Origin of the sequence: Rhodanobacter spathiphylli B39, from assembly GCF_000264295.1 — a bacterium.
GTDB classification, from domain to species: Bacteria; Pseudomonadota; Gammaproteobacteria; order Xanthomonadales; family Rhodanobacteraceae; genus Rhodanobacter; species Rhodanobacter spathiphylli.
In genome coordinates, this window is record NZ_AJXT01000006.1 from 1 (window position 1) to 55,712 (window position 55,712).

The following is a 55,712-nucleotide window of genomic DNA, read 5'->3' on the forward strand; positions in this document are numbered from 1 at the left end:
ACAAAAAGCCAGAGCCGAAGCAAAAGCTCCGGGTCGCCGCAGCTCTGCTCTTGATCCGGCTCTTCTGAAAAGTGCGCGCAGGATGCGCGTCGCTCTGCCCGGGGCCCCTCTGCAGCGGCGAGGTGGGGGCGACAGGCCGCGTAGCGGGAGCCGACAGGGATGTCGGCTCCTTTTCGCCAGGGCAGGATGCCCTGTCGAAAAGCCCGGCACCGACTCGCGAACCTTGCGGACAGGATGTCCGCAAGGCGCGGAAGCGGGGTGGCCTCTCTTTGGGCCACGTTTCTCTGGCCAAACAGAGAAAGGTGGCTCGGCTGCCGCAGGCAGACGAAAGCTTTTCGCTCTGATGCCACAGGCAAAGCAAGAACATCGCGCACAGGGTGCGCTTCCATGAGAACAGCTACGCGACGTAGGACCGCGGGAACACCGGCGGACGTTGCCGCCCTACGAAAGGTAGCTCGGCCGCCGGAAGCAGGCGAAAGCTCAGCTCTGCATGCACCAGGGAGCATCAGGCGCTCCGCGCCAATATAGAAGCTCAGCGCGTGCCGATCACCACCGGCTCGGGTTCCAGTTGCACGCCGAACCTGGCGTGCACGCCGTGCATCACCTGCTGCGCCAGCGCCCACAGTTGGGGTCCGGTGGCGTGGCCGTGGTTGACCAGCACCAGCGCGTGCCGGTTCGAGACGCCGGCATCGCCTTCGCGGAAACCCTTGAAGCCGGCGGCTTCGATCAGCCACGCGGCGGAGAGCTTGCAGCGGCCGTCGGCCTGCGGCCAGGCGGCCAGTTCGGGATGCTCGCGCTTCAGCGCATCGGCCAGCGCGGCGTCGACGATGGGGTTCTTGAAGAAGCTGCCGGCGTTGCCGATCACCGCCGGATCGGGCAGCTTCTTCGTGCGCAGGTGCACGACGGCTTCGGCCACGTGGAAGGGCGCGGGCTTGTCGACACCCATCCGCGCCAGCTGCTCGTCGATGCCGGCGTAGTCGGTGCGCAGCGGTCGACTGCGCGGCAGCACGAAGCGCACGGCAGTGACGATGTAGCGGCCGGGCTCGTGCTTGAACAGCGAGTCGCGGTAGGCGAATGCGCAGGTGGCGTGGTCCAGCGTCACCACGCGGTGCTCGCGGGTATCCCACGCCTCCACACTTTCGACGAATTCGGCCACTTCGCAGCCGTAGGCGCCGATGTTCTGGATCGGCGCAGCGCCCACGGTGCCGGGGATCAGGATCAGGTTTTCCAGGCCGGCGTAGCCCTGGCCCAGCGTCCAGCGCACGAAGTCGTCCCAGCGTTCGCCCGCGGCCACCGCGATGCGTGCGCTGTCGCCGTCGCTTTCCACCTGCACGCCGCGGGTTTCCATCGCCAGCACGGTGCCGTCGAAGTCGCCGGTGAACAGCAGGTTGCTGCCCTCGCCCAGCACCAGCAGGCGGCCGTTGCGCACGGCGGGAAAGTCGAGCAGTTCGGGCAGCTTGCTGGCGTCGCGGATTTCCGCCAGCAACGTGGCGCGCGCATCGACGCGCAGCGTGTTGCGGGTCGCCAGCGAGGCGTTTTCGATCAGCGTGTAACCACCCATGTCAGTGCGCTCAGACGGCATGGGTGGCCTCGCGCTGGCGACGGATTTCGTTGACGCATTCGCCGACCAGGTGCGGGCCACGATAGACCAGGCCCGAGTAGACCTGCACCAGCGAGGCACCGGCGTCGAGTTTCTCGGCCGCGTCGCTGCCTTCGAGGATGCCGCCCACGCCAATCAGCGGAACGCGACCCTGCAGGCGCTTGTGCATGCCGGCCAGCACCGCGGTGGAACGCGCGAACAGCGGCTTGCCGGACAGGCCGCCCGCCTCGCCGCCGCGCGGGTCGTCCGCCACCGACTCGTGATCGATCGTGGTGTTGCTGCAGATCACCCCGTCGATGCCGGTGCGCAGCAGCACCTCGGCGATGGCGTCCAGCTCGGCTTCGGAAAGATCCGGCGCGATCTTCAGCAGCATCGGCTTGCGCTTGCCGGCCTGCGAGCCCAGCCGCTCCTGCGCGGCCCGCAGCACGGAAATGAACTTGTACAGCGTGGCTTCCTGCTGCAGGTCGCGCAGTCCGGCCGTGTTCGGCGAGGAGATGTTCACCGTGACGTAGCTGGCGTGCTCGTGGACCTTGTGCAGGCAGGTCAGGTAATCGTTGACCGCCTTCTCGTTCGGCGTGTCCTTGTTCTTGCCGATGTTGATGCCGAGCACGCCGTGGTAGCTGGACTGCCGCACGTTGCGTACCAGCGCATCGACGCCGCCATTGTTGAAGCCGAGCCGGTTGATGATCGCCTCGTGCCGCGGCAGGCGGAACATGCGGGGCTTGTCGTTGCCCGGCTGGGGCAGCGGCGTGACCGTGCCGACTTCGATGAAGCCGAATCCCAGCGCATCGAGTGCGTCCAGGTATTCGGCGTTCTTGTCCAGGCCGGCCGCCAGGCCGACCGGGTTCGGAAAGGTGATGCCGAACACCGTGGTAGGCAGGTCCGCCGGCGGCCTGGCGATCCAGCGGGCGAAGCCGCTGCGCTGGGCCACGCCCAACCCGTACAGCGTGAGGTGATGTGCCTTCTCGGCGTCGAGCTGGAACAGCAGCGGGCGCAGGATGTCGTACATGGATCAGACCGGTTGGCCCGCGAAGATGCGGGTGTCGTAATCGAAGCTTACCGTGCCGTCTTCGGCGCAGTTGTCGAACAGTTCGCGCAGCGCCTGCAGCATCGGTTCATGCTGCGGATGTCCCGCCTGCGGCGCATACGAGGACGACATCAAACGCCCGCGCAGCGCTTCGAAATCCAGCCGCTGGCCGTGCCCGAAACTGGCGCTGCCGCGGTAGCCGGCGCCGAACCAGACGCGCATGTGTGCATCGTCGGCGTAACGCTCGGCCACGCTGGTGTAGTCGGTGCCGAAGCGCAGCAGCAAGGCCTCGTAGCCCTCGAGGAAGCGCGTGCCGGTGAGCCGGCGCGAATTCCACCAGATCGCCACCAGCCCTTGCGGCCGCAGGATGCGCGCGAATTCGCGCCGTGCCGCCACCTCGTCGAACCAGTGGAATGCCTGCGCCACGGTGACCAGATCCACGCTGGCATCGGCCAGCTTGGTGGCGTCGGCGCGGCCGTCGACGGCATCGAAGCGGTCGTACCTGCGCAGCCATTGTTCGGCGGCACCGCGCATCGGCGCATTCGGCTCCACCGCCGTCACACGGTAACCCGCATCGAGGAACATCTTCGAGGAGATGCCGGTGCCCGCACCCACGTCGGCCACGTGCCAGTGGCGGTCCACGCCCTGCTCGCGCTGCAGCCAGTCGAGCAGCGCCACGGGATAGTCGGGGCGATAGCGCACGTAGTCGTCGACGCGATCGCTGAAGCGAGTGGTGGACTGGAAGTCAGCCACTGAGCATCTGCCCGCCGTCGACGACCAGGGTCTGGCCGGTGATCCAGCCCGCGAACGGCGAAGCGAGGAACAGCGCGGCGTGGGCGATTTCCTCCGGCGTGCCGAAGCGGCCGAACGGAATCTTCGCCAGCGTGGCGCGGTACAACTCCGGCTGCTCCACCCGGCGCCGCTCCCACAGGCCATCGGCGAACGCGATCGACCCCGGCGCGATCGCGTTGACGCGGATGCGCTCGCCGGCCAGCGCCAGCGCCTGCGAGGTGGTGTACTGGCTCAGCGCCGCCTTCATCGCGGCATAAGCTGCGCCGTTCGCACGCGGGCGGAAGGCCGCGATCGAGCTGGTGTGCAGGATGCAGCCGTGGGCCGACGCCTTGAGATGCGGCAACGCCGCGCGCGAGGCGCGCACCGCGGCCATCAGGTCGACGTTGAAACCGGCCAGCCAGCTCTCGTCGCCTTCGTCGAAGCCGTAACCGCTGGCGTTGTTGACCAGCACGTCGATGCCGCCGAGCGCGGCGGCGGCATTCGCCACATAAGCTTCGATCGCCGAGGCGTCGGCCAGGTCGCAACCTTGCGCGTGGGCGACCACGCCGTGGGCCGCCATCGCCTGGCGAGTTTCTTCGAGAGCTGTTGCGCCACGGGCGCAGATGGAGACCCCGGCGCCAGCGGCGGCAAAACCCAGCGCGATGCTGCGCCCGATGCCACGGCTGCCACCAGCCACGACGACGCGATAGCCGCGGAAATCGAACGGAGCCGGCAGCGCCTTGTGCATGCGCCGTCAGTGCCAGCCGGCAAACGCGAAACCGAAGATCAGCACCGCCATCAGCAGGAAGATGCCCAGCACACACAAGGCCAGCTGGACGTAGCCGAGCACCAGCCCGGCCACCGCCATGCCGTCACCGTCCATGCGGTTGTCGATCGGGCTGCGGCGGATCTCGCCGCGCGCCAGGTGACCGCAGACGATCGCCACCAGCGCACCGATGAACGGCAGCAAGATCCACGTCAGGATGCCGAACACCAGGCTCACCACCGCCAGAGAACTGGTCGTGTTGCCCGGGCGATAAGACGGTTGATAGCTCATCGTTCGCTCACTCGTGAGGGAGGTGGCACAACGCCTTCATGCATCGGACGGCCACGGGCGGCGAACGCCCGTGGCCGACTTTCGTCACACCGTGAACTTGATGCCCTGCGCCAGCGGCAGCGCGTCGGAGTAGTTGATGGTGTTGGTCTGGCGGCGCATGTAGACCTTCCACGCATCCGAACCGGACTCGCGGCCGCCGCCGGTTTCCTTCTCGCCGCCGAACGCGCCGCCGATCTCCGCACCCGAGGTGCCGATGTTGACGTTGGCGATGCCGCAATCCGAACCGGCCGCCGACAGGAACTGCTCGCCCGCGCGCAGGCTGTTGGTGAAGATCGACGAGGACAGGCCCTGCGGCACGTCGTTCTGCATGTCGATCGCTTCGTCCAGCGTCTTGAACGGCATCACGTAGAGGATCGGCGCGAACGTCTCGGTCTGCACCACGTCGTCGGAATTCTTCACGCCGGTGACGATGGTCGGCAGCACGAAGTTGCCCTTGCGATCGGTCAGCGCCTTGCCGCCGGTACGCACGGTGCCGCCGGCGGCCTTGGCGTTCTCCACGGCCTTCAGGTAACCCTGCACCGCTTCCTGGCTGTTCAGCGGGCCCATCAGCGTGGTGGCCAGGGTCGGGTCGCCGATCTTGCCCTCGACCTGCTGGTAGGCCTTGACCAGGGTGTCGACCACGCCGTCGAAGATCGACTCGTGCACGAACAGGCGGCGCGTGGTGGTGCAGCGCTGGCCGGCGGTGCCGACGGCGCCGAACACGATGCCCGGGATCGCCAGCTTCAGGTCGGCGGTTTCATCGAGGATGATCGCGTTGTTGCCGCCCAGCTCCAGCAGCGAGCGGCCCATGCGCTGCGCCACGCGCTCGCCGACCATGCGGCCGACCTTGGTCGAGCCGGTGAAGCTGATCAGCGGGATGCGCTTGTCGTCGACGAAGGCCTGCGCCAAGTCGCTGCCGGCATCGTTGAACAGGAAGAACAGGTCGGGGAAGCCGGCGTCCTTCAGTGCCTCGTTGCAGATCTTCATCGTGGCGATCGCCGACAGCGGCGTCTTCGGCGACGGCTTCCAGATGCAGATGTCGCCGGCGATGGTGGCCAGCATGGCGTTCCACGCCCACACCGCGACCGGGAAGTTGAACGCGCTGATGATGCCGACCAGGCCCAGTGGATGGTACTGGTCGTACATGCGGTGGCCGGGGCGCTCCGAATGCATGGTCGAGCCGTACATCATGCGGCTCTGGCCCACCGCGAAGTCGGCGATATCGATCATCTCCTGCACTTCGCCGTCGCCCTCGGGCTTGATCTTGCCCATCTCCAGCGCCACCAGCGAACCGAGCGCGTCCTTGTGCTTGCGCAGCGCTTCGCCGCACAGGCGCACCGCTTCGCCACGCTGCGGCGCAGGCGTGGTGCGCCACACCTTGAACGCGGCCTGGGCGCGCTGGACGATCACTTCATAATCGGCGGCGCTGGACGCATGCACGGTGCCGAGCACTTCGCCGGTGGCCGGATTCACCGGCTGCAGCGCGCCGGCGTCGGTGGTCTTCGACCACTCGCCCTGGCCGAGGTAGCTGCCGGACTGCTCGCCGTCGAGGCCGAGCGCGCTGAGGATTGCATGGGACATGGATGTCTCCTGGACATGCGGCGCCTGCCGGCACCGTGAATGAAATCGGTAATTCGCCATTCTAGCAGGGGCAACCGCCTTGCTCCCTCCCCTGCACGCAGGGGGAGCAGCAGAACCGCGCAATCCATGCGAAAATCCCGGCGCTGCCCTCGTAGCTCAGTTGGATAGAGCGGCCCCCTCCTAAGGGGCAGGTCGGACGTTCGAATCGTCTCGAGGGCACCATTTTCCCAGCACGAAGGCCGGCATCGCCGGCCTTCGTGCTTTCCGGATCAGGAGCTGCACGACAGCATCGAGCAGCCGGCCTTGTGCCGCGCCCAGTCCGGACGCCTCTGCGCGAACGCCTCGCGGCCGGGCTGGTCGTCGTACGGGTGGCGCAACACGTCGAGCAGCTCGGTGATGCCGTCGAGGTCGCCCTGCTCGGCCCGGTCGATCGCCTGCTGCGCCAGGTAATTGCGCAGTACGTAACGGGGGTTGGCCAGGCGCATCTGCTCGCGACGTGATCCGGCCGGCAACGGATCGTCGGCCAGCCGCGCCGCGTAACGGCGCAGCCAGTCGTCGAGCGCCGGCTCGGCCTCGCGACGTTTCGCCTCGTCGTAGAACGCCTCGGCGAATGGCGCCAGCGTGGGCGCCCGCATGTCGATGTCGGCGAGTGCGCGAAACCACAGCGTCATGTCGATCTCGGCCTGCTGCAGCAGGACCTGCAACGACTGCATCAGGGCCATGTCGTCATCGCGGCATTCGGCGAACCCGAGTTTCGCGGCGATATTCGCCCGATCGGCCGCGGCATGGGCGGCCACGTAGCGATCCAGTCCCGCCTGCAGCGGCGCCACGTCGGCGAACAGCGGCGCCAGCGCGCCGGCCAGCCGGCTGAGGTTCCACCACGCCACGTCCGGCTGCTGGCCGAAGCGGTAGCGGCGACGCTGCGCGTCGGTGGTGTTCGGCGTCCAGTCCGGATCGTAGTTGTCGATCCAGCCGTACGGACCGTAGTCGATGGTGAGGCCGAGAATCGACATGTTGTCGGTGTTCATCACGCCATGCACGAAGCCCACCCGCATCCAGTGCGCGATCATCGCGGCGGTGCGCTCGCAGACCTGGGCAAACCACTCCGCGTACAGCGCCTCGCCCTGCCCCTGCAGTTCGGGGAAATCACGCCGGATGGCGAAGTCGACCAGTTGCCGCAGCAGCCCGATGTCGCCGCGCGACGCCGGCAGTTCGAAGTTGCCAAAGCGGAGGAACGAAGGCGCCGCGCGGCAGACGATGGCGCCCGGCTCGGTGGCCGCGTTGCCGTCGTAGAACATGTCGCGCAGCACCGGCTCGCCAGTGCCGACCAGGCTCAGCGCCCGCGTGGTGGGCACGCCCAGGTGGTGCATCGCCTCGCTGCACAGGAACTCGCGCACCGACGAGCGCAGCACCGCGCGACCATCCGCGCCGCGCGAGTACGGTGTCAGGCCCGCGCCTTTCAGCTGCAACTCCCAGCGTTCGCCGGCGGCATTGATCACCTCGCCCAGCGAGATCGCCCGGCCATCGCCCAACTGCCCGGCCCAGTGGCCGAACTGGTGGCCGCCGTAGTTCGCCGCATACGGCTGCATGCCGTCGAGCAGCACGTTGCCGCCGAACAGTCGCGCGAACTCCGGCGCGGCGACCTCGGCTTCACTGAAGCCCAGCGTGGCGGCCATCTCCGCCGAATGCGCCAGCAGCCGCGGCGCAGCCACCGGCGTGGGAGCGATCCGCGAATACAGCGCGCCTTCGACCTGGCGCAGCCCTGCACCCTGCTGCGGATCACCCGGCAGGTCGCGGACGAAGGCGTTGTCGAAGTGCAGCTGGAACATGCGTGAGGTGACCGCGGGAGGTGCTGCCTATATCCGGGCGACCGCCCCGCGATGCAAGGCGCTCGTCTGCGACCGGAGGAACCTAGCGCGCCACCGGCCCCTGCCTGGCCGACTTGCGATGCTGCGCCTTCAGCCGGTCGTAGACGGTCAGCACGGCCGTGCCGTAACCCCTGGCCAGGCTGGGCGTGCGGCTGTGGTAATAGCCCACGCCCATCACCCGATCGCGGGTGCGGCGCATGCCGTCGCGCAGGATCTTTGCCCCGACGGTGATGTTGGTGCGCGGATCGAGCAGGGTCAGCGGGTCGCGCACCGCGTCGCGGTGCATCGGGTAATAGACCTGCATGATGCCCACGTCCTGCACCGCCGAACCGAACTGGCTGGCTGCGGCCATCTGCAGTTGCACGTGCTGGCGATCGCCCCGCACCAGATGGTCGTCGACGCGGAACAGCCACGGCGTCGGCGCCACCCGGCCGTCCGGATACAGCGACTTCGACTCCACCAGCGCCACGCTGTACAGCAGCAGCGGGTCGATGCCGTAGGTCTTGCCCACCTGGGCCCACAGGCTGTGACGCGAGCGGATGTCCAGGTCGGGCTCGGCGATCGGCATCATCAGGTCCATCGTGCTGACTTCGCTGAGCAGGCGATCGGCGGACGGCGCGGGAGGCGTCCGCTGTTCCGCGGCATACGGCGGGATCGCCGGAGCCGCCGCCGGAGCGGTCACCACCCTGGGCGGCACGGCCGTGACCAGGGTCGGCGCTGCGGGCGCCGGTGGCGCCGTCGCGGGAGCCGTCGCATGCCCGGGATAGCGCACGCCGGCAAAGCCGATCACTGCCGCAAGACACGCCGCGGCCAGCAGTGCCGGCGCAAGGTGGCGTGGCGCCGGTGGCAGGGAGGCGGAGGCGAAAGCCAACCCGCGCGCCGCAAAGTGACGCCAGGCGGCGAACGCTGCCGTCCATCGTCCACGACGGTCCGGCACTTCGCGTGGCGTCGATTCGCGGCGCCGACGCACCAGCGCATGCCGCGCCGGAACGGGCGGGGCCGGCCTGGCCCGGGGATCGGGCCGGCGCTGCGGTCCGCGGAAACGACTCGCCGGCGGCGCGCACGCGACCGCCGCCGCGGCATGCGCCAGGGCGGGGCGGGGAACTTCCGGTTTTTTGCCGGACGCCAGCTGCTTCGCACCTGTCACCCGGCCGTTCGAACCATCCACGAATCCATCCTCGCCATGCGACGGGGCAACGCCGGTGTCCGGCGGTGGCCATCGAAGGGAAACCTTCACCCAAGCAAGCCGCGTGCCCGGGATGCGTCGGTCGGACATCATCGCACGTCATCTGTGCACCGCAGCCAGTCCGTGCCGGCGGCCCGCCCGCAACGGCTATAGTCGGGCTCGTCCCCGAACCGGAAATCGCATGACCCCGTCCCCCGCCAACGACCTGAACGCCGACGCCCTGCCCGGGGACGCGCCCTACCTGGCGGCCACCACGCGCTGGCTGGAACGGGCGGTGATCGGGCTGAACCTGTGTCCGTTCGCCCGCGCGCCCCACGTGCAGGGCAAGCTGCGCATGCGGGTGAGCCAGGCGCGCGACACCGACGCACTGCTGGACGACCTCTGCGGCGAGCTGCAGTCGCTGAACGCGCTGACGCCGGAGGAATGCGAGACCGGCCTGCTGATCCATCCGTTCGTGCTCGGCGATTTCCTCGACTACAACGACTTCCTCGACGTGGCCGATGCGGCCGTGCAGACGCTGGGACTGGAAGGCGAATGGCAGGTGGCCAGCTTCCATCCGCAGTACCAGTTCGCCGACAGCGACGCGGACGACGTGGAGAACTTCAGCAACCGATCCCCCTTCCCCACCCTGCACCTGTTGCGCGAAGCCAGCGTCGAACGCGCGATGGAACAGATGAGCGACACCGACGCGATCTACCGGCGCAACCTGGAAACCCTGCGCCGGCTGGGTGCGGATGGCTGGCAGGCGCTGTGGAAGGACAAGGCGGGCTGATCGCCGCCTCAACATCCTGTTCATCGCGGCAGTGCCAAGCTGGCGCATGAATCCCTCCCGCGCACAGCCCCTCGACCGTTACGCCGAAAGCATCGACCCCGGCGTCCACTGCAACACCTGCGAAGCCGTGTGCTGCCGCCTCACCGTGGTGCTGATGCCCGACGACCGCGTGCCCACCTGGCTGATCGATCGCGACGAACACGGCATGGAAACCCTGGCCAAGGGCGAGGACGGCTGGTGCGCGGCGGTCGACCCGAACACGTCGGGCTGCACCATCTACGACGAACGCCCGGGCATCTGCCGCAAGTTCGCGATGGGCAGCCCCAGCTGCCGCGACGAGCGGCACAAGTGGTTCGGCGCCACGATCCCCACCGCGGTGCACATGCTGTAGGCGCTAGGGCGCGAAGATCAGCGCGACCTCGTCGGCATCCAGCGCACGCCATTCGCCCAGCGGCAGCTCGCCCAACGCGAGCCTGCCCACCGAGATCCGTTGCAGGGTCTCGACATGGTTGCCGGTGGCGGCAAACATCCGCCGCACCTGGTGGTAGCGGCCCTCGGTGACGCTGAGCCGGGCATGGCGCGGGCCCAGCACTTCAAGGTTCGCCGGCGCCAGCGGCTCCTTCTCCGATTCCAGCATCAGGCTGCCGCTGGCGAACAGCGCGCCTTCGTCGCCGCGCAGATCCTGCGCCAGCGTCGCCTCGTAGACCTTGGTCACCTGCGCCTTCGGCGAAATGATCCGGTGCAGCAGCGCACCGTCGTCGGTGAACAGCAGCAGGCCGGAGGTGTCCCGATCGAGCCGGCCCACGCTGGACAGCGCCGGCGAGCGCACGCTGTAGCGCGGCGGCAACAGGTCGTAGACCACCCGTCCCGGGTCCTTGCGCGAGCAGGTGACGCCCAGCGGCTTGTTCAGCATCAGCACCAGGCCGGGCGGCGGATCGAGCGGTTCGTCGTCGACGCGGATGGTCTCGTACGGCACCACGTCGTCGGCGTACAGCACTTCGCCATCGGCATCGGTGATGCGGCCGGAACGGAACAGCGCCGTGACATCCTTGCGGCTGCCATAACCCAGGTTGGCGATCAGCTTGACCAGTTTCATCCCCGCACCCCCACCGCTTCGATCACCTTGAATCCTTCCTGCACGACCAGCGTGCGCACTTCATGAAAACGCGAGGCCAGCACGGCCTCGTAGGGCAGATGCCGATTGGCCACCAGCAACAGGCGCCCATCCGGCTGCAGCGCCTCGGCCGCGCTGACGATGAAGGCGCGGCCCAGTTCGGGCAGGTCGGCGCGGCCCTGGTGGAACGGCGGATTGCTGACGATCGCGTCGTAGCGCTGCGCCAGGCCGCGGGTGACGTCATGCCAGTACACCGCCACCGCGAGTTCCCTGCCGGCTTCGCGTTTCGCCCGGGTCAGGTTGAGCCGCGCCGGCTCCAGCGCGCGCGCCTCGGCCTCGTACAGGTCGATCGCCTGCACTCGCGGGCAGCGCGCGATGACCTGGGTGGAAAGGTAACCGTAGCCGCCGCCGAGATCGGCCACGCTGCCGCGCAAATCCGCCGGCAGATGCGCGGCCAGCAGCGCCGAGGCGCGATCGATGCGATCCCAGGCGAACAGGCCGGGGCGGCTGATGTAGCCGTCCATGATTTCGCGCGGTGCATCCAGCGCCAGCCACTCGGCCAGCACGGCCCGGTCCACGGTGTCGGCAGACAGCGTGCTCCAGAACACCCGGCACTTGTGCTTGGACTGGTGCTGCACGGGCCCGGCCAGTTTCGCCAGGTCCGCCTCGCCCGACTTCGCGCCTTCGGCATTCGGCATCGCCGCCAGCAGCACGCCGCCGGCCGCCACGTGCTGCAACGCGCGGGCGAACAGCGCACGGGCTTCGTCGCGCTGGCGCGGTGGCAGCAGCAGCACCAGCGAAAATTTCTCGTCGGCCGCCGGCTCGCCCACGCGCAGGCCGTTGCGCGCCAGCTCGTCGGCAAACGGCAAAAAGCCCTGCTCGAACAGCCAGCCCGGCTGCGCCATCTCGCGCAGCCGCACGCCGGCGCGGGCGCGCAGGAACAGCACGCGACCGTCCGCGGGCAAGGACAACTCGCCGGACTCGAACGGCACGAACAGGGCCGCCAGCGCCGCATCCGGCGCGGCAGCGGAAACTCCGGCAGCCGTCACGTCAACCCTCGACCATCAAAAACGATGGCGGCATTGTACGGGGCGGCACCCGGGTGCCGCCCCGCGCTCCACAGCCCCCTCAACCGGCCGTCGGCGCACGGCCCAGTCGGGCGACCCAGCGATACAACGCCACGTTGACCGCGATGAAGGCGATGCCGCCGATCCAGATCGCCGCATTGGCGAAGCCGCTGCCGACCAGGGCCAGCGGCGCCTCCTTGCCGGAGAACACCACGATCGCGGCGATCACCACGCCGATGATGCTCTCGCCCACGATCATGCCCGAGGCCAGCAGCACGCCCAGTTGCTTGGTCGCCTCCGGGTCACGCGCACGGTCGGCGCGCTTGTCGAAGTACCAGCCGACGATCGCGCCGACCACCACCATCAACGTGGTCGAGGTCGGCAGGTAGATGCCCAGGCCCACCGCCAGCGGCGGCAGCGAGGCGGACTTGCTGCTGCGCCCCAGCACCGCGTCGATGATGATCAGCGCCACGCCGATCGCGCCGCCCAGGATGATCAGGCTCCAGTCGATGTTGCCCTGGATCACGCCCTGCGCCAGCGCGGAGATCAGTCCGGCCTGGGGAGCGGCCAGCGCCCGCGCGGGGTCGACGCCCGGCATGCCGGCGAAACCGTAAGCCTGGTTGACCAGATCCAGCACCGGCGGGATCACCGCCGCGCCCACCAGCACGCCGGCGACCAGCGCCACCTGCTGCTTCCACGGAGTGGCGTCGACCAGCTGGCCGGTCTTCAGGTCCTGCAGGTTGTTGTTGGCGATGGTCGCCACCGAAAACACGATCGAGGTGGCGAACAGCGCGAACGCCACCAGCCCCTTGCCCGCGCTGACCGGCAGCTGCGACTGCACGCCGGCGACCAGCAACAGCGCCGCCACGATCACCACCAGGATGCCCACGCCCGACAGCGGGCTGTTCGACGAACCGATCAGGCCGGCCATGTAGCCGCACACCGCCGAGACCAGGAAACCCATCACCACCACGAACACCAGGCCGCCGGCCAGCAGCAGGCCCAGGTGGTCGCCCAGGCCGGTATCGCCGGCGAAATCACCCAGCAGCCAGGCGATCGGCAGCAGGCACAGCAGGCTGACCAGGCCGACGATGCCGATCGGCATGTCCAGCTCGGTACGGGGCAGGCTGGCGCCCTGGCCGGACTTGCGCGCCCGTGACGAGGCCATCGCCGCGGCGAGTCCGCCGATCACCGGCTTGACCAGCTTGGCCAGCGTCCAGATCGCCGCCACGCCGATCGTGCCGGCGCCGATGAAGCGCACCTTGCTGCTCCACGCCGCCTGCGCCACGTCCGCCGCGGCACCGGTGGCACCGAGCAGCCCGGTGTAATGCGGCACCGCCCAGCCCCATGCGATCACCGCGCCGAACAACATGGCAAGGCCGACCCATAGCCCGACCAGATGCCCGACTGCCAGCAGCGCGAAGGAAAGATTGAAGTCGTAGCCGGTCGCCGAGCCGCGATCGTCGAGGCGGAAATACTGCGCCACGTTGCTGCCGAACACGCGGGTGGCCACCACGATGGCGAACAGTGCCGAGACCACCGAACCGCCCATCACGGCGAGCAGGCCGGCCTTGCTGCCCTCCTCCGCGGTGGATTCCGCATCGTCGCCGCCGCCCACCTTCAGCACCTCGGCGCAGGCCACGCCCTCGGGATACGGCAGGTTGGAATCGGTGACCAGCGCGCGGCGCAGCGGGATCGTGTACATCACGCCAAGGATGCCGCCGGTGGCGCAGATGCCGAAGGTGATCCAGAACGGAAAGCCGGTCCACCAGCCGACCATGACCAGGCCGGGCAGCACGAAGATGATCGCCGACAAGGTGCCTGCTGACGAGGCGATCGTCTGCACGATGTTGTTTTCCTGGATCGTCGAGTTCCTGAAGTTGCGCAGGATCGCCATCGAGATCACCGCCGCCGGAATCGAGGTGGCGAAGGTCAGGCCGGCCTTGAGGCCGAAGAACACATTGGCCGCGGTGAACACCAGGGTGATCACGATGCCGATGATCAGGCCACGCACGGTCAACTCGGTGCGTGGCGCGCTGATGGAAGCTGGTTTTGCACTCACTGACGACTCTCCCCCGGATGGATGCTGCGGTGGAAGATAACGTGGAATGACCACGGGTGGTTACCGATGGCGCCAAACCGCGGGCCCGCAGGCGCCGCCCGCCTGTAGCGCCAGCGCGCTCGCGAAGTGCCGCGGCTGCCCGGACAACGGATCGACGAAGGCCAGCTCTTTCGCCAACAGTTGCAGCGGTCGAAGGTGCTCGTCGGCGGCCGGCCCGGCCAGCGCCGGATACAGGGGATCGCCGCTGATCGGCGCCCCCAGCGCGGCCATGTGCAGGCGCAACTGGTGCTTCCTTCCGGTCCGCGGAAACAGTGCATAGCGCCAGTCACCGGCGCCCCGTTCGATCACCTCGATGCGCGTCTCGCTGTTCGCCTCGCCCGCCGCCTCGCGCATCCGGAAGAACGGCTCGCCGGCAACGATGCGCGAACGCCGCAGGTGCGGAAACGCCAGCTCGGGCAAGGCCGGCGCCAGCGCCTCGTAGCGCTTGTCGATGCGCCGCTCGCGGAACAGCGCCTGATACGCGGCGCGGCTGGCCGGGTTGGCCGAGAACAGCACCAGCCCCGCGGTGAGCCGGTCGATCCGGTGCAGCGGCACCAGCGCGGGGTTGTCCAGGCGCCGGATCAGCCGCCGCAGCAGGGTCTGTTCGACGAAGCCGCCGGCCGGCGTCACCGGCAGGAAGTGCGGCTTGTCGGCCACCACCAGGTGCTCGTCCACATGCAGCACGGTTTCGCCGAACGGGATCACCGGCTCATCCGCCACCTCGCGGTAGTAGTGGATGCGCAGCCCCACCCGGTACGGCGTCTGCGCCGTGATCGCGCCGCCCTGCACATCCAGCACGCGTCCGCGTTCGATGCGGTCCAGCCATTGCGCGCGGCTGATCGTGGCGAAGTGCGCACACAGCGCGTCGAGCACGGTCGCCCAGTGCCCCTGCGGCAGGTGCACCGTGCTGGCGCGGGCGTCACGGGTGAAGCTGGGCGTGGGCGACTTCATGCCCGCACAGTGTAGGTGCTGCACGGCGCGTACAATGGTCGGCTTGTTGTCTCCAGGTACGCCCATGGCACTGAACTCCACCATCTACAAAGTCGAACTGCAGGTCAGCGACATGGACCGGCATTACTACGCCACCCACGCGCTGACCCTGGCGCGGCATCCGTCGGAAACCGAGGAGCGCCTGATGGTGCGCCTGCTCGCGTTCGCGCTGTATGCCGAGGATCGCCTGGAATTCGGCAAGGGCATCAGCGACGAGGACGAACCGGCGCTGTGGCGCAAGGCGTATACCGACGAGATCGAGCAGTGGATCGAGGTCGGCCAGCCCGACGAGACGCGCATCCGCAAGGCCTGCGGCCGTTCGCGCCAGGTGGTGGTGATCAACTACGGCGGCAATGCGGCGGAGATCTGGTGGAACAAGAACGCCAGCGCGCTGGCCCGCAACAAGAACCTCACCGTGCTCGACATTCCCGTCGCCACGGTGGCCGAACTGGTGGCGCTGCTGCAGCGTGGCATGCGCCTGCAGGCGCTGATCCAGGACGGCCAGTTGCAGTTGATGAACGACGCCGATGCGGTGGCCGTCGAGCCGTTCAAGCGCATGGCCGCCGCCGAACTGGTGAGCTGACCCCTGTCACAAAGCGGAAAAACGCCGGATTCCCTCCCCTGCCCTGCAGGGGAGGGTCGGTGTGGGGTCCACGCCGCCACAAAGCTCATGGACACGTAATACCCTATCCCTTTCCATCCATCTTCCCGGAGTCACCCATGCGCTGGTTGCTGCCCCTGCTCACCGTGTTCGCCCTCGCCGCCTGCAGCACGCCGCCGGCAGCCCATGCCAGCGGCAAGGTCGACAAGCTCACCATCATCGACACCCGGGTCGGCACCGGTGCCGAGGCCAAGCCCGGCATGGACGTGCTGGTGCAATACACCGGCTGGCTCTACGACGACAGCGCCAAGGACAAGCACGGCGCCAAGTTCGACAGCTCGTATGACCACGGCGCGCCGTTCAACTTCCCCCTGGGTGCCGGCCGCGTGATCGATGGCTGGGACCAGGGCGTGGCCGGCATGAAGGTGGGCGGCAAGCGCACCCTGCTGATTCCCGCCGAGCTCGGCTACGGCGCGCGCGGCGCCGGCGGCGACATCCCGCCGAACGCCTCGCTGGTGTTCGACGTGGAACTGGTCGACGTCAGCACGCACTGACGCGCCCCACAGGCGTAGGGCGGGCACTGCCCGCCAGCTTTTTGCTTGCGTCATGCGCGGAATGAAGAGCGGCGGGCAGTGCCCGCCCTACGCCGCGAAGCTCAGTCTTCCTGCTCGGCCGCCTCGCGCCCCTGCTGGCGGATGATCGCTTCCTCGCGCGCGTCGATGATCGACTGCATCACGCTGTCCACGTCGGCGATGGTCTCGTCGAATTCGAAGTGGCCGGTGAGTTCGCTGTCCGGGTGCAGTTCACCCAGTTCGTACAGCGCCCACATCTCCTCGCCGTAGTGGGTGTCCAGCAGCTCCGGCGCGAAGCGCGACAGGCTGATGCTGATGTTGCCCACGTCACGCCGCAGCATGGTGCGGGCGTTGTTGTTGCCCGAGGCGCTGACCGCCTGCGGCAGGTCGATGATCACCGGGCCGTCCGGTCCCACCAGCACGTTGTATTCGGAAAGGTCGCCGTGGATCAGGCCCACGCACAGCATCCGCGCCACCTGCTGCATCAGGAAGCGGTGGTACTCGCGGGCGGTGTCGGCTGACAGTTCCACCTCGCCCAGCCGCGGCGCCGAGTAGCCCTCCGCGTCCGTGACCAGCTCCATTACCAGCACACCGCCGAAATAACCGTAGGGTTTGGGCACGCGCACGCCGGCAGCGGTGAGCTGGTAGAGCGCGTCGACCTCGGCGTTCTTCCAGGCGGCCTCGGCCTCCTTGCGGCCGAACTTGGTGGCCTTGCCCATCGCGCGCATCTGCCGGCTGCCGCGCACCTTGCGGCCTTCCTGGTATTGCACGCGCGCCTGGAAACTGCGCTGCGCCATGTCCTTGTAGACCTTGGCGCAACGGATGTCCTCGCCCGAGCGGACGACGTAGACGGAGGCTTCCTTGCCGCTCTTCAGCGGTCGCAGCACCTGATCGATCACGCCTTCGTCGATCAGGTCCTGCAGGCCCTTGGGGGTTTTCATGCGTGGAAGAGCTTCGCGATGGGAGAACAACGCCCATTATGGCCGATTGGCGCCGCGGGACTCATGCGGCCTGCAGACGATCGCGCGCCGCAGCCGCCAGCTCGAACGAACGCCGCCGCGCCGCGTGCTCGAACACGTTGGCGGTGAGCAGCAGTTCGTCCGGCCGGTGCCGCCCGATGAAGGCGGCGATGCCCTGCTCCACCGTGGCCGCGTCGCCGACCACGGCACAGGCCAGCGCGCGCTCCACCATCAGCTTTTCCGGCGGCGTCCAGTACGCCTCGATGTCGTCGATCGGCGGCGGGATCAGACCCGGCCGGCCACGACGCAGGTTGATGAAGCTCTGCTGCTGGGTGGTGAACAGCCGGCGTGCCTCGGCATCGCTGTCGGCGGCGACCACGTTGATGCCCAGCATCGCGTACGGCTGCTGCAGGCGGGCGGAGGGCTGGAAATCACGCCGGTACAGCGCCAGCGCCTCGTCCATTGCGTCCGGCGCGAAGTGCGAGGCAAACGCGAACGGCAGGCCGAGCTGCGCCGACAGCTTCGCGCTGAACAGGCTGGAGCCGAGCAGCCACACCGGCACCTCGACGCCGGCGCCGGGCACCGCGCGTACCTGCTGTCCGGCCACGGCGGGCTCGAAATAGGCGAGCAGTTCCAGCACATCCTGCGGAAAGTTGTCCGCGCCATCGAAGTAGCGGCGCAAGGCGCGTGCGGTGGCCTGGTCCGTGCCCGGCGCGCGGCCCAGCCCCAGATCGATCCGGCCCGGATGCAGCGAAGCCAGCGTGCCGAACGCCTCGGCCACCTGCAGCGGCGAATGGTTGGGCAGCATGATGCCGCCGGCGCCGACGCGGATGGTCGAGGTGCCTGCGGCCACGTGGCCGATCAGCACCGCCGTCGCGGCGCTGGCGATGCCGGGCATGTTGTGGTGCTCGGCCAGCCAGTAGCGGCGATAGCCCAGCTGTTCACCCAGGCGGGCCAGGTCCAGCGTGTTGCGGAACGCCTGGCTGGCGTCGCTGCCTTCGGTCACCGGGGCCAGGTCGAGAATGGAAAACGGGATCATGTCGTGACTCGTGCCAAAACGGATGACTTCGATGTGGGGACATCCGGCGCCGATTGCCAGCCACCGATTTCCCGCGCCGAAGCCGGCCTACAATGGCCCCCCTTCACCCGCTGGCATGCCCGATGACCGAATCCCTCCGCCTGGCCAAGCGCGTCGTCGCGCTGGCGCAATGTTCGCGCCGCGAGGCCGAGCAGTACATCGAGGGCGGCTGGGTGCGGGTCGACGGCATCGTGGTGGAAGAGCCGCAGTTCATGGTCGACACGCAGACCGTCGAGATCGACCCGGCCGCCAGACTGGCGCCGCTGGAGGCAATCACCCTGGTGCTGCACAAGCCGGCCGGCTACGACGCGGGCGACGGCCCGAACCCGGCCCGCGCGCTGGTCACGCCGGCCACGCGATGGGCCGACGACGCTTCCGGCGTGCGGCCGCTGCAGCGGCACATGCACGGCCTCGGCGCGCCGCTGGCCTTGCCCACCGCGGCCAGCGGCCTGCTGGTGTTCACCCAGGACTGGCGGGTCAGCCGCAAGCTCACCGAGGACATTGACCGGATCGAGCAGGAGTTCGTGGTCGAGGTCAGCGGCACGCTGAAGGAAAACGGCCTGGCCCTGCTCAACCACGGCCTCAGCTTCAACAACTACGCGATGCCGCCGATCAAGGTCAGCTGGCAGAGCGAGCACCGCCTGCGCTTCGCCTTCAAGCGGATGTCGGCGAGCCGGATCGAGCCGATGTGCCACGCGGTCGGCCTCGAGGTGCTGGCGATGAAGTGCCTGCGGGTGGGGCGCATACCGCTGTCGAAACTGCCGCCAGGGCAATGGCGCTACCTGGCCCCCGACGATCGCATCTGAGCACCCTGCCCGGAACCGGCGGAACGGCTTAGACTTCCCATGCGTCACTGCCAACCATCCACATCGCGGAGAGCAACATGAGCAAGGGCATGGATTCAAAGAAGGACGAGAAGAAGAAACCGGCCAAGACCATGAAGGAAAAAAAGGCGGCCAAGCAGGAAAAGAAGAAGAACAGCAAGTAAGCGCCCGCTGCCCCGGCGAACCGCGGGTCACCGCGGTTCGCCGGGACACCTCGCCCGGCGCACCTGTCGCTGTCGCTACTCGCCCTTGCGCAACAGGGTCAGTCCGATCAGTCGCGACACCACCAGCGCCATGTACATCACCCCCACGAACATCTCCAGGCTGGCCACCGCACGGGCGTGCACGGTGACCGGAATGACGTCGCCGATGCCGGTGCTGGACATCAGGGCAAAGCTCAGGAACAGCAGCTCGGTCCAGCTGCGCGGCGCATCCGGATTCACCGCCGCCGCGAAACAGCCCGGCTGCAGGGTCTGGCACAGCACGAACAGATAGGTGAACGCCCAAGCCAGCAGGGTGAACGTGGCACCGGCCGCGAACAGTTCGTCGCTGGTGGCGCGCCGGTCCGCCAGCATGTAGCGGATCAGGCAGATCGCCGCGTAGAAATGGAACAGCGACTCCAGCGCCGCCCACCAGGGTTTCAGCCCCGGCAGGCCGAGTGTCAGGTCGAGCACGTTGAACAGCACCGCCGGCACCGCGATGGCGGCACTGATCCATGCCCGCCCCGGCGTACGCTGCACCATCGCGATCGCCAGGCACAGCACCAGCACGCCGAACGCGCCGAACAGCGCGCGGGCCGGACGGGTGTGTTCGATGAACGGGTACAGCAGCAGCCCGATCAGCTGCACCAGCAAGAGCACCGCCGAAGGGTGCCGCAGGATGCGCACCAGCCAGCGCAGGTGCGCGTAGCGGATCAGCTTCCCGGTGGTCCCGGTCGCGTCGATGTCACTCATCCCTCGTTCCCTGCACGGCGTCGAACCGACGCAGTGTAGCCGCAGCCGCGAGCATGGCGGGAAGCTTGCGCTTCCCGCCATGTGCACACTCACTGCGCCTCGACGCCCACGTCATCCAGCACGAACGAAGTTGCCAGGCTGGCGTCTTCCTTGCCGTAGAAATTGATCTGCACGGTCTGCCCCTTGTACGCATCCAGGTTGATCGTGTGTTGCTGGTAGCCGCTGGCGGCGTTGGTGTTGGAGAAGCTGGCCAGGTTGATGTACTTGCCGGTCGAGGTGATCAGCTGCACCTGCAGCGTGTCGTACGCGGTGCTGCCCGACTCGGCCGTGTCCACGTGCAGGAAGAACTTCAGCGTGGCATGGGCAACGGTGACGGGAATGCTGACCTGCTGTCGCACGTAGTCGGTGTGGCTGCTGCCGTAGCCGTCCAGCCACGCCTTCCAGCTGCCGGCATGGGCAGGCTCGCTGCTGTCACTGGTGATCACGCCGCTGGTTTGCGTCCATCCCGTGGTGCCGCTTTCAAAGCCGCCGTTGGCGATCAGTTGCGTGGGCGTGCCGGTGGCATTGGAGACGCTGAAGGCCACCGCCGTGCTGCTGCCGATGTTGCCGGCGGCGTCGTACGCCCTGGCGATCAGCGCATGCGCGCCGTCGCTCAGCGTGGTCGAGTCCAGCGTGGCGCTGTACGGCGAGCTGGCGTCGGTGGCCTTGAGCGTGCCATCGACGTAGAACTCCACCCGCGCCACGCCGACGTTGTCGCTGGCGGTGGCGTTGAAGGTGATGCTGCCGCTGCTGCCGCTTTCGGAGGCGCTCACCGTGGGGGCAGTGTTGTCGCCAGAGCTGCCGTTGGCCACGCTGAAGCTGACCGGGCTGCTGCTGCCGACGTTGCCGGCCGCGTCATACGCCTTGGCGATCAGTGCATGCGTGCCGTCGCCCAGCGTGGTCGAGTCGAGCGTGGCGCTGTACGGCGAGCTGGCATCGGTGGCCTTGAGCGCGCCGTCCACGTAGAACTCCACCCGCGTCACGCCGACGTTGTCGCTGGCGGTGGCATTGAGGGTGATGCTGCCGCTGCTGCCGTTCTCGCTGGCGGTCGCGGTCGGCGCCGTGGTGTCGCCGCCACCACCGGAACCCTCGGTCACCCATACCGGCGCGGACCACAGCCGCAGGCCATTGGCCTGGGTGATCTTGGCGTAGTAGAAGTGCTCGCCCGCCGTCGGCGTGACCGTGGTGGTGGCCGTCCCGGACAGGCTGGTGACGCTGCCATTGCTGCCGGGCACGCCCTCGAACAGCTCCACGTGCTGCGCCGTCTGGCCGGAAGTGCTGGCGTAGTTCACGTCGAGCGTCAGCGGACCGCTGTTGGCGAAGCGCTCGCCCATCACGTGGCCGTTCGCGGTCAGCACGATCTGCGCGGTCTTGTCCTCGGTGGCGAACACGCGCCGGGCGCGCAGCGCTTCGAGGAAGCTGTCCAGGCTCAGCGCGGTGCCGGTCGGGATCAGCACGCCGGTGCGGTTGCTGAAGCTGGCGCCCCAGTTGGCGCAGTGGTTGTCCTGGTCCGAACTCGGCGCCACGTGGTAGCCGCGTTCGAGGATCGTGTTGAAGGCGATCTCGTAGTTGGGCCGCACGGTTTCCGATTCGGTGGTGTTCACCGAGAACGCCGAGCTGTTCAGCACCTCGGCCAGCACCATCACCTGGTCGCCGTCGGCGGTATAGCCGAAGTCGGTGCCGCCGACCTTGAACTGGCCGCTCTGCGCGGGATGGTTGAACTGGCCGATCCAGCCCTTGCTGCGCATCAGCGTGTACAGCGAGCCGTAGTCGCCCTTGGCGATCTCGTAGTCGCCGATCAGCTGGCCGGCGCTGTTCTTCTCCCACTCGATCAGGCCGTCGGCGTTGAAGATGTTCATGTGGCCGCCGTTACTGATCACGCCCCATTCCTGGCCGTAGATCGCCAGGAAGTTCGGGTGCGCGGCACGGAACGCGGCGGCGGCCTGCAGGCCCGAGGCGAACAGGTTGTGCGCGGTGGCCGGGTTGGCCGACGTGTTGGTGCCGGTGGAGCCGTCGTACATGTGGTTGTGCTCGGACGTCATCAGCATGTCCAGGCCGCGACCCATCGCGTACTGGTAGGCATCGGTCGGGCCGTAGGCACTGCTCTGCGGATTCTGCTCGCCGTGGCAGGTGGCGAGATCGCCGCCGCCGTCGCTGTGATTGGTCTGGCTGTGCAGGTCGCCGTACCAGACCGTGTAGGGCAGCCCGCCGGTGCTGGCCGCGAAGGTCTGCGGGGCAGCATGCTGCGCCAGCGCGGTGAAGCGGGGCATGACCGCCGCCGGCACATGGCCGATCTGGATTTCCTGGCGCTGCTCGGTGATCGCCTCGGGCGCGAGGCGTTCGGCCAGCGTCAGCGCACGGCTGGCCAGGCCGCTGCCGATGCGGTGCGCGTTGTCATCGTCCAGCGCGATCGCCCGCAGACGCAGGCTGTAGTAGCTGGCGGCCAGCGGCTGGTGGCGCGCATCGAGGCCGTCCCAGTGGATGCTGGCCTGCGCCTGGCGCGTGTGCAGCACGGAGCCGCCATTCCATTCGCGCAGCGTCTGGCCATCGCGATCGAGCAGCGCGACCTGCCACGCCACCGGCGTGCCCGGGTTGGCCCCGGGGTATTCGAAGTGCATCACGATGTCCCGCCCTGCCGTCGCCTGGAACGGCACCTGCAGTGCGGCGTCGAATTCCTGGTGATCCGGCAGCAGCGGAGCGGCCAGCGTCGGCCAACAGGCCACGCATCCCGCGAGCATCAGGCTGCGGACGATCTTGTTGTTCCACGACATTGATAAATCCCTACGCGTTGGCAAGGATTCCCCCGGCGCGTTTTATATGCGACCGGCGCTTGCCGCGGTATGACCAAAATTCGTAGTTGCGGTGACAGCCGGCGCAAGAACTCGCGGATCGGCGCGGGTCAGGAGGCCCGCTTCATGGCCGATCCAGATGCATCGGCTGGGTCACCAGGCCGTTGTCGCTGATCTTCAGCGGCCCGCTGCAGACGAAACCCAGGTGCCGGTAGACCGGCACCGCCATCGCCGAGGAATTCAGCGTGAAGTGGCGCGTGCCGGCGCGGCGAACTGCATCGTCCATCGCGCGTTGCCACAGTCGGCGGGCAATGCCGTGGCCGTGCAGGCGCGTGCCGACGAAGAACTGGAACAGGTGCGATTCGTCGCGCATCGCCGCCACGCCCACCAGGCGCCCGCCATCCTGCCAGGCCAGCTGGAAGCGTTGGCCGGCCAGGATCTTGCGCCGGATCACCCGGGCGCCCATGCCGTAGAGCAGCGACGCTGCCGCGCTGGCCGGTTGCTCCGGCAGGATCCAGCGCCGGGTCACCCGGCGCGCCAGCACGCCGATCGCGCGGGCGTCCTGCGGGCGGGCCAGGCGGTAACGGATGAGCACGGTTCAGTCCGTGGCGCGAAAGATCAGGCTGCAGCAGGTCACCGCGCCTTCGGCCTTCTGCAATTCGGAGACGTCGACGGCGGTCACGGCGAAACCTGCGTCCAGCAGGCGTTGCCGCGTGCGCGGAAAGCTGGCCGGCATCAGCAGGGCATCGCCGACGCGCACCACGTTCGCCGCATGCGGTTCGGCCGGGTCGACTTCGATCACCCGGAAACCGGCGAAGCGTGCGCGGTCCACCCAGGCCGGCTGCAACAGCACGGTGTGGTCATCGAGCTGGGTCACCGCCGATTTCAGGTGCAGGCAGCCGTGCGTGGGTACGCCTTCGACGGCGTAACCGTGTCCGGCCAGCAGTTCGCGCAGCTGCGCGATGCCTGCGGCATTGCTGCGCGCCGACTCGCCGACGTGCAGCGTGCGACCCAGTCGCAGCACGTCGCCGCCGTCGATGGTGCCCGGTGCCTCGATCGCCAGCAGCGGTCGCCACTCACCCAGCGCCGCGGCGATGCTGGCCACCTCGTCGCGCCTGGACGCGGCGCCGGGTCGGGTCAGCACGGCCACCTCCTCCAGCACGATCGCGGTGTCCTCGACGAACACCGAGTCGGGCATATCGGCTTCGGCCGGCAGCGCGATCACCCGGCAGCCCAGCGTTTCCAGCGCGCGCTGGTAGGCGTGATGCTGCGCGCTGGCCAGCGCCACGTCGATCGCGGCGCGTTCGACGAACGACAGCTCGCAATCGCCGAGTGCCGGGCTGACCTCACGCGTCATGGCGATCCACATGGTTCGATTCCCCTTGCTTGTCCCGGATGGCGCGCATGCCACGCCGCCAGCGCGCGCTCGTAACGCTCCAGCGCCTCGTCGTGCACGTCGTACACGCAGCGCACGCAACCTTCGCCGCAGCAATCGGCCGCATCGGGCTCGGGCGGACGCACCGGTGGCGGATCGTGCGGATCGGCCACCGGTGCGACGGGTTCATCGGAATTCACGGCGCTCCTGCGGGCATCGGCGAATGGGCGTGCCGCCCCGATGGTGCCGCCAGAGGCCGCCGCAACTCAAGCGGATCGCGTTGCGCCGATCACTTGGCGGGCTTGCGGAAGCGGAATATGAACTGGTCGGTGTGGCCACGTATCGCCTTGTCGAACACCTTGATGTCGTGCGGATCGGCCGCGTTGTGCAGCGCCTTGCTTTCGCCGTCGAAGACGAAGCCGGCGGCCTCCACTTCCTGCTTCACCGAGGCCGGGTCGATCCGATGCAAGGTGTTCGTATCGGCGAGTCCCGACCCGGCCGGAGCGACGTGGTCGATGATCACGAACAGGCCGCCGGGCTTGAGCGCATCGAACACCTGACGATTGAAGGCCGCGATGTCCATCGGCCCCATGAACGGATCATGGAAGTCGTGGTAGTTCTGCGCGGTGAACACCAGGTCCACCGGCGCCGGTGCCTGCAACTTCGCCGCCGGCTGCTGCAGGATGCCCACGTTGGCGTAGTGCGGCGTGGCCGTCAGCTTCTGCCAGTTGGCCAGGCTTTCGGTGTCGAACTTGCCCATCTCGTTCGGCCACACCGTGTAGACGTGACCCTGCGGCCCCACCACGGCGCTGAACACGCGGGTCCAGTAACCGCTGCCCGGAACCAGTTCCAGCACGCTCTGGCCCGGCCTGACCTGGGCGAACAGCATCACCTGTTCGATCTTGCGGCGGGTGTCGTCGCCCTTGTCGGCGGCGCGGGCGGGGTCGTTCAGGGCCTCCTCCACAGCGGCCTTCTCGACACCGGTCTTCCCGGCCTTTTGCGAGGCCGCGTGCGGGTTCGGCGCGTGGGCCGAAACGGCGACGGGAACTGCGAGGCAAAACAGGGCTGCAAGCACGGTCGGTCGCATGACGCTGCTCCATGGCAAGGGGTCTGCCGATTGTGCACCCGAATCGCGCGGCGAACCCGTGCCGACCGGCACGGTGCATGCGGGCCGAATCCCTACCTGACTGATGGCCTATCCGCAGTCCGGCGCGCTCTGGCAAAGTGGGGAAATCGGCCGGCCACGGCCACGGGGGAAGCTGATCATGCATACGACCATCCGGTTCTCATGCGGCGTGCTGTTCTCGCTCGGCGTGTTCGCCGCCCAGGCCGCCAGCACCGTCGTGGCCAATGACTACGCCCGCGCGCCGGATCAGCCGGTCGACCAGGCCTATACCGACCAGATCCTGAAATTCACCACCGACCCGTCGTTCAACACGCCGCTGACCAGTTACCTGCCCGCCTCCGCCAGCGTCCCCACGCCGGAGAAGGTGCTGGGCCATGTCGCCGGCGCGCCGAACTACCTGCCGTACAGCGCCGACGTCCATCGCTATTTCCGGGCGCTGGCCGCCGCCAGTCCGCGGGTCAAGGTGTTCACCATCGGCAAGAGCGAGGAAGGCCGCGAGATGATCGCGGTGGCGATCGCCGACGAGAGCCTGCTGGCCGGGCTGGACGCGAACCGGGCGCGGCTGGCCCAGCTGGCCGACCCGCGCACGATAGCCATGGACGATGCGAAGGCCGACCAGCTGGTCGCCCAGTCCACCCCGGTCTACTACATCACCGGCGCCATCCACTCCACCGAGACCGGCTCGCCCACCGCGCTGATGGAACTGGCCTACCGCCTGGCAGTGGACGAGGCGCCGTACATCCGCCACATCCGCTCGCACGTGATCACTCTGATCACGCCGGTGGTCGAGGTGGATGGCCGCGACCGCATGGTCGACCTGTACAACTGGCACCTGGCCCACCCCGGCCAGAACTACCCGCGGCTGATGTACTGGGGCCACTACGTGGCGCACGACAACAACCGCGATGCGATGGGCATGTCGCTGGCGCTCACCCGCAACGTGGCCGACACCTTCGTGGGCTGGCATGCCCAGGTGCTGCACGACCTGCATGAATCCGTGCCGTTCCTGTACGACAACACGGTGGGCGACGGCCCGTACAACGCGTGGATCGACCCGATCCTCACCGGCGAATGGCAGCAGCTGGGCTGGGACAACGTGCAGCAGATGACCCGGCTGGGCATGCCCGGCGTGTTCACCCACGGCGACTTCGACACCTGGAGCCCGGGCTACCTGATGTTTATCGCGGCCATGCACAACGGCATCAGCCGGCTCTACGAAACCTTCGGCAACGGCGGCGCCGACACCGTGCAGCGCATCCTCGAACCGTCCGAGTACGAGCGCACCTGGTACCGGCCCAACCCGCCGCTGCCCACCGTGCTGTGGTCGCAGCGCAACAACAACAATTACCAGCAGACCGGCCTGCTCACCGCGCTGAACTATTTCGCCGGCAATGGCCAGCAGTTCCTGAAGAACTTCTACCTGAAGGCCAAACGCTCGATCGAGAAGCCGCAGCAGGCCGGGCCCGCCGCCTACGTGTTCAGCGCCGGCGATCCGCGCGCCGGCTCGCGCGCCCAGTTGCTGCGCGTGCTGCAGCGCCAGCATGTGGAGATCAGCCGCACCAGCGCGCCGGTCACCGTGAGCCTGCCCGCCCCCGCCGACAAGCAGAAGAAGCCGGCCACGCAGACGTTCCCCGCCGGCAGCTACGTGGTGCGCATGGACCAGCCCTACTCGCGCATCGCCGACACCTTGCTGGATCGCCAGTACTGGTCGCCGAAAGATCCGCAGCAGCATCCCTACGACGACACCGGCTGGTCGATGGGCGATTTGTTCGACGTGCAGGTGGCGCGGATCACCGATCCGGCGATCCTGCAGGCGCCGATGAGCCTGGTCGGCCAGCCGGTCGACGTACCGGCGGGCCTGGCCGCGATCGACCTGCCCAACGGAAAGCTGCCCCGCATCGCGCTGATGCACACCTGGCTGGGCACCCAGACCGAAGGCTGGTGGCGCATCGCGCTGGACAACCTGCAGGTGCCGTACGACTACATCAGCACCCAGGATGTGGCGAGGATCGGCGACCTGCACGCGAAGTACGACGTGATCCTGTTCGCCCCGATCGGCGACACCAGCACGCGGGAAATCGTCGACGGCATGCCGATGTGGGGCAACCCGCTGCCGTGGAAGACCACGGCGCTGACGCCGAACCTGGGTCGCATCGATGCCACCGACGACATGCGGCCCGGCCTGAGCAGCAGCGGGCTGGCCAGGCTCCAGCAGTTCGTGCGCGACGGCGGGCTGCTGGTCACCGCCGAGGACACTGCGAAGTTCGCCATCGACACCGGCATGGCGCCGGGCGTGTCGATCGTTCCCACCAGCCGGCTGAAGGTCGTCGGCAGCGTGCTGCAGGCGAAGTTCGTCGACCGGCGCAGTCCGATCGCCGCCAGCTACACGCGCGAAGAACTGGCCCTGTACAGCGCGGCCGGGCAGTCGTTCAGCGTATCCAGCCTGCTCAGCGGCGACCGCGGCCTGCCCAGCGCGAAGAACTTCCAGCGCCCGACCGGACGGGGCGGCCCACACGACACCGACACGCCGGAAGGCCGCGCCGCGACCGCCGCGCCGGCGCTGCCCGACGTCAAGCCATGGCAGCCGATGCCGCTGAACGCCGAGCAGATGCGCAACAACCCGTGGGTGATCCCGCCCGATCAGCGACCGCAGGTGATCCTGCGCTACGCCGCGGCGAAGGACCTCTTGATCGCCGGCCTGCTCGATGGTGGCGACGAGATCGCCGAACGCGCCGCCGTGGTCGACGCCCGCTACGGCAAGGGCCATGTACTGCTGTTCGCCAGCAACCCGATCTGGCGCGGCGAAACCATCGGCAGCTACCCGCTGGTGTTCAACGCCATCCTCAACCATGACCGGCTGGATGCGCCGGCGGGCAAGACGGCGGAGCGCGCTTCGCGATAAACCTTTCCCGCAGGAAAGGGCTCAGGCCTGCTCGACCGCCACGCCGGCGACACGCTCGCGTGGCTGCGCGTCATCGCAGACGCGGACCCGGTTGCGGCCCTCGCGCTTGGCGCGGTACAGGCCGTCGTCCGCATCGATCAGCAGCTTCCTGAGGTCGTAACCCGAACGCTCGATGGTGGCCACGCCGAAGCTGGCCGACACCGCCACCGCCAGCGAATCGTCGCTGCCGGCTGCGTCGGCGATCGCCGCGCGGATCTGTTCGGCGCGGCCCAAAGCCTGTTCCAGCGTGCATTCGGGCAACACGATGCCGAACTCCTCGCCACCGAGCCGGCCGAAGATGTCGGTGGAGCGCAGGTGTTTCTGGCAGGCCGCCACGGCGCGTTTCAGCACGCGATCGCCCACCGCATGCCCGTGTGTGTCGTTGACCACCTTGAAGTGGTCAAGATCGATCAGCACCAGGCAGGCCTGCCGCGACGACTTGCGGCAATACTGCAACTGCAGTTCGGCCGAACTGACGAAATGCTGCCGGTTGAAGATCCCGGTAAGCCCATCGCGCCGCGCCAGCTTCATGAAACGCAGTTGCGAGCGCTTGATGCGGTAGGTCCAGAACGCGATGAAGCCGAGCACGGTCAGCAGCAGGATGATGTACAGCCGGTTGGTTTCCGAGGCGCTGCGATCGAGCGACTGCTGCAACTGGAGGATCCGGTTCTGCTTGTTCAGCGTGTCGATCTGCAGCTTCTTCGCCGCCACCTGCTGCTGCACGGTCTGGAACGCCAGCGCCTTGGCGCTGAGCTCGTCCAGATAGCCCTTGTCGGCAGTCATGTACTTTTCGTGGTACGCCAGCGCCGAAGCGACGTCACCCTGCTGCTTGGCACCCAGATACAGGATCCGGTAGGCCGTGCTGATGGATTCGGCGTAATGGTTGTGCGTGCCGTGCGTGACCGCCGCCAGCGCCGACTCCCGCGCCAGCTGCAGTTGCCCGGTTTCGTAGTAAGCGGCAGCCAGCAAGGCGTTGAACTGGGCCAGCTGGGGTGCGTAGCCATCGCGTTCCGCCGCCGGGTAGTTCTTCCGCAGCAGGGCGATCGCCTGCTCCGGATGCCCGCGACTGACATCCAGCTTGGCGACGAAATAACGAATGCCATTGGCGTAGAGGCTGTTGCGTTCCTTGATGCAGACCTCGATGCCCTGCGCCATCAACGATTCGATGCCCTGCCACTGGCCACTGCCGAACAGAGCCGCGATGCGGGCATGGTCGTCCACGCAGGTATACCCGTCGCTGGCCAGGCCCTGCTTGAATATCTCGTTGGCGTAATAGGACGCCAGCTCATACTGGCCAGCGTCCGCATACAGGGAAGACGCCACTACAAAGCCCTGTTCGCGGTAGCTTGAAAGAATGCCGCTTCCTTCCTGCAATAGAACCACCAACTGGCTCAGCTGGCTGAACGCCTCCACGAAGCGGGATTGTTCTGACAATGAGTTCACACGCAGCGTCGCGGCCCCTATGCGTGTATTGACATCCTTTGATTCGTCAAGGATGGCAGCAATCAATTTATCCGATTTCTTGTAGTCACCATCGATTGCTGCTCGCCAGGCTTGCAGATAATGCAAACGTTGGCGCTGTTCCGTGGACAGCTTGCTATCTTCCTGCTCGATCAAACGTAGCAAGCGCAGGCATTGTTCGGTAAGCGAAGACGTGCAAGTTTGCGATTCGGCCTGCTGCAATAGCAGTGCCCCTACATCGCTCCCCTTCGAATCAGCGGCATTGGCCACACCGATGAACAGCGCGAGAGTGGTAATTGCGCTCGTCAGCAGCCGTCGACACAAAGTGCCTGAGACAGACATGGATCAGGGCCGTAGCAGTTCGCGCTGATGGCCCGGATTTCCTGCAAAACCCGTAGATATTGAACTATCCCGAGTTTCGTCCTGCTCACCTTCCTCTGGAGGTGGCGGCGGCACAGCCGGCTGCATGGGGCTAGGCCCGGGCCCTGGAGGATGAGGCGGTGCTATTAAGACGCAAGCAGGATTTGTTCCCAGCAACGTGTTCAGCTGCCGTGCGTTCCTGGAAATTACCGCCGACTGCACCTCGGGTGAAAAACCGGTGGCGGAAAGAACTTCACCCAACTCCTCCGGCGACGCCTGCGACAGCTGCGCGTCGCCACCCATCCTTTCCATGAAATCGATAACGTCTGACATAGGTTCCCCCTTACCCCAAAGCGATGTCTTGGCATGAGACCAAGCGCTTTTAGTGCGTCCCGGCTCCCATGGCTGGTGTCAACACATTCCAGCCGGCTTGCAACCCAAGCCGGGCTGCAAGCCAACGTGCCGCTCCTGTGTCTCCGCTACCACTTGGCGCCAGCCACAGGTTCCTGAGCCAGCCAGTACCGTGTTCTGAAACCAAGCCTTCCACGGCAGCACTCGACTCCAGTGCTCAACGCTCGCGCTGGTACTGCTCCCACTCTTCCTCGGGCAGCAGCGGCGGTGGCGGCGGCAATGGGGCATGAAGGGGCGAACCTGGCGGGCCAGGTGGTGAGAGCAATACGCACACGGGCTTGGCAACCAACAAGGCTTCCAAGTGTTGTGCGTTCTTCGCCAGCACCACCGACTGCAGCTCGCTTGCAATATCAGTAGCAGCCAAGGCCTCCGCCAGCTCACTGTCCGACGCTTGCGACAACTGCGCGTCCCCGCCCATTTTTTCCATGAAATCGACAACGTCAAACATGATCCGCTCTCCCCTTGTTACCCAGTGATCTGCATGCGCGTGCATCGCTGCCCCTTGGCAGCAATGCAACGCCTCGAATGACTCTTGAATACCCCAATGCAGCATCTTAGCGCGGTAATTGCCCGCGACGCGAGCAGACAGCATCGACCCTGTCAGGACGGTGTGGCAACGGCACGATCCAGCGCATCCAGCCGCGCCAGAATCTCGGGGTTGGCTTGCATCGGGCGGGCCGGCGGAATCACCACCGTCTCGGCCATGCCGATGGCGGCCCGGGGCAAGGCGCCCAGCGTGGCCCGCTCCATCCGGGGCCGGTCAATCGGCAGGGTCGCCGCGCGGTAGATGATCACCTCGTGGGTCAGCGGGTAATCGCGTGCCAACACGTCCACCAATACCTGGCGATAGGCGGCGTTGGTCGAGAAACGCGCCATCGACTGGTCGCCCACCACGCCGACCTGCCACAGGATCAGGTAGGCGGTGGGGTCGATGCGGCGCCGGTAGAACAGCAGCTGGCTGGCTTCGTAGTGCTGGCAGCCATACGCACCCGGGTCGATGCCCAGATCGGCGTACAGGCAGTCCTCGGCCGACACGCCCGGCTCCATGTGCGCGCGATAACCTTCGTCGCGGGCCAGTTCGATCGCCTTGTGCGGCACCCAGGCGAACACGCCGGGATGGCCGTAGAACACCCCGCAGACCCGTTTGCCCGCGCGCACCTCGACCAGCATGGCCTCGACCATCTGCCAGTAGGTGTTCATGCGCGAGCTGCCTTCCTGGTAGAACGTCTGCAGGCTGCGCACGTCGGCATGCATGCGCCGCAGCCACAACTCCACGATGCCATCGGACAGCGCGAAGAACACCACGTCGGCCTGTTCGATATGGCTGCGCGCCAGCGGGCCCAGATGGGAACCCAGGGTCATGCCCAGACCGACGCAGACCAGGCTTCCGGTCGAAGACGTTGTTTGCATCTTGTTGCTCGCTTGAGATGGATCGGTCCGTTGTACCCGAATCCCGCGTCGACGGAAACGCCCTCCTCGCCGCCCCGCCAAGGTGCGACGGCTACACTGCGCGGTGATCGGGAACCCGCCTTTGTCGCCCGCCTCTTCAAGCCCGACGTCCCTGGTTTCCACGTTGGCGATGTGGACGCTCCACGCGTCGAGAGCCGTCCGCACGACATAGTGGAGGGGCGCGTCACGACGGGATTTCTACTGGTTCAGCACCTGGCGCCGTCCGGTCTATTCCAACCGGAGGGCGGCTGGAAGTACGCCCTGGAGCCATTGTCGGTATCGCCACCTGTGTGGACGGCCCGTTTGCGTTGATCGCGCACGTTGGCGCATCTGCCATGCAGCGAATCGGGACGTGGCTCGCGAAAGCCGAAAGGTGAAATTGCGGCATCTGCGCTCACCCCGCCCAGTATCCGGACGGGGTGTTGATCACTGCTTACACCAAGGCGGAACGTCCCGCAGTTGATGCCATCTTCATCAACCGCCGGAACCCTTCGGGGGACGCACGGCAGGCGATTCACCCGAATACTGCCGCCGGGCATCTCCCGCGTAGGGTGAAACCTGGCACTTCGCCTCGGTATGTTGGTCATCCCGACAGGCTGTCGAACCAATGCTGCCCAGGTAGCTCACGTACTCTCCCTCGGAAAGCCGGTGATCGCGATTCAAATCATATTGATCGAAGTGCGCCCGCAATCCGGGAAGGTCTTTTGGAACCTCCGAACGGCTGATCACTCCGTCGCCATTCTTGTCGACATTGGCGAAATAGAGCGGCGAACTGCTTGCGCTATCCGAGGTGACATTCTGTGCCGAAGCAAACGAGGGCAACGAAATCCCCGCCACTGCCAAAGCCAAGCCAAGCGTTGTGATGCCGAACTTCTTCATGAGTCATTCCCTCGATCGACGTGATGATGCAAACGATTGTTCTGGACATGCTTGCCTGGCGAATCGACTGAATAGTCGCCCTCGTCAATGCCAAAGCTTTGCCCATCGATTGTTGGTCGGGTCCAACATCTCTTCATACACGTATAACGCACGCAACAATCACTTGCAAACAGGCGCGGATTCAATCGCGAAGCTTTCCTTGGTCGAGGCAGGCGTCGAATGAATCTGGTGCGATTGCACGGGAATGCCAGCGCCTTGCGGGATCACGATTGAACATTCAAATGGACGTGGTGATGCGTACGGGCCAGGTCAGTCGTTGCGCCCGCCATGTGGATCTTTCGCCACAAGTTGCATCCGGATCGCCCGCAGCTTCGCCTTGATCCTGGCCTCGTTGGCGGAGCCGACGCGCAGCAGCAGCTTCTGTCCGGTCGACAGCGACTCCAGTGCGGGGTCGGCATGGACGTAGAACGTCTTCGAGCGCACCACCACGGGCGGTTGGGCCGGTTCCGGCGCCGCCAGCAGGTCGTCGATCACCACGATCAGGCGATCGTTGAAATAGCCCTTCGGGTAGCCCAGTTGCCGGTAGGCCTGCTGGAACAGCGGATAGGCACGTACGTACCAGGCCACCAGTGCCTGCGGGTCGGTGGCGTCCACGACCTGCATGTAAGGGGCGTAGCGGGCGCTGTTGCCGGCGCCGATCACCGTCGCGCCGTCGACCTCGTCGACCGCAAAAGCGCCCTTGGGCACATGCGCCGGCAGCGTGAACGTACCCAGCCCGTCGTGCCGGGGCAGCGCGTCGATGGTGGTCACGATGCGGGTGATCAGTTGCTGGCTCACCAGCAGCGACGACAGGTCGCTGCCGCCGGCCAGTGCGGCCAGCGCCGAAGCGACGCCGTCGTCGCTGTCATCCAGTGCGGGCAGCGCGGCGGTCGAGGCGGTTGCGGGCCCGGCCTGGGCCTGTTCTATGGGATGCTGGACCGGCGTGCTGGCCGGCGCCGTTTCGGTCGATGTCGGCAAGACCCGCGTGGTCGGCGCCGGCGCGCCTGCGTGCATGGCCTTGCGTGCCAGGTAGACGCCTCCTGCCACGATGGCGATGACCACGACCACCGCCGCGATCCAGCTGACTGCCGATGCCTGTTGCTTGGCCACGATCTCTCCCGTTGTGCCGTCGAATGTCTGGTTGGACTTGCCCGCGCACCATTCGTTCATGGCGCCGGCGGTTTTCGCCCGGACGGAACGTGGCCGCGTTTCGGATCGGCGACCGCGCACCCGTTCCATTTCGGCGCGTGTGCAAGGCATGCGCCGCGACCATGGCGCGGCGAACCTGCCGTCCCGGCCGGACTCAGGCTTTCAGCCGATACCCGCTGCGGAAGATCCACCACACCGCGGCGAGGCAGCTGGCGAGAAATACCAGGGTCATACCCACGCTGACGCCCACGCTCACATCGGCAACGCCGTAGAAGCTCCAGCGGAAGCCGCTGATCAGGTAGACCACCGGATTGACCAAAGTGACCTTCTGCCAGAACGGCGGAAGCATGTGGATCGAGTAGAAACTGCCGCCGAGGAAGGTCAGCGGCGTCACGATCAGCAGCGGCACCAGCTGCAGCTTCTCGAAGTTGTCCGCCCAGATGCCGATGATGAAGCCGAACAGGCTGAAGGTCAGCGCGGTCAGCAGCAGGAATGCCAGCATCCACAGCGGGTGCTCGATCTGGAACGACACGAACAGCCGTGCGGTGGCCAGGATGATCAGGCCCAGGATGATCGACTTGCTTGCCGCCGCGCCCACGTAGCCGGCCACGATCTCGAGCGGGGACACCGGCGCCGACAGGATCTCGTAGATCGTGCCCACGAACTTCGGAAAGTAGATGCCGAACGAGGCGTTCGAGATGCTCTGCGTCAGCAGCGACAGCATGATCAGCCCCGGCACGATGAAGGCGCCGTAGCTGACCCCGTCGATCCCGTTCATGTGCGAGCCGATCGCCGCGCCGAACACCACGAAGTACAGCGAGGTGGAGATCACCGGCGAAACGATGCTCTGCAACAGCGTGCGCCAGGTGCGCGCCATTTCGAACAGGTAGATCGCCCGAATCGCATAGATGTTCATGCGCGCTCCCTCACCAGGTTCACGAAAATGTCCTCCAGCGAACTCTGGCTGGTCCTGAGGTCCTTGAAGTCGATGCCCGCCTCGGCGAGCCGGCGCAGCAGCACGTCGATGCCGGTGTGCTCGCCTTGCGCGTCGAAGGTGTAGACCAGCTGGCTGCCGTCGGCCGACAGCTCCAGCGCATAGCCGGACAGCGAGGCCGGCACGCTTTCCAGCGGACTCTGCAACTGCAGGGTCAGCTGTCTGCGGCCGAGCTTGTTCATCAGCTCGGCCTTTTCCTCGACCAGGATCAGCTCACCCTTGTTGATCACCCCGATGCGGTCGGCCATCTCCTCGGCCTCATCGATGTAGTGCGTGGTCAGGATGATGGTGACGCCGGTGTCGCGCAGCGCGCGCACCATCGCCCACATGTCGCGGCGCAGCTCCACGTCGACGCCGGCGGTGGGTTCGTCCAGGAACAGGATCTGCGGCTCGTGCGACAGCGCCTTGGCGATCATCACGCGGCGCTTCATGCCGCCGGACAGCGTCATCAGCTTGCTGTCCTTCTTGTTCCACAGCGAGAGGTCCTTCAGCACCTTCTCGATGTACGCCGGGTTTGCGCTCCTGCCGAACAGGCCGCGGCTGAAGCTGACCGTGTTCCACACCGTCTCGAAGGCGTCGGTGGTCAGCTCCTGCGGCACCAGGCCGATCTTCGAGCGCGCCGCGCGATAGTCGCGCACCACGTCGTGGCCGTCGGCCAGCACCGTGCCCTCGCCGGGATTGACGATGCCGCAGATGATGCTGATCAGGGTGGTCTTGCCGGCACCGTTGGGTCCGAGCAGGGCGAAGATCTCGCCCTGGCGGATTTCCAGGTTGATGTCGTTCAGTGCCTTGAAACCGGAGGCGTAGGTCTTGCTGAGTCGTTGTACGGCGATGATCGGCGGCACGCACATGTCCTGGCAACGATCGGGGAAAGCGCATGGTATGCCGGTGGCGGCGGCCAAGGCCAGCCCGCCAGTCCGCCGGTGCCGCTCACGAGGCGACGACATGGGACACCCGACGCTGCGCCATCCACTCGAAGCCACAGGTCAACCGGCATGGATCTCAAAAGCGGCTATCCGTTCTGGGCGATCAGCAACGGCCTGATGCATGCTTTCCCGGCATTGCAGCAGGACACGCGCTGCGACGTGGTGGTGATCGGCGGCGGCATCACCGGCGCCCTGATCGCCCATGAACTGGTCGAGGCGGGCCACGACGTTGTGGTGGTGGAACAGCGCGACATCGGCTGGGGCAGTTCCGCGGCAAGCACGGCGCTGCTGCAGTACGAGATCGACACGCCAATGAGCGAACTGGCACGACGTTACGGCGAGGCCGACGCGGCGCTTGCCTACACCGCCTGCGCCGAGGCGATCCCGCGCCTGGGCACGCTGGCCCGTGAGGTGCGCGACGTCGGCTTCGCGAAGATGCACAGCCTCTACTACGCCAGCCGCCGCCGTGATGTCCCGGCGATGCGGGACGAACTCGCGCTGCGTCGCAGGCATGGCCTGGCGGTGGCATGGTTGTCCGCCGACGCGCTCCGTGGCGACTACGGCATCGAGGCGCCAGGCGCGATCCTCAGCCGGCTGGCCGCCCGCATGGACCCGTACCGGATGGCCAACCGGCTGTTCGCCCGTCTCGAACGCCGCGGCACGGCCGTGTTCGATCGCAGCACGATCCATTCCATCGAAGCGGGGAGCCGGGGCGTCACCCTGCGCAGCAGCGACGGCATCCGCCTGCGCGCGGAACATGTGGTGGTCGCCGCCGGCTACGCCAGCCAGCAATGGCTGAAGGAACCGGTGGCGCGAAACCGCAGCAGCTACGCGTTCGTCACCGATCCGCTCGACCCGGACGCGTTGCAGGGCCTCGCCGACACCATGGTCTGGGAAACCGCCCGCCCCTACCTGTATCTGCGCAGCACCGCCGACCACCGCCTGCTGGTCGGTGGCGAAGACGACGCCAGCGACGTGCCGGCCCTGCGTGATGCCCGGGTGGACCGCAAGGCGCGCAAGCTGGTGACCAAGGTGGCCAGGGTCATTCCCGGGCTCCGACTGACCCCCACCTTCGCCTGGGGCGGCACCTTCGCCGAAACCGATGACGGCCTGCCGTTCTTCGGGCCGCATGCGCAATACGGGCCGCGCGTGCATTTCGCGATGGCTTATGGCGGCAACGGGATCACTTACAGCATGCTGGGCGCGGACCTGATCCGCGCGCTGATCGAGCGGCGCAGGCATCGTTTGGCATCGCTGTTCTCGTTTGCCCGGCTGGAGCGCAAGCCATGAGCCGCCAGCCGGCCGATGACACCATCCCGGCATCCGGTGCCATGCCCGCATCCACTCGCGTTCGCGGCACGTAGCATGATCAATTGCACCCCACAGGCGTCCGCCATGCCCCTCCTGCTCCTGTTGCTCGCGTCGCTCGCCTTCGCTGCACCCGCGGCGGCGGCCACGCTGCCGAACGAACCGGTGCGGTCACTCGACCTCGACCACTACGCTGGCCAATGGCACGAGATCGCCCGGTTGCCGATGTATTTCGAACGCAAGTGCCTGGACGGGGTGACCGCCAGGTACACGCCGAACGCCGACGGCACCGTGCGCGTGGACAACAGCTGTCGCACCCGCAAGGGCCGGATGTCGGTCACCGGCGTGGCCCGGATCAAGGACGGCCAGCCCGGCGCGCTGGAGGTACGCTTCGCCCCGGGCTGGCTGAGCTGGCTGCCGGTGACCTGGGCCGACTACTGGGTCATCGAGGTGGACCCGGACTATCGATGGGCGGTGATCGGCAGTCCCGGCCGCAAGCACCTGTGGATCCTCGCCCGCAAGGCATCGATGGACCATGCACTGTTCCGGACGCTGAAGGAACACTCGCGCCAGCGCGGCTACGACGTCGACCAGCTGATGATCACCGCGCCGCTGGAATGACCGGGGCGCCCTGCTGCGGGTGCACGGCACCCAGCGGGCTCGGCGCGCAAGCGACCTTCTGCACCGTGTAGCTGATGCCGGCGATGCGCCAGCCATCGGCGGTGCGGGCCAGGCTGAAACTGTCGATGCCGCAATGGGACAGCTTGCCGTCCAGGTGGAAATCGTACGGCGCCCAGACCTGGGCAAGATTCCCCTGCACGGTGACCTGCGCATCCCAGATGCGCTCGAGGAAGGCTTCCTTGCGCTTGGCCAGCGTGTCGAGATAACCGGTGTCGGCCTCGATCCGCAGCTTGCCGTCCGGCAGCAGCACCACGAAGTTGGCCCCAGGCAGGATCAGCCGGCGCGACGTTTCCACATCATGCCGGGTCATGGCCGCAAACAGCGCATCCACCGCGCCCAGGGCTTCGCGCTGGGCCGCGCTGTAGGTTTCCCCGGCGTGGACACTGGCCCCGCCCAGTATCAAGGAGGCGGCAACGGTGATTGCCGCGAAGCTGCTGATCCGGAAACCCATGCGTATTCCCTCGGGCTGCTGCGTCGATGCCGGGGCCTCTGGCGGCGCCGGCGAGGCGACCACTCTACTCCGGCTGCTCGATGCCGCTGCAACTTCCGCAAATAAATCGCTTGCCAATGAATAGCGCGCTATGTAATATGCGCAGCCATGAAGACTGCCCGCGCCGCCACGAAGCCTGCCGCCAACGCCGTACCCCGGCTGGATGCGCAATTGTGCTTTGCGCTCTATTCGGCGGGGCTGGCCATGAACAAGGTGTATCGCAAGCTGCTCAAGGCGCTCGACATCACCTATCCGCAGTACCTGGTGATGATGGTGCTGTGGGAGGACGAAAGCCTCAGCGTGTCGGAAATCGGTGAACGCCTGTTCCTCGACTCCGCCACCCTGACCCCGCTGCTGAAGCGGCTGGAGTCCGCAGGTCTGGTGACGCGGCTGCGCTCGCGCGACGACGAACGCCACGTGGTGATTTCGCTGACCGCCCGGGGCAAGGCGCTGCAGGGCAAGGCCGGCAAGGTGCAGGAATCGATCTTCTGCGCCACCCGCTGCGCACCGGAGCAGTTGATCCATCTCAAGCAGGAGTTGCAGGACCTGCGCCGCAAGCTGTCCACCGAGGACTGATCGCCAGTCATTTTCCATCATTAAAATAGCGCGCTATTTGATAGCACACTAAACTCACCAACCCCCACCCAAGGAATCCGCCATGTCCATCGAAAAAGTCCTGTATCGCTCCAAGGCCACCGCCACCGGCGGCCGCGACGGCCGCGCCACCTCCTCCGACAACGTGCTCGACGTCAAGCTGACCACCCCGAAGGAACTGGGCGGCGCCGGCGGTGACGGTACCAATCCGGAACAGTTGTTCGCCGCCGGCTACTCGGCCTGCTTCCTGGGCGCGATGAAGTTCGTGGCTGGCCAGCAGAAGCTGCAGCTGCCAGCCGACACCCGGGTCACCGGCCAGGTCGGCATCGGCCCGATTCCCACCGGCTTCGGCATCGAGGTCGAGCTGACCATCACCATCCCCGGCATGCCCCGCGCCGACGCCGAGGCATTGGTGCAGAAGGCGCACATCGTGTGCCCCTACTCGAACGCCACCCGCAACAACATCGACGTGACGCTGACCATCGCCTGAGTCACCGGCCGCGGCAGGCCGCAGTCCGGCCTGCCGCGCCGAGGGCTCAGAACAACAGCAGCAACAACGGCACCATGACTCCGGCGCCGAGCACCACGCCGAACACCGCGGGGCGACGGGTAAAGCGCCACGCCATGTACAGGCCGCTCGACACCGACACCAGCAGGCCCAGGGCGACCAGCGCAAAGAACGTCTTCATCGGCCACAGATTCCTCTTCGCCGGCCTAGCCGCCTCGTCGCGCACGCGCGGTTGCACGGCCGGCGTCGGTTGCGCCGTGTTGCCGGACGCGGTGGCCGGCGGGCGCCGCCGCTGTGGCATCTCCAGGGTCTGTTTCTTGTGCAGTTGCGCCGCACTGGCCAGCCAGTCCGGCGGCGCGTAGCCGCTGTCGCGCGAGCTTTCGTGCAGGCCGAACACCTGCAGCCCGCCCGTGATGGCAAGAAACAGCAGCATCGGCGCGGTGAACACGCCCAGATGCAGATGGATCGAACGGAAGGTACGCAGGAGTCGGTGAGCAGGCGACATAAGGGCAGGAGGCTTCTGGACAAGGTGATGCACTGTAGTGGCGACACTACGCCGGGCCAATGGTCGGCCGACGCACGCATGACCATTCCCCACCCACGCGTCCCGCGCGACACGCTTCATTGGCATCCGCACGCAATCCCCTGCTAGGCTGCCGGGTGTTGCAGGAGGCGGGAAGTCTGCCGCCGGGCCACTCGGCCAGACCATCGGCTCGCCCCATTCCAGCCAGCCCATCGGGACCATGCGTGGCCTTTGAAATCGAAGAACAGCGCATGGACGTCCACGCCCTCCGGCTTGGCATGTACGTGTGCCGGCTCGATCGGCCATGGGAGGAAACCTCTTTCCCCCTGCAGGGGGTCGGGCTGGCAAGCCCCGAGGATCTCGCCGCCGTCCGCGCGGTTTGCGAGTACGTGTACGTCGACCTTCGCCGCCAGGTGCCGATAGCGCCGCGACCGGCACTGACCCGCACCAGTCTCTCGGGAACCCGCTTCAAGGACACCGTCCAGTACGCCGACAGGATTCCCGTCGAAGAGGAAGCGCCGCGGGCCCACGCCGCGCTGGACAACGCCGGCGAGATGGTCGACCGGATCTACGAAGACATCGCCAGTGGCCGCGAGCTCTCGGTGGAACGCGTCGAGCAGGCCGTGCGACCGCTGGTGGCCAGCGTGCTGCGCAGCGCCGATGCATTTTTCCTGGTCGAGGGATTGCGCCGGCACGACAACTATTCCTACAGCCATTCGATCGGTTGCAGCGCGCTTGCCGCCGCCTTCGGGCGGCACATGGGCTTCGCCGAGGAAACCATTCTCAGCCTGGCCGCCGGCGGCCTGCTGATGGACGTGGGCAAGACCCGCGTCCCGGAAAACCTGTTGCGCTATCCCGGCTCGCTGTCACCCGCCGAAGTGGACGTGGTGCGCTCGCACGTCGCCGCCGCGCTGGCGATCGTCTCCGAGTCGGACATCACCGACCAGGACGTGCTGGACATCCTGCGCAGCCACCACGAGCGCCATGATGGCAGCGGCTATCCCGACGGCCTGGCCGGCAACATGATCCCGATCACCGGGCGCATGCTCGGCATCATCGACACCTACGACGCGATGATCAGCCCGCGCCCCTATCGTCCGGCGATTTCCCGCCATCACGCGCTGCGGCAGATCTACGCTACCCGCAACACGCTGTTCCAGGCCGAGATGATCGAACGCTTCCAGGTCTGCCTTGGCGTCTACCCGACCGGATCGCTGGTGGAGCTGAGCACCGGCGAGGTCGCCGTGGTGATGGCGCAGAACCAGGTTCGCCGGCTGCGCCCCAAGGTCGTCGTGCTGACCCGGCCGAACAAGCAGCCGCTGGAGGATTTCCGCCAGGTCGACCTGATGCTGCAGGACCAGGGCGCCGCCGTGGACATCGTGCGCAGCCTGGTTGCCGGCGACTATGGCATCGACGCCGCCGACCTGTTCCTGAAATGACACAGCTGCGATGATTCGCCCGTGCCACGGGTTTGCGCTCCGCCCGTCCTCAAGTCTCCAGGCCACGTTGCCATCAACATGCTGAATCGGGATTCCCTGTTTGCCGCGATCGAGGCACAGATCGCCGCCTGCGTCGAAACGGGCGGACGTTTCGCCGTGCTGATGCTGCGTGCCCGCGGCCTGCGCCAGATCGCGCTGCGCTTCGGTTACGCCCAGGGCGAGCAGGCCAGCGAGGTTGCCCATGAACTGATCGTGCAGTCGCTGCGTCCCGCCGACCGGGTCTTCCGCGCCGGCGACGACAGTTACGCCGTGGTACTGCCCGACATGCTGAGCCGCAACCACGTGCTGCTGGCCAGTGCGCGACTCAGCCAGGCCTTCGAGCAGCCACTGCACGGGATGGAGTCGCCCTGGCAATTGCGCGCGGTGATGGGCGTCGCGCTCTACCCCGAACACGGGCAGGACGCGGACCTGCTGTGCCGCCGCGCCGCGATGGCGCTGGACGAAGCGCAGCGTCGGCGCGAGTCCTGCCAGATCTACCAGCCGCACGACACCCAGGTGGAGATCTTCTACGAGGAGCTGCGCGACGCGATCGAGGCGAACCGGCTGCAGGTGTACTTCCAGCCGGTTCGCGAGCTGCAGGCCGGGCGCCTGGTGGCCGTCGAATCGCTGGCGCGCTGGACCAGCCCCCGCCACGGCGTGGTGTCGCCAGCCAGTTTCGTGCCGTTCTCCGAACAGAGCGACCTGATTTCGGCGCTGACCCGCTGGAGCATCAACGCCACCTTGCGCCATGCCGCGCCGCTGTGCGCGACAGGTGGACTGGACTTCGCCATCAACCTCTCGCCGCAGGCCTTCTCGCGGCCCGGCATGGTCGAGCAGTTCCGGGGCGCACTGGACATCTGGGGCGTGGCACCCACCTCGGTGATCGCGGAAGTCACCGAGACCGCGCTGGCCGCGGACCTGGAGTCCAGCGTGCAGGTTTTGCGCCGGTTGCGCGACATGGGCGTGCGCATCGCCATCGATGACTTCGGCACCGGCTATGCGTCGATCTCCTACCTGCGCCGCTTCCCCGCCACCGAACTGAAGATCGACCAGTCACTGGTCGGCTCCATGCAGGATGATCCGCATACGACCCGACTGGTCAGCGCGATCATCAACATGGCCCACCATCTCGACCTCGCCACGATTGCCGAAGGCATCGAGAACCAGGCCACCGAGGACCTGCTGGCCGGCATGGGCTGCGATTTCGGCCAGGGCTACCATCTCGGCATGCCCGAAGCGGCGGCCGATTTCGTGCAGCGCTTCCAGGCCTTGTCCCCGGGCTGACGGCGGGCAGCGATCTCAGGCCTTCTTCAGGAAGCACACCTTCAGCACCAGTCCCTTGATCTTGTCCGAGCTGCCTTCGATGTGCTCTTCGTCGCCATCGACCAGGCGGATGTTGCGGATCACCGTGCCCTGCTTCAGCGGGATCGATGAACCCTTCACCTTGAGGTCCTTGATCACCGTCACGGTGTCGCCGCTGTTGAGCACGTTGCCGTTGACGTCGCGCACCACCAGCGCCTCGCCACCCTCCCCGTTACCCGACGCGATCGGCCACTCGTGGCCGCAATCGGCGCAGATGTAGTTGTCGCCGTCGGGATAGGTGTTCTCCATCGCGCAGGACGGACAGGCGGGAATATCGGACACGGGACGTACCTGGTTCATGCCATCGGATCGCGATTATAGGCGCATCGGCCGGGCCTTCACGCTGCCGACATGGACGAGGAGCTAAATCTTGCGCCAACGCCCGCGGAGAAACATCATGACTGCCCACCAGGTTCTCGCCACAGTTGCCGTGAGCGATTTTGCTGCATCCAGCGCCTGGTATGCCCGCCTGTTCGGACGGGGCCCGGACGACACGCCCAATGCATCCTGCGCCGAGTGGCAGATCGCCAGGCGCACGCGCATCCAGCTGCTGTCGAGGAACGAACTGACCGAAGCGCCATGCCACGCCGGCGCAACGTCGGTCGGCATCATGGTCGAGGATCTGGACGAGATCCTGCACGACCTGCAGGATCGCCACATCGACGTCCCCGCCCCGCAACTGGCCACGCACTTCGTGCGCTTCGCGCCGGTGTGCGATCCGGACGGCAATACGGTGACCTTCGTCGAATCGGCGACGTCCTGAAAGCTGGCGGGCCGACATCCGGCCCGCCAGCGCCTGTTGCTACTTGCCCAGGTCCTGCAGGAACCGCTTGCTGTATTGCAGCGGCGTGGTGCCGCTCACCGAATTGCAGATCGGCGATGCCGTGCCGCCACCGCCTGCGCACGGCGTGTCGCGATCCAGCGACCAGAAGTGCACGCCGGCCATGCCCTGGTTCACCGCGTAATTGACCACGGTGTCCACGTCGGAAATCCGGAACACTTCGCTGCTGACGTCATTCACGCCGATCATCGGGGTCAGCTCGATGCGGCTGGCGGGAATGCCGTAGGTGTACTGCAGGTTCGTCGCCGCCTGGATCGCCGACTGGCCCATGTCGCACTGCCCGTTCGACACCACGCACACGCCGGGACTGGCCGAACCGAAGTCCATCACCATCAGGTTGATCGTGTAGTTCGGCAGGTTGGCCGCCTTCACCGCACGCACCACCATGTCGCCCACGCCATTCAATCCGCCATGACTGCCATCGGACGCCGCCAGCGTGGCCAGGGTGAAGGAGAAGCGCAGGTTCGGATACAAGGTGTGCGCGTACGCGGCGTTGGCGATCAGGTTGTTGATCTGCGCCTGTGACTGGGCACCTTCGATGTCGAAGTCCACGCCGACCATGTACGGCGAGGCGTAGCGCGAAAGGAACTGCGCCATGCCCGCCGCCGAACCACAGGTGAAGCTGCCGGCCTGGCCACCGGTGGAAACCACATAACTGATCCCCGCATCGACCAGCGGCTGGATGTTCGCGCTGGCGAAACTCGCCGCCGGGATGCCGCCCCAGCTTTCGCTGCCGCATTCGCCCGACGCGAAAGCGAGCGTGACCGCGCCCAGATTCGGCAACGCGGTGGACACCAGGCTGCCGCTGCCCACCAGCGGAATCGCCGTGCCGGTGACCGCGGTGCGCATCACGTTGGTATTCCAGTTGAGGTTGATGGTGACGTCCTTGTACGGACTGAACAGGAAGCCTTCGGCGGGCGGGTTCGGCGTACCCGGATCGCCAGGGTCCCCCGGATCGCCGGAATCGCCCGGGTCCGTGGAGCCATCGCAACTGCCCTGGGCCGTCCACGGCTGTCCGGTGCCCGTCGGTCCGCTGTGCGTGGCCGGATCATCGCCCTGGGTCCACCAGTTGGCCTTGTAGTTCACCCCGTTCTCGCTGGCCAGGCTGCCGCCGCCATAGGCCGTCGCCGCATTCCATGCCGCGTCGCAACCGGCCGACCCGGGCGGGTCGGTGGGCGGCGGGTCGGTCGGCGGAGTGCTGCCGCCGCAAGAGCCCTGCGATGTCCATGGCTGACCCGAACCGCCGGGCCCGCTGCTGGTCGCCGGGTCGTTGCCCTGGGTCCACCAGTTGGCCAGGTAATTGTTGCCGTTCTCGCTGACTACGCTGCCGCCGCCGTAGGCGGTCGCCGCATTCCATGCCGCCGCACAGGCGGGCGCGGATTGCGCGTGTACCGCCTGCAGCGGCACTGCCGCCAGCAGGGCCACCGAAAAGCAGGTGCCCATGGCACTGCCCAATGCACTCAAAGCCAAGCCGGACCACACAGCCGATCGTTTCGCAAACATGAGATGTCTCCTGTCGGGACTACATCGCTACGGGTGGGTTGTCAGGACAGGCCTGGCGACGCTCCGGTCAGCCACGGGTGGGGAACCCGATGTCCTGCTGCCTCCTTGCTCGCTACCGCTTCTTATGGACGTGCTGTCCCGTCATAGACCCGGATGACAACGTTGTCTATCAGACTTTTTCCAAACTGTGACGGGGACCCGCCGGCTGTGTCAAAGCGCTCGAATCCAGTCCACGCCCGGCCGGTGGCCGGCCTCATGTCGCGACGAGGTGACGAAACTTCAGGTGGATTGACAACGTTGTCTACCAAGCACTGAAGAATCATGGGACGCCGCCGGGACGCCTGGCGCCGCGGCCGCGTGGCCATTGCATCCTTCACGGCGATCACGCGGCGGGCGGGCGATGCCCAGGTCGATGCAGGGTCGATCGCGCCCCGGTTCACGCCATGACTGGCGATCGTCCGGAAATGCGCCTCAAACGGCGACCGCGGAGCGAAGGCGGGACGAAACTTGCAGTACCATGCGCGCCACTCTTCGCTTCCTGCAGCAAGCTCCTGGAAACGACACCCACCCCGTCGCACCCCGTCGCGCCGCTGCCATTGCGCGCCGTGATGCTGATGCTGGGCAGCGCCAGCCTGTTTGCGCTGATGGCGGTCTGCATCCGGCTGGCCTCGGCCCAGCTGCATCCGTTCCAGATCACCTTCTTCCGCAGCGGCTTCGGCGCCCTGTTCGCGCTGCCCCTGCTGCACGGCCACGGCTGGCAATTGCTGCGCACCCCACGACTGGGTTTCTACATCGTGCGCTGCGTGCTGGGCATGGGCGGGATGCTGGCCGGGTTCTGGGCGATCGTGAACCTGCCGCTGGCCGAGGCGGTGGCGCTGTCCTATTCGTCGCCGCTGTTCGTCACGATCGGCGCCGTGCTCTTTCTGGGCGAAGTGGTGCGCATGCGGCGCTGGAGCGCGGTGGTTGCCGGTTTCATCGGCGTGCTGGTGATCGTGCGGCCGGGCAGCGATGCGTTCACCGGCGGCAGCCTGGTCGCCCTGCTGGCAGCCGCGCTGACCGGGGCGGTGACGATCAGCATCAAGTCGCTGACCGGCAGCGAACCGGCCGACCGCATCGTGTTGCTGACCACCCTCCTCTGGATTCCGCTGTCACTGCCCGCCGCACTGTCGGTGTGGCAATGGCCACACGCCGGGACCTGGCCATGGCTGGTGCTGTCCGGCGCGCTGGGCACCGGCGGCCACTTCTGCTGGACGCGTGCGCTGCGCCTGGCCGACGCCTCGCTGCTGGCCCCGTTCAGTTACCTGCAACTTCTGATCGTGGCGCTGCTGGCCTGGTGGATCTTCGGCGAGCCGTTGGATCGCCATACCGCCGCGGGCGCCGCCATCATCATCGCGGCGAGTCTGTACATCGCCTGGCGCGAGCATCGCCTGGCGCACGAACGGCGCCAGCAGGTGGCGCCGGCAACGAGTGTCGAGCCCACCATCTGGGCGGGGCGGCGCGATCAGTAGATGTCGGGCAGCTCGGGCAGGTCCGGCATGTTGGCCAGCTCGTCGAGCAGATCGACCGAAGGCGGTCCCGACGCCTCGGCCAGCGGCCAGCGGCCCACCACCTCGAAGCGTGATTCGCCGAAGAAGCTGCGGATCAGCACGAACTCGCAGGCGCGCCACTGGATCGGCACCACCGATTCCTCGATCGCATCGATGGCGGTGCCGTGCAGCAGGCTGACGTGGGGCAGGAAGCTGGACACCCCGCTGACCTGCAACCCCGCACGGGCCTGCCCCGCCGCAATCGCCTTGCGCAAACCCAGCGCCGCCTCGGCGGTGGCGCTGTCCGCGCAAAGCACGAACGGAAACTGGCCATCGCGGGCGGTGAACCGCATCGCCGCATCGAGGGTGGCCAGGAAAGCGTGTTCCTTCACTTCATTGCCGGCGGCAAGCAGGGCCTGCTCCAGCGGCTGCTGCAGTCGCTCGGGCTTGCCCATCGGGCACAGGGTCAGGTGCAGGCCGTCGACGCCCACCGGCGTGCCGCCGATGCGGTGGGTCTTGCGAAAACGCTCGCCCACGCCCGCCATCGCGGTTCGCGCGCACTCGTCCGGCAGCAACGCAAAGAAATAGTTGATGCCAGCCGCAAGTCCGGAAGGATTCGACGGATTGGAAATGATGGTGTCCCCCTGGTCGCGCCGGCAGCGCTTCGATCGATGCCGCCAAGCTTACCCAAATTGGCGGCGTCGATAGGTCAACGCATCGTCAGTCCGGCGACCTGCAGAGCTTGCCCCCAGCGGGGCGCCCGCACAAGCGGTGTCCGTCGCGACGGATGCCAGCCGGAAGCGTGCCGGGACACCTAGCGCAGCTGGCTGTCCTTGCTGCCCCGGCGGTTGTACGGGCCGCTGCTGCGCTGCTCGGCGTCCTGCGCCTGCTGGCAGGTCACGCACAGGCGTACGCCGGGGACGGCCTGGCGCCGCGCTTCGGGAATCGGCGCCTCGCACTCCTCGCAATGACTCAGTCCCGGGCCTTGCCGCAACTGCTGGCGCGCCCGCTGCACCGCGTCGCTGACGGTGGCGTCGATCTGATCCTGCACGGCGCCGTCGCCGGCCCAACCGGTTGCCATGGTTTGCCTCCGCGAGAGTGAACGGCGGGCGCCGGCAGCTCAGTGCGCCTTTGCCCGCAAATCCTGGATATATCCTAGTTCCCCCAATGACTTGGGTTCGCCGGGGACCAGTTTCAAGCAGCCCTGGTAGGCCTTGGTCGCCTCGTCGAGGCGGTGCAGCTCGACCAGGGCATAACCCTGGCCACGCAGCGCCACGCACTTCAGCTCGGTGGTCGCTTCCGGGGTCGTGCCGCTGATCTCCGCAGTCCCCTCGGCCTCCTGATACAGGGCCAGCATCCGGTTCCAGTCCCCGCTGCGCTGATAGGTGAACGCCAGCTCGTTCTTGTACTGGCTGTCCATCGGCGACAGGGCCAGCGCCTTTTCCAGCTCGGCCCGCGCATCCGCGTAGCGGGCCATTTCACTGTACGCGTAGCCACGCGCCCAGTAGGCCAGCGCCCAGGCCGAACCGATCACCTCTACGGGTACATCCGCCTTGCCATTGACCGTCTTGCTGCCGAGTGTGGCGTAGATCAGCGCATCGCCCACGCCGCGGGCGCAGAACACCATGCCCGCCCTGCCCTTGTAGAGCGCCTCGTACTTGTCGATCACCTCGTTCAGGGGGCCATCGATGGCCAGCTGGATGCGGCCAGCCTGGATCATCTCCAGGGCGCCCAGGACTTTCTTCATGTCCGCATCGGCCCCCGGCTTACCCGCGGCATCGACGTTCAAGGTGATGGTGCTGGCCGGCTTGACCGCGGCGTGCGGCGCGCAGCCGGCCAGCATGGAAGCCGCGACCAGCGCGGCGAAGATGACGAAACGATGCATGGACTTCCCCTGTTCAGATGCACGGCCAGCATAACCCGCCGGCTTGCGTGATCGGCCTGCGGCGATTGGCGCCATCGCCCGGCGCGCTGCAGGTGCCAGAATGCCGCTTCAGCCCCAGCCCGGAGAACGCCGTGAACACGCCCCTGCCTGCCACCTCCACCCTGCGCAGCGAGCACAGCGTCGCCAAACAGCTGTTCCTGGGCAACATCCTCGAAGAGAACCTGTTCCCCTATCCGGAAATCCGCGCCCGCGACCGGGAAATGCTGGGCGCGATGACCGACGCGATCGACCAGTTCCTCGCCGACAAGACCGCCGAGCTGAAACAGTACGACCGCGACGCCGAGCAGCCGGCCGAATTCATCCAGGCGCTGCGCGAGATGGGCCTGTTCGGCCTGATCATTCCCGAGGAGTTCGGCGGACTGGAGCTTTCCAATGGCGCCTATGCCCGCGTGCTGGGCCAGACCTCCAGCCACGACAGCTCGGTCTCGCTGACCATCGGCGCGCACAGTTCGATCGGCATGAAGGGCCTGCTGCTGTTCGGCAGCGACGAGCAGAAGCAGCGCTACCTGCCGAAGCTCGCCACCGGCGAGATGATCGCCGCGTTCTGCCTCACCGAATCCGGCGCCGGCTCCGATGCCGCCTCGATCCGCACCAGGGCGACGCGCAACGACGACGGCAGCTGGACGCTTTCGGGCGAGAAGATCTGGATCACCAACGGCGGCATCGCGGACTTCTATACCGTGTTCGCCCGCACCGACACGCCCGAGGGCAAGATCACCGCCTTCATGGTGGAAGCGGCATGGCCCGGCGTCAGCCACGGCCCGCACGAGGACAAGATGGGCATCCGCGCATCGAGCACCACCACGGTGGCGTTCGCCGACGTGCAGGTGCCGGCGCAGAACGTGCTGGGCCCGGTCGGCAAGGGCTTCAAGGTGGCGATGAGCATCTTGAACAGTGGCCGCACCGGCCTGGGTGGCGGCGCGGTGGGCGGCATGCGCACGCTGATCCGCCTGGCCTGCGCCCAGGCGAAGGAGCGCAAGCAGTTCGGCCAGCCGATCGCCGAGTACGGCCTGGTGCGCGAGAAGATCGCCCAGATGACGCTGGACTGCTTCGCCGCCGAGAGCGCGGTGTGGATGGTGGCGCACCTGATCGACGCCGGCGGCAGCGACTATTCGGTCGAGGCGGCGATGAGCAAGGTGTTCGCCAGCGAGGCGGTGCAGCGCGCTTCGTACGAGGCACTGCAGATCGCCGCCGGCAACGGCTTCATGCGCGAGTTCCCGTACGAGCAGATCACCCGCGACACGCGCATCCTGTCGATCTTCGAAGGCACCAACGAGATCCTGCACCTGTACATCGCACTGTCCGGGCTGAAGGACGTGGGCACCGGGCTGAGCGAGCTCAAATCCGCCGTGGGCGAGATCTTCAACGAACCGATCAAGGGCTTCGGCGTGCTCGGCAGCTATACCGGCCGGCGCATGCGCGAGGCTACCGGCTACGGCATCGACCGCATCGCCCACGAACTGTCGCCGCGGCTGCGCAAGGTGGCGGCCACCTACGAGAAGTACACGGTCGAGTTGTCGAAATCCTCCGACCAGCTGCTGCGTCGCCATGGCAAGGAGGCCACCGACATGCAGCACGCGCAGAAACGCCTGGCCGACATCGCGATCGACCTGTTCGTGGGCCTGTGCGTGCTGTCGCGTGCCGACAGCCTGGAAAAGAAATCGCACCCCGCCGCGGCGCAGGCAGTCAGCATCGCCGAGATGTTCGCCAGGCAGGCGCGCCGGCGGATGGCGCGCAACGTGCGCGGGCTGGAGCGCAACGAGGACGCTGCCGTGGAGCAACTGGCCGGCGCCGTGCTGGCCAACGATGGCTACATGTGGGACGTGATCTGAGAGGTTGTGATTTTTTCAACCTCGAAGCCCGGCCATGGATGGCCGGGCGCGGATCGGTCACGGAAGTGACTGATTCGCGTGAATACGTCCGGGCACGTACCAGACGTGCGATAGAAGAAAACCACAGGAAGTGGTTTTCTTCACAGGCTCTGAGCTCGCCCGCCAACCTTGTCTTCCCTGCCGCAGGAACCATGCCGATGACTATCTATTCCGTCCACGCCGTCACCGGACAAACGCCGTACACGGTCAGCTTCACCGATGACCAGGGCAACGCCTGGCTGGCCGACGAACCGGTCGAGGATGGCGGCGCCAATGCCGGGCCGGCGCCGCACCGCCTGCTGCTGTCGGCGCTGGGCGCCTGCACCGCGATCACCCTGCAGATGTATGCCGCGCGCAAGCAATGGCCGTTGCACCGGGTCGGCGTGGACCTGCAGTTCAACCCCGAGGGCACGCCGGCCAGCGGCAACGACATCACCCGGGTGATCACCTTGCAGGGCGACCTCTCCGGCGAGCAGCGCGAACGCCTGCTGCAGATCGCCAATGCCTGCCCGATCCACAAGGTGCTGACCGGCGAAGTGCGCATCGCCAGCAGCCTGGCCAGCCACCCGGCCTGAGCAGGCCAGCTCCGGCCATGGCCCGTGAGGAAAACCGTTTCCGTGGTTTTCTTCCATCGCTTCGAAGTTGAAAAATCACAACCTCTCAGGTCGAGCGCCGGCGCAACAGGGCGGGGACGCCGGCCGACTCGGCGGTGAGCCCCGACATCACGAGGCGCTTGAATGGCCCCAGTCGGGCGCCCGCGCCCAATGCCAGCTTGCGCAACACCCGCGCCGGGCGGCGGTCGTCGGTGTACAGGCCGGCCAGCATTCGGGTGGCCAGGTACAGCGGCCGGGTCGCCAGGCGATGCCGGCGCTCATAGCGCTGCAGCACCGATGCCTCCCAGAACGGCCGGCCCGCGGCCATCGCGGCGCGCATTTCACCCGCCAGTGTGTCCTGCCCCAGCAGGCCGAAATTGAAGCCGTGCGCGGTGACCGGATGCATGCCCACCGCGGCATCGCCGATCAGCGCGAAGCGCTCGGCCACGAAGCGCTGCGCGTACACCCCGACCAGCGGATAGGCGCAGCGCGGGCCGGCCACGCGCATCGCGCCCAGGCGCTGGTCGAAGCGTTCGGCCATGGCTTGTTCCAGCGCCGTGTCGTCCAGCGCCAGCATCTCGCGCATCGCCGGCGGCGACAGGGTCAGCACCACCGACGAGGTGTGCGGATCGTGCAGCGGCAGCAGGGCCAGGGTCTGGCCATGGCCGAACCATTCCCAAGCCACCTGTTCGTGCGGCGCCTCGTGGTGCATGCGCAGCACCAGCATGGTCTTGCCGAAATCATGCATGTCGGCGCCGATGCCCATGGCCCGGCGCGTGTCGGAGAAGCGGCTGTCCGCCGCCACCACCAGCTGCGCGTGCAGTGTCTGGCCATCGGCCAGCTCGACCTCGGCGCCGTCGCGACCGGTGCGCACCGCGCTCACCTGCACGCCGGTGATCCGTTCCACTTCTGGCAACTCCATCACCCCGGCGTACGCGGCGCGACGGATCGCGTGGTTGGACAGCAGCCAGCCCAGCTGCGGCTTGCCCGCTTCGTCGTGGCGGAACATCAGCCCCTCGCGGTCGTCGCCGTCGAGCACCATCGCGTCGCGCAGCGTGCCGATCTCCTCCTCGCGCAGGCGCGTCCACAGGCCCAGTTCGCGCAGCAGGCGTTGCGAGTGATGGGTGATCGCGATCTCGCGACCGTCGTCCGGTGGCGCGATCAGGCCGGCTTCTGGCTGGCGCTCCACCAGCGCGATGCGCAGGCCGCTGCCTTTCAGAGCGCGGGCGAAACACAAGCCGGCGGGGCCGGCGCCGATGATCACGATATCGCAGGACATGGCAGGTACTCCGGAGGAAAGGCCCGCGCGCCGACGCGCGCGAGCGAATGGCGCGCGTTCAACAAGAGACGTGTGTCGATGCGGTTCAGCCGCTGCAGCCGCCGCAGCAGATCGTCGGCTGTTGCGCGACCTGTGCGGGCGCCACCGTCCAGCCCACCTGCCCCAGCACCTCGACCAGGTCGGTGACCGTGGCCGAGGACGATATGCGCATCACCAGTCCGCTCATGTCCAGGTCGACCACGGCCGTGGGATCGACGTCGAACAGCGCGTCCTGAACCACGGCGGGCTCGGGGGATGCGTCGACCAGCGCAATATGAAATTCCATCGAAGTTCCTCGCTGCACCGACACCTGGCCGGTGTCGCCGGTGTCGATCGTGGTCGCCCCGCCGCGGCCTTGCCTTGATCGCGGTCAAGCCCGGTCGAGACAGACGGCGATCCGTTGCACCGGCGGCGCCGCCGCTGCCCGCGCGAATCCGGCACGCCTCGCAGCCGCTGACGCAGCGCGACCTTTGCCGGGGCAATCCGGGAGCGTCGGGCATGGCCTGTCGATTCCGCCCACCTTCGTTCGTCGCCTCCGCATACCTCGCCACCCAGGTCTTCAACCATGACTGTCAAGCTTTACGCCCACCCGTTCTCGTCCTACTGCCAGAAGGTGCTGATCGCGCTGTACGAGAATGACATCGCCTTCGAGTTGCGCCTGCTCACCCCGGACGATGCCGAAACCGACCGCGAATTCACCGCCTGGTGGCCGCTGCGGCGCATGCCGTTGCTGCGCGACGGCGAACGCAACGTGATCGAATCCAGCATCATCATCGAGTACCTGGGCCAGCAGCATCCCGGTCCGCAGCGGCTGATTCCCGACGATGCCGAGGCCGCGCTGGAAGCCCGTTTTCTCGACCGCTTCTTCGACAACTACGTGCATACGCCGCTGCAGAAGATGGTGTTCGACCAGTTGCGCCCCGCCACCGAACGCGATGTCCGCGGCGTGGAGGAAGCCCGCCGCTTGCTCGACACCGCCTATGCCTGGCTCGACCACAAGCTCGCCGACAGGCACTGGGCCACTGGCGGCGACTTCAGCCTCGCCGACTGCGCCGCGGCGCCCGCCCTGTTCTACGCCGACTGGGCGCACCCGATCCCCGCCGCCTTCGCCCGTCTCGTCGCGTATCGGCAGCGCCTGCTGGCGCGTCCCTCGTTCGCCCGCGCGGTGGACGAGGCGCGACCCTATCGCTCGTACTTCCCGCTCGGCGCCCCCGACCGCGACTGAGCCATCACCCCGCCCGCAGAAGCACTCTGTGCGCGAGGCTTTTCGGCGTGCGTCCAGACTCGCCAGAGCATCGCGCACAGGGTGCGCTCCTGCAGGTCAGCCCTGCGGAGTGAGAACCGCTACTTCGGCGCGAACAGCTGGCGGAATATCGCGGGTGATGCGCCGCGATAGATGGTGGCGTGTTTCAGTTCCGGCCACGGCTGGTAGTACCAGCGCAGTCCGCGCGGCGCGTGCTTGCGCAGGGCGTCCCGCAGCAGGCCGCCGCCGCTCTCGTCCAGGCCATCGTCGCCGGTGCTGGCCACGTACAGGGTCGAGGCCAGTGATGGCTGCGCCTGCAGTCGCGCCGCGGCACCGCGGGCCAGCGCCATGTCGTTCCACCACAGGCTGGGGCTGAGTGCGATCCAGGTGTCGAACAGCTTCGGCTGGGCGAAGAACGTCTCGACCACGAACAGGCCGGCCAGCGATTCGCCCACGATCGCGCGATGGCCGTCCGTGCGATAGCGACGCTGCACTTCGGGCATCAGCTCGTCCGCCATGAAGGCGCGAAACGCGGCCGATCCGCCCACGCGCGGCGCGATCTCGCGGTCGCTGGCCAGCGTGGTCGGGCCGGTCATGTCGCGCCGGCGTTCGGTGTTCTCGATGCCGACCACGATCATCGGCCGCATCGCGCCGGCCCGGATCGCCGCGTCGACGTCGGCGGCCACATGCGGGAAGTCTTCCTGCAGGCCGCCGTCGGGCATGTACAACACCGGGTAACGGGCGTCCTTCGCCGTGGCGTAAGTCGGCGGCGTGTACACGTTGATGTGCCGCGCCTCGTGCAGCACCGTCGAATCGATGTTGAACGAGGCATGCGCCGGCATCGCGACGTCCGCCGCGGTGACCTGGCCCGCGACGACCAGGCCCAGCAGCAACAACAGGACTCCCCGCGTGGAACGCCGCTTCATGCCGGGACCGGACTCAGGCGCCGCGCGCCTTGCGCCCCTTCCACAGGTAGCCGATGCCCAGCAGCACGAACCACACCGGGCTGGCGATCAGCGCCTCGCGGGTATCCGGCTGCAGGCTCAGCAGCACCAGCACGAACACGAAGAACGCCAGGCAGGCCCAGCACATGAACACGCCACCGGGCATCTTGTAGGTCGACGCTTCATGCAACTGCGGGCGCTTGCGCCGGTACGCGATGTAGGCAAACAGGATCAGCGACCACACGAACATGAACAGCACCGCGGACAAGGTGGTGATCAGGGTGAACGCGGTGATCAGGTCGGGGATCAGGTAGATCAGCGCCGCGCCCAGCAGCAGGCACACGCAGGAGAACAGCAGGCCCAGCGACGGCACCGCGGCGCGCGACAGCCGCGCGAACGTCTTCGGCGCGTGCTGCTCCTCGGCCAGGCCGTACAGCATGCGACTGGTCGAGAAGATGCCGCTGTTGGCCGAGGACGTGGCCGAGGTCAGCACCACGAAGTTGATCAGGGTGGCCGCGGCCGGAATGCCGGCCAGCACGAACAGTTCCACGAACGGGCTCTTGCCCGGCTCCACCATGCGCCACGGCGTGACCATCATGATCGCCACCAGGGCCAGCACGTAGAAGATGATGATGCGCACCGGGATCGAGTTGATCGCCTTGGGCAGGTTGCGCTGCGGGTCGGCCGTCTCGGCCGCCGTGGTGCCGACCAGCTCGATGCCGACGAAGGCGAACACGGCGATCTGGAAACCGGCGAAGAAGCCGCTGAGCCCCTTCGGGAAGAAGCCGCCGTCATTCCACAGGTTCGCCACCGACGCCTGGTGTCCTGTCGGTGAGGTGAAGCCCCAGGCCACCAGGGCGAAGCCGGCGGCGATCAGCGCGCAGAT

The 55,712-nt window shown here is 67.3% G+C and carries 55 protein-coding genes and 1 tRNA gene (1 of these 56 running past the window's edge); 18 read left to right on the forward strand and 38 right to left on the reverse strand.

From position 1 onward, the window contains the following. Positions 1 to 532: 532 nt before the first annotated feature. From murB to amaB, 6 genes are all read right to left on the reverse strand, one after another. Complete coding sequence (gene murB, locus UU7_RS04635) at positions 533 to 1,561, reverse strand: UDP-N-acetylmuramate dehydrogenase (protein WP_007805835.1); 1,029 nt, start codon at positions 1,559 to 1,561, stop codon at positions 533 to 535. Positions 1,562 to 1,571: 10 nt separating this feature from the next. Beyond that, positions 1,572 to 2,609, reverse strand: coding sequence for a quinone-dependent dihydroorotate dehydrogenase (locus UU7_RS04640; RefSeq protein WP_007805838.1), 1,038 nt, complete (start codon positions 2,607 to 2,609; stop codon positions 1,572 to 1,574). A gap of 3 nt (positions 2,610 to 2,612) precedes the next feature. Further along, the gene (locus UU7_RS04645) at positions 2,613 to 3,380 is read right to left on the reverse strand and encodes a class I SAM-dependent methyltransferase (RefSeq protein WP_007805840.1); all 768 of its coding nucleotides are present in this window, start codon (positions 3,378 to 3,380) and stop codon (positions 2,613 to 2,615) included. Continuing rightward, the gene (locus tag UU7_RS04650; RefSeq protein WP_007805842.1) at positions 3,373 to 4,146 is read right to left on the reverse strand and encodes an SDR family NAD(P)-dependent oxidoreductase; all 774 of its coding nucleotides are present in this window, start codon (positions 4,144 to 4,146) and stop codon (positions 3,373 to 3,375) included. The genes UU7_RS04645 and UU7_RS04650 overlap by 8 nt, the downstream gene beginning before the upstream one ends. Positions 4,147 to 4,152: 6 nt before the next feature. Further along, positions 4,153 to 4,455, reverse strand: coding sequence for a DUF4190 domain-containing protein (locus tag UU7_RS04655; protein ID WP_007805844.1), 303 nt, complete (start codon positions 4,453 to 4,455; stop codon positions 4,153 to 4,155). A gap of 84 nt (positions 4,456 to 4,539) precedes the next feature. Beyond that, a complete protein-coding gene (gene amaB / locus UU7_RS04660; protein ID WP_007805846.1) occupies positions 4,540 to 6,075 on the reverse strand; it encodes an L-piperidine-6-carboxylate dehydrogenase in 1,536 nt (511 codons plus the stop codon). 145 nt (positions 6,076 to 6,220) lie between these two features. Here amaB and UU7_RS04665 point away from each other — a divergent pair. Then, positions 6,221 to 6,297: transfer RNA gene (locus UU7_RS04665), tRNA-Arg, on the forward strand. Positions 6,298 to 6,344: 47 nt separating this feature from the next. Here UU7_RS04665 and UU7_RS04670 read toward each other — a convergent pair. Together UU7_RS04670 and UU7_RS18230 are read right to left on the reverse strand one after the other, a co-directional pair. Further along, positions 6,345 to 7,904, reverse strand: a complete 1,560-nt coding sequence (locus tag UU7_RS04670; protein ID WP_007805848.1) for a protein adenylyltransferase SelO — start codon at positions 7,902 to 7,904, stop codon at positions 6,345 to 6,347. Positions 7,905 to 7,986: 82 nt separating this feature from the next. Beyond that, positions 7,987 to 8,913: a lytic transglycosylase domain-containing protein gene (locus tag UU7_RS18230; protein ID WP_238530886.1), complete on the reverse strand. Its 927-nt coding sequence runs from the start codon at positions 8,911 to 8,913 to the stop codon at positions 7,987 to 7,989. Between the two features lie 397 nt (positions 8,914 to 9,310). Here UU7_RS18230 and UU7_RS04680 point away from each other — a divergent pair, with 397 nt between their 5' ends. After that, positions 9,311 to 9,901: a DUF1415 domain-containing protein gene (locus UU7_RS04680; RefSeq protein ID WP_007805853.1), complete on the forward strand. Its 591-nt coding sequence runs from the start codon at positions 9,311 to 9,313 to the stop codon at positions 9,899 to 9,901. A gap of 46 nt (positions 9,902 to 9,947) precedes the next feature. Next, entirely contained in the window at positions 9,948 to 10,292 is a 345-nt protein-coding gene (locus UU7_RS04685) for a YkgJ family cysteine cluster protein (protein ID WP_007805856.1), read from the forward strand. Between the two features lie 3 nt (positions 10,293 to 10,295). On the opposite strand, the gene UU7_RS04690 is transcribed toward UU7_RS04685, so the two are convergent. The 4 genes from UU7_RS04690 to UU7_RS04705 form a co-directional block, all read right to left on the reverse strand. After that, a complete protein-coding gene (locus UU7_RS04690) occupies positions 10,296 to 10,997 on the reverse strand; it encodes a pseudouridine synthase (protein WP_007805859.1) in 702 nt (233 codons plus the stop codon). Next, positions 10,994 to 12,064: a class I SAM-dependent methyltransferase gene (locus UU7_RS04695; RefSeq protein ID WP_007805861.1), complete on the reverse strand. Its 1,071-nt coding sequence runs from the start codon at positions 12,062 to 12,064 to the stop codon at positions 10,994 to 10,996. Before UU7_RS04695 ends, UU7_RS04690 begins: the two co-directional genes overlap by 4 nt. Before the next feature lie 79 nt (positions 12,065 to 12,143). Beyond that, positions 12,144 to 14,144, reverse strand: coding sequence for an OPT family oligopeptide transporter (locus UU7_RS04700; RefSeq protein WP_007805863.1), 2,001 nt, complete (start codon positions 14,142 to 14,144; stop codon positions 12,144 to 12,146). Positions 14,145 to 14,204: 60 nt separating this feature from the next. Further along, positions 14,205 to 15,134 (reverse strand): pseudouridine synthase, encoded by a 930-nt coding sequence (locus UU7_RS04705; protein WP_007805865.1) that lies wholly within the window; start codon positions 15,132 to 15,134, stop codon positions 14,205 to 14,207. A gap of 64 nt (positions 15,135 to 15,198) precedes the next feature. Between UU7_RS04705 and UU7_RS04710 the strand changes: the two genes are divergently transcribed. Both UU7_RS04710 and UU7_RS04715 read left to right on the forward strand, forming a co-directional pair. Continuing rightward, positions 15,199 to 15,756 (forward strand): YaeQ family protein, encoded by a 558-nt coding sequence (locus UU7_RS04710; protein ID WP_007805867.1) that lies wholly within the window; start codon positions 15,199 to 15,201, stop codon positions 15,754 to 15,756. 137 nt (positions 15,757 to 15,893) lie between these two features. Further along, complete coding sequence (locus tag UU7_RS04715; RefSeq protein ID WP_007805869.1) at positions 15,894 to 16,328, forward strand: FKBP-type peptidyl-prolyl cis-trans isomerase; 435 nt, start codon at positions 15,894 to 15,896, stop codon at positions 16,326 to 16,328. A gap of 101 nt (positions 16,329 to 16,429) precedes the next feature. Here UU7_RS04715 and UU7_RS04720 read toward each other — a convergent pair whose 3' ends face one another. Next, complete coding sequence (locus UU7_RS04720) at positions 16,430 to 17,287, reverse strand: PA4780 family RIO1-like protein kinase (RefSeq protein WP_007805871.1); 858 nt, start codon at positions 17,285 to 17,287, stop codon at positions 16,430 to 16,432. Positions 17,288 to 17,348: 61 nt separating this feature from the next. Next, the gene (locus UU7_RS04725; RefSeq protein ID WP_007805873.1) at positions 17,349 to 18,344 is read right to left on the reverse strand and encodes an LLM class flavin-dependent oxidoreductase; all 996 of its coding nucleotides are present in this window, start codon (positions 18,342 to 18,344) and stop codon (positions 17,349 to 17,351) included. 122 nt (positions 18,345 to 18,466) lie between these two features. On the opposite strand from UU7_RS04725, the gene UU7_RS04730 reads away from it, so the two are divergent. Next, the gene (locus tag UU7_RS04730; RefSeq protein WP_007805875.1) at positions 18,467 to 19,189 is read left to right on the forward strand and encodes an rRNA pseudouridine synthase; all 723 of its coding nucleotides are present in this window, start codon (positions 18,467 to 18,469) and stop codon (positions 19,187 to 19,189) included. A gap of 257 nt (positions 19,190 to 19,446) precedes the next feature. Here UU7_RS04730 and UU7_RS04735 read toward each other — a convergent pair whose 3' ends face one another. The 6 genes from UU7_RS04735 to UU7_RS04760 all read right to left on the reverse strand — a co-directional run bounded on the left by UU7_RS04735 (position 19,447) and on the right by UU7_RS04760 (position 25,450). Next, positions 19,447 to 20,160 carry an ion channel gene (locus UU7_RS04735; RefSeq protein WP_007805876.1) on the reverse strand — a complete coding sequence of 238 codons (714 nt, stop codon included), beginning with the start codon at positions 20,158 to 20,160 and terminating at the stop codon, positions 19,447 to 19,449. Positions 20,161 to 20,249: 89 nt separating this feature from the next. Beyond that, entirely contained in the window at positions 20,250 to 22,970 is a 2,721-nt protein-coding gene (locus tag UU7_RS04740; RefSeq protein ID WP_007805878.1) for an Ig-like domain-containing protein, read from the reverse strand. 142 nt (positions 22,971 to 23,112) lie between these two features. Next, positions 23,113 to 23,583 (reverse strand): GNAT family N-acetyltransferase, encoded by a 471-nt coding sequence (locus UU7_RS04745; RefSeq protein WP_007805880.1) that lies wholly within the window; start codon positions 23,581 to 23,583, stop codon positions 23,113 to 23,115. A gap of 3 nt (positions 23,584 to 23,586) precedes the next feature. Further along, positions 23,587 to 24,345, reverse strand: coding sequence for a dimethylarginine dimethylaminohydrolase family protein (locus UU7_RS04750; RefSeq protein ID WP_238530887.1), 759 nt, complete (start codon positions 24,343 to 24,345; stop codon positions 23,587 to 23,589). Then, positions 24,342 to 24,563 (reverse strand): oxidoreductase-like domain-containing protein, encoded by a 222-nt coding sequence (locus tag UU7_RS04755; RefSeq protein WP_007805885.1) that lies wholly within the window; start codon positions 24,561 to 24,563, stop codon positions 24,342 to 24,344. Before UU7_RS04755 ends, UU7_RS04750 begins: the two co-directional genes overlap by 4 nt. An 89-nt stretch (positions 24,564 to 24,652) precedes the next feature. Continuing rightward, a complete protein-coding gene (locus UU7_RS04760) occupies positions 24,653 to 25,450 on the reverse strand; it encodes a class I SAM-dependent methyltransferase (RefSeq protein WP_007805886.1) in 798 nt (265 codons plus the stop codon). A 178-nt stretch (positions 25,451 to 25,628) separates the two neighbouring features. Here UU7_RS04760 and UU7_RS04765 point away from each other — a divergent pair, with 178 nt between their 5' ends. Continuing rightward, the gene (locus UU7_RS04765; RefSeq protein WP_007805889.1) at positions 25,629 to 28,391 is read left to right on the forward strand and encodes a M14 family zinc carboxypeptidase; all 2,763 of its coding nucleotides are present in this window, start codon (positions 25,629 to 25,631) and stop codon (positions 28,389 to 28,391) included. Between the two features lie 21 nt (positions 28,392 to 28,412). Here the strand turns inward: UU7_RS04765 and UU7_RS04770 are convergent, their stop codons facing one another. The 7 genes from UU7_RS04770 to UU7_RS04795 form a co-directional block, all read right to left on the reverse strand. After that, on the reverse strand, positions 28,413 to 29,873 hold the full coding sequence (locus UU7_RS04770) for a GGDEF domain-containing protein (RefSeq protein WP_238530888.1): 1,461 nt from the start codon (positions 29,871 to 29,873) through the stop codon (positions 28,413 to 28,415). A 946-nt stretch (positions 29,874 to 30,819) separates the two neighbouring features. Then, positions 30,820 to 31,110, reverse strand: coding sequence for a hypothetical protein (locus tag UU7_RS04775; protein WP_007805893.1), 291 nt, complete (start codon positions 31,108 to 31,110; stop codon positions 30,820 to 30,822). Between the two features lie 152 nt (positions 31,111 to 31,262). After that, positions 31,263 to 32,072 (reverse strand): SAM-dependent methyltransferase, encoded by an 810-nt coding sequence (locus UU7_RS04780; protein WP_050981414.1) that lies wholly within the window; start codon positions 32,070 to 32,072, stop codon positions 31,263 to 31,265. A gap of 513 nt (positions 32,073 to 32,585) precedes the next feature. After that, the gene (locus UU7_RS19135; protein ID WP_083845935.1) at positions 32,586 to 32,990 is read right to left on the reverse strand and encodes an EF-hand domain-containing protein; all 405 of its coding nucleotides are present in this window, start codon (positions 32,988 to 32,990) and stop codon (positions 32,586 to 32,588) included. Between the two features lie 309 nt (positions 32,991 to 33,299). Next, on the reverse strand, positions 33,300 to 34,199 hold the full coding sequence (locus UU7_RS04785; RefSeq protein WP_007805896.1) for a DUF3014 domain-containing protein: 900 nt from the start codon (positions 34,197 to 34,199) through the stop codon (positions 33,300 to 33,302). Positions 34,200 to 34,332: 133 nt separating this feature from the next. After that, entirely contained in the window at positions 34,333 to 35,094 is a 762-nt protein-coding gene (locus UU7_RS04790) for an ABC transporter permease (RefSeq protein WP_007805897.1), read from the reverse strand. Beyond that, complete coding sequence (locus UU7_RS04795) at positions 35,091 to 36,017, reverse strand: ABC transporter ATP-binding protein (RefSeq protein WP_007805898.1); 927 nt, start codon at positions 36,015 to 36,017, stop codon at positions 35,091 to 35,093. The genes UU7_RS04790 and UU7_RS04795 overlap by 4 nt, the downstream gene beginning before the upstream one ends. A gap of 150 nt (positions 36,018 to 36,167) precedes the next feature. Between UU7_RS04795 and UU7_RS04800 the strand changes: the two genes are divergently transcribed. Then, a complete protein-coding gene (locus UU7_RS04800; protein WP_007805899.1) occupies positions 36,168 to 37,388 on the forward strand; it encodes an NAD(P)/FAD-dependent oxidoreductase in 1,221 nt (406 codons plus the stop codon). Between the two features lie 105 nt (positions 37,389 to 37,493). Next, positions 37,494 to 38,027 (forward strand): lipocalin family protein, encoded by a 534-nt coding sequence (locus tag UU7_RS04805; protein WP_007805900.1) that lies wholly within the window; start codon positions 37,494 to 37,496, stop codon positions 38,025 to 38,027. Here UU7_RS04805 and UU7_RS04810 read toward each other — a convergent pair. Beyond that, entirely contained in the window at positions 38,008 to 38,538 is a 531-nt protein-coding gene (locus UU7_RS04810) for a hypothetical protein (RefSeq protein WP_007805901.1), read from the reverse strand. The two genes, UU7_RS04805 and UU7_RS04810, sit on opposite strands and share 20 nt — an antisense overlap. Positions 38,539 to 38,685: 147 nt before the next feature. Between UU7_RS04810 and UU7_RS04815 the strand changes: the two genes are divergently transcribed. Together UU7_RS04815 and UU7_RS04820 are read left to right on the forward strand one after the other, a co-directional pair. Continuing rightward, a complete protein-coding gene (locus tag UU7_RS04815; protein ID WP_007805902.1) occupies positions 38,686 to 39,153 on the forward strand; it encodes a MarR family winged helix-turn-helix transcriptional regulator in 468 nt (155 codons plus the stop codon). 82 nt (positions 39,154 to 39,235) lie between these two features. Next, on the forward strand, positions 39,236 to 39,661 hold the full coding sequence (locus UU7_RS04820) for an organic hydroperoxide resistance protein (protein WP_007805903.1): 426 nt from the start codon (positions 39,236 to 39,238) through the stop codon (positions 39,659 to 39,661). Between the two features lie 46 nt (positions 39,662 to 39,707). On the opposite strand, the gene UU7_RS04825 is transcribed toward UU7_RS04820, so the two are convergent. Beyond that, positions 39,708 to 40,184, reverse strand: a complete 477-nt coding sequence (locus UU7_RS04825) for a PepSY domain-containing protein (protein ID WP_007805904.1) — start codon at positions 40,182 to 40,184, stop codon at positions 39,708 to 39,710. Between the two features lie 242 nt (positions 40,185 to 40,426). Between UU7_RS04825 and UU7_RS04830 the strand changes: the two genes are divergently transcribed. Beyond that, positions 40,427 to 41,641 (forward strand): HD-GYP domain-containing protein, encoded by a 1,215-nt coding sequence (locus UU7_RS04830; RefSeq protein WP_157581874.1) that lies wholly within the window; start codon positions 40,427 to 40,429, stop codon positions 41,639 to 41,641. A gap of 78 nt (positions 41,642 to 41,719) precedes the next feature. Beyond that, positions 41,720 to 42,964, forward strand: coding sequence for a putative bifunctional diguanylate cyclase/phosphodiesterase (locus UU7_RS04835; RefSeq protein ID WP_007805906.1), 1,245 nt, complete (start codon positions 41,720 to 41,722; stop codon positions 42,962 to 42,964). A gap of 15 nt (positions 42,965 to 42,979) precedes the next feature. Here UU7_RS04835 and UU7_RS04840 read toward each other — a convergent pair whose 3' ends face one another. Next, positions 42,980 to 43,324 carry a zinc ribbon domain-containing protein YjdM gene (locus UU7_RS04840; protein WP_007805907.1) on the reverse strand — a complete coding sequence of 115 codons (345 nt, stop codon included), beginning with the start codon at positions 43,322 to 43,324 and terminating at the stop codon, positions 42,980 to 42,982. 115 nt (positions 43,325 to 43,439) lie between these two features. Between UU7_RS04840 and UU7_RS04845 the strand changes: the two genes are divergently transcribed. Continuing rightward, the gene (locus tag UU7_RS04845) at positions 43,440 to 43,805 is read left to right on the forward strand and encodes a VOC family protein (RefSeq protein WP_007805909.1); all 366 of its coding nucleotides are present in this window, start codon (positions 43,440 to 43,442) and stop codon (positions 43,803 to 43,805) included. Positions 43,806 to 43,844: 39 nt separating this feature from the next. On the opposite strand, the gene UU7_RS04850 is transcribed toward UU7_RS04845, so the two are convergent. Further along, the gene (locus tag UU7_RS04850; RefSeq protein WP_007805911.1) at positions 43,845 to 45,326 is read right to left on the reverse strand and encodes a carbohydrate-binding protein; all 1,482 of its coding nucleotides are present in this window, start codon (positions 45,324 to 45,326) and stop codon (positions 43,845 to 43,847) included. Between the two features lie 668 nt (positions 45,327 to 45,994). Here UU7_RS04850 and UU7_RS04855 point away from each other — a divergent pair. Next, complete coding sequence (locus tag UU7_RS04855; RefSeq protein WP_007805913.1) at positions 45,995 to 46,894, forward strand: DMT family transporter; 900 nt, start codon at positions 45,995 to 45,997, stop codon at positions 46,892 to 46,894. On the opposite strand, the gene UU7_RS04860 is transcribed toward UU7_RS04855, so the two are convergent. The 3 genes from UU7_RS04860 to UU7_RS04870 all read right to left on the reverse strand — a co-directional run bounded on the left by UU7_RS04860 (position 46,888) and on the right by UU7_RS04870 (position 48,797). Continuing rightward, positions 46,888 to 47,457, reverse strand: a complete 570-nt coding sequence (locus UU7_RS04860) for a 2'-5' RNA ligase family protein (protein WP_007805915.1) — start codon at positions 47,455 to 47,457, stop codon at positions 46,888 to 46,890. The genes UU7_RS04855 and UU7_RS04860 overlap by 7 nt on opposite strands. 269 nt (positions 47,458 to 47,726) lie before the next feature. Further along, positions 47,727 to 47,993, reverse strand: a complete 267-nt coding sequence (locus UU7_RS04865; RefSeq protein ID WP_007805916.1) for a DksA/TraR family C4-type zinc finger protein — start codon at positions 47,991 to 47,993, stop codon at positions 47,727 to 47,729. Between the two features lie 39 nt (positions 47,994 to 48,032). Next, positions 48,033 to 48,797, reverse strand: a complete 765-nt coding sequence (locus UU7_RS04870) for a tetratricopeptide repeat protein (protein WP_007805918.1) — start codon at positions 48,795 to 48,797, stop codon at positions 48,033 to 48,035. A 131-nt stretch (positions 48,798 to 48,928) separates the two neighbouring features. Here UU7_RS04870 and UU7_RS04875 point away from each other — a divergent pair, with 131 nt between their 5' ends. Together UU7_RS04875 and UU7_RS04880 are read left to right on the forward strand one after the other, a co-directional pair. Beyond that, the gene (locus tag UU7_RS04875) at positions 48,929 to 50,689 is read left to right on the forward strand and encodes an acyl-CoA dehydrogenase family protein (protein WP_157581877.1); all 1,761 of its coding nucleotides are present in this window, start codon (positions 48,929 to 48,931) and stop codon (positions 50,687 to 50,689) included. Between the two features lie 197 nt (positions 50,690 to 50,886). Then, positions 50,887 to 51,303, forward strand: coding sequence for an OsmC family protein (locus tag UU7_RS04880; RefSeq protein WP_007805921.1), 417 nt, complete (start codon positions 50,887 to 50,889; stop codon positions 51,301 to 51,303). Positions 51,304 to 51,388: 85 nt separating this feature from the next. Here UU7_RS04880 and ubiM read toward each other — a convergent pair whose 3' ends face one another. Further along, on the reverse strand, positions 51,389 to 52,600 hold the full coding sequence (gene ubiM, locus UU7_RS04885; protein WP_007805923.1) for a 5-demethoxyubiquinol-8 5-hydroxylase UbiM: 1,212 nt from the start codon (positions 52,598 to 52,600) through the stop codon (positions 51,389 to 51,391). An 85-nt stretch (positions 52,601 to 52,685) separates the two neighbouring features. Continuing rightward, positions 52,686 to 52,925, reverse strand: coding sequence for a hypothetical protein (locus UU7_RS04890; RefSeq protein ID WP_007805924.1), 240 nt, complete (start codon positions 52,923 to 52,925; stop codon positions 52,686 to 52,688). 279 nt (positions 52,926 to 53,204) lie between these two features. Here UU7_RS04890 and UU7_RS04895 point away from each other — a divergent pair, with 279 nt between their 5' ends. Continuing rightward, positions 53,205 to 53,864, forward strand: coding sequence for a glutathione S-transferase family protein (locus tag UU7_RS04895; RefSeq protein ID WP_007805927.1), 660 nt, complete (start codon positions 53,205 to 53,207; stop codon positions 53,862 to 53,864). 119 nt (positions 53,865 to 53,983) lie between these two features. Here the strand turns inward: UU7_RS04895 and UU7_RS04900 are convergent, their stop codons facing one another. Next, positions 53,984 to 54,808, reverse strand: a complete 825-nt coding sequence (locus tag UU7_RS04900) for an alpha/beta hydrolase (protein ID WP_040672856.1) — start codon at positions 54,806 to 54,808, stop codon at positions 53,984 to 53,986. A gap of 13 nt (positions 54,809 to 54,821) precedes the next feature. Beyond that, on the reverse strand, positions 54,822 to 55,712 hold the 3' portion of the coding sequence (cycA, locus tag UU7_RS04905; RefSeq protein WP_007805930.1) for a D-serine/D-alanine/glycine transporter. The gene runs 489 nt beyond the window's last position; the window shows 891 of its 1,380 coding nt (coding positions 490-1,380); the start codon falls outside the window, past its right edge — the gene reads right to left on this strand; the stop codon is at positions 54,822 to 54,824.

Excerpts from the sequence above, each read along its gene's own strand:
- murB (WP_007805835.1), bottom strand. The coding sequence starts at position 1,561 with ATGGGTGGTTACACGCTGATCGAAAACGCCTCGCTGGCGACCCGCAAC.
- UU7_RS04640 (WP_007805838.1), bottom strand. The coding sequence starts at position 2,609 with ATGTACGACATCCTGCGCCCGCTGCTGTTCCAGCTCGACGCCGAGAAG.
- UU7_RS04650 (WP_007805842.1), bottom strand. The coding sequence starts at position 4,146 with ATGCACAAGGCGCTGCCGGCTCCGTTCGATTTCCGCGGCTATCGCGTC.
- UU7_RS04655 (WP_007805844.1), bottom strand. The coding sequence starts at position 4,455 with ATGAGCTATCAACCGTCTTATCGCCCGGGCAACACGACCAGTTCTCTG.
- amaB (WP_007805846.1), bottom strand. The coding sequence starts at position 6,075 with ATGTCCCATGCAATCCTCAGCGCGCTCGGCCTCGACGGCGAGCAGTCC.
- UU7_RS04670 (WP_007805848.1), bottom strand. The coding sequence starts at position 7,904 with ATGTTCCAGCTGCACTTCGACAACGCCTTCGTCCGCGACCTGCCGGGT.
- UU7_RS04680 (WP_007805853.1), top strand. The coding sequence starts at position 9,311 with ATGACCCCGTCCCCCGCCAACGACCTGAACGCCGACGCCCTGCCCGGG.
- UU7_RS04685 (WP_007805856.1), top strand. The coding sequence starts at position 9,948 with ATGAATCCCTCCCGCGCACAGCCCCTCGACCGTTACGCCGAAAGCATC.
- UU7_RS04690 (WP_007805859.1), bottom strand. The coding sequence starts at position 10,997 with ATGAAACTGGTCAAGCTGATCGCCAACCTGGGTTATGGCAGCCGCAAG.
- UU7_RS04705 (WP_007805865.1), bottom strand. The coding sequence starts at position 15,134 with ATGAAGTCGCCCACGCCCAGCTTCACCCGTGACGCCCGCGCCAGCACG.
- UU7_RS04710 (WP_007805867.1), top strand. The coding sequence starts at position 15,199 with ATGGCACTGAACTCCACCATCTACAAAGTCGAACTGCAGGTCAGCGAC.
- UU7_RS04715 (WP_007805869.1), top strand. The coding sequence starts at position 15,894 with ATGCGCTGGTTGCTGCCCCTGCTCACCGTGTTCGCCCTCGCCGCCTGC.
- UU7_RS04720 (WP_007805871.1), bottom strand. The coding sequence starts at position 17,287 with ATGAAAACCCCCAAGGGCCTGCAGGACCTGATCGACGAAGGCGTGATC.
- UU7_RS04725 (WP_007805873.1), bottom strand. The coding sequence starts at position 18,344 with ATGATCCCGTTTTCCATTCTCGACCTGGCCCCGGTGACCGAAGGCAGC.
- UU7_RS04730 (WP_007805875.1), top strand. The coding sequence starts at position 18,467 with ATGACCGAATCCCTCCGCCTGGCCAAGCGCGTCGTCGCGCTGGCGCAA.
- UU7_RS04735 (WP_007805876.1), bottom strand. The coding sequence starts at position 20,160 with ATGAGTGACATCGACGCGACCGGGACCACCGGGAAGCTGATCCGCTAC.
- UU7_RS04740 (WP_007805878.1), bottom strand. The coding sequence starts at position 22,970 with ATGTCGTGGAACAACAAGATCGTCCGCAGCCTGATGCTCGCGGGATGC.
- UU7_RS04750 (WP_238530887.1), bottom strand. The coding sequence starts at position 24,345 with ATGACGCGTGAGGTCAGCCCGGCACTCGGCGATTGCGAGCTGTCGTTC.
- UU7_RS04760 (WP_007805886.1), bottom strand. The coding sequence starts at position 25,450 with ATGCGACCGACCGTGCTTGCAGCCCTGTTTTGCCTCGCAGTTCCCGTC.
- UU7_RS04765 (WP_007805889.1), top strand. The coding sequence starts at position 25,629 with ATGCATACGACCATCCGGTTCTCATGCGGCGTGCTGTTCTCGCTCGGC.
- UU7_RS04775 (WP_007805893.1), bottom strand. The coding sequence starts at position 31,110 with ATGTTTGACGTTGTCGATTTCATGGAAAAAATGGGCGGGGACGCGCAG.
- UU7_RS04780 (WP_050981414.1), bottom strand. The coding sequence starts at position 32,072 with ATGCAAACAACGTCTTCGACCGGAAGCCTGGTCTGCGTCGGTCTGGGC.
- UU7_RS19135 (WP_083845935.1), bottom strand. The coding sequence starts at position 32,990 with ATGAAGAAGTTCGGCATCACAACGCTTGGCTTGGCTTTGGCAGTGGCG.
- UU7_RS04785 (WP_007805896.1), bottom strand. The coding sequence starts at position 34,199 with ATGAACGAATGGTGCGCGGGCAAGTCCAACCAGACATTCGACGGCACA.
- UU7_RS04790 (WP_007805897.1), bottom strand. The coding sequence starts at position 35,094 with ATGAACATCTATGCGATTCGGGCGATCTACCTGTTCGAAATGGCGCGC.
- UU7_RS04800 (WP_007805899.1), top strand. The coding sequence starts at position 36,168 with ATGGATCTCAAAAGCGGCTATCCGTTCTGGGCGATCAGCAACGGCCTG.
- UU7_RS04805 (WP_007805900.1), top strand. The coding sequence starts at position 37,494 with ATGCCCCTCCTGCTCCTGTTGCTCGCGTCGCTCGCCTTCGCTGCACCC.
- UU7_RS04810 (WP_007805901.1), bottom strand. The coding sequence starts at position 38,538 with ATGGGTTTCCGGATCAGCAGCTTCGCGGCAATCACCGTTGCCGCCTCC.
- UU7_RS04815 (WP_007805902.1), top strand. The coding sequence starts at position 38,686 with ATGAAGACTGCCCGCGCCGCCACGAAGCCTGCCGCCAACGCCGTACCC.
- UU7_RS04820 (WP_007805903.1), top strand. The coding sequence starts at position 39,236 with ATGTCCATCGAAAAAGTCCTGTATCGCTCCAAGGCCACCGCCACCGGC.
- UU7_RS04825 (WP_007805904.1), bottom strand. The coding sequence starts at position 40,184 with ATGTCGCCTGCTCACCGACTCCTGCGTACCTTCCGTTCGATCCATCTG.
- UU7_RS04835 (WP_007805906.1), top strand. The coding sequence starts at position 41,720 with ATGCTGAATCGGGATTCCCTGTTTGCCGCGATCGAGGCACAGATCGCC.
- UU7_RS04845 (WP_007805909.1), top strand. The coding sequence starts at position 43,440 with ATGACTGCCCACCAGGTTCTCGCCACAGTTGCCGTGAGCGATTTTGCT.
- UU7_RS04850 (WP_007805911.1), bottom strand. The coding sequence starts at position 45,326 with ATGGGCACCTGCTTTTCGGTGGCCCTGCTGGCGGCAGTGCCGCTGCAG.
- UU7_RS04855 (WP_007805913.1), top strand. The coding sequence starts at position 45,995 with ATGCTGATGCTGGGCAGCGCCAGCCTGTTTGCGCTGATGGCGGTCTGC.
- UU7_RS04860 (WP_007805915.1), bottom strand. The coding sequence starts at position 47,457 with ATGGCGGGCGTGGGCGAGCGTTTTCGCAAGACCCACCGCATCGGCGGC.
- UU7_RS04865 (WP_007805916.1), bottom strand. The coding sequence starts at position 47,993 with ATGGCAACCGGTTGGGCCGGCGACGGCGCCGTGCAGGATCAGATCGAC.
- UU7_RS04870 (WP_007805918.1), bottom strand. The coding sequence starts at position 48,797 with ATGCATCGTTTCGTCATCTTCGCCGCGCTGGTCGCGGCTTCCATGCTG.
- UU7_RS04880 (WP_007805921.1), top strand. The coding sequence starts at position 50,887 with ATGACTATCTATTCCGTCCACGCCGTCACCGGACAAACGCCGTACACG.
- ubiM (WP_007805923.1), bottom strand. The coding sequence starts at position 52,600 with ATGTCCTGCGATATCGTGATCATCGGCGCCGGCCCCGCCGGCTTGTGT.
- UU7_RS04890 (WP_007805924.1), bottom strand. The coding sequence starts at position 52,925 with ATGGAATTTCATATTGCGCTGGTCGACGCATCCCCCGAGCCCGCCGTG.
- UU7_RS04895 (WP_007805927.1), top strand. The coding sequence starts at position 53,205 with ATGACTGTCAAGCTTTACGCCCACCCGTTCTCGTCCTACTGCCAGAAG.
- UU7_RS04900 (WP_040672856.1), bottom strand. The coding sequence starts at position 54,808 with ATGAAGCGGCGTTCCACGCGGGGAGTCCTGTTGTTGCTGCTGGGCCTG.